Origin of the sequence: Kamptonema sp. PCC 6506 (assembly GCF_000180455.1) — a bacterium.
Lineage (GTDB): Bacteria > Cyanobacteriota > Cyanobacteriia > Cyanobacteriales > Microcoleaceae > Kamptonema > Kamptonema formosum.
In genome coordinates, this window is the sequence record NZ_CACA01000361.1 from 1 (window position 1) to 44,289 (window position 44,289).

Here is a 44,289-nt window from a genome sequence, read left to right on the forward strand (position 1 = left end):
TTCCTTCTTCCTTCTTCCTTCTTCCTTCTTCCTTCTTAATTAACTTTTTCTTTTGCAAGCTCTAAAGCACTGAGAGCCGCTTTAATTAAATTGTAGAAAAAGGGTTGAGAGACATCAACAGCGATCGCATCGTCTCGCCTTGTTCCCAGAAGTCCTGTTTTTTCACCTTGTTTAACTGCTAAAACTTGCCCTTGAGCATTCCTAATTCTTAATTCTTTGACATTTTCAATTTGGGAGAGGCTACAGGTGTACTTGCGATCGCTATAATAAAACTCTGCTTTCTGTTGAGCCTTCTCCAGGGCTTTTTTCTGGGGCGATGGAGGTAAACTTGCGGTATCTGTGGGTAGTCGCACTCCCACCAACTCTAGCTCAACTGTGGTATTGCCATTATATGTATTTTCTCGCAAATGATAGGCAATATCCACTCGCGGCGGCAGGGGGAAATATTCTCGCCACCGCCATGCGATCGCCTTCAGATTTGGGATAGACTTTACATCTTGGCTGAAAGTTACTTTAATATGCGCTTTCTCTTTGCCAACAGTTGCTTGTTCGATGATTCGCACATTAGGTGTCCAAAATACGGGAGCCTTATTTTCAATCCCGCAAGGTTGCAGCGCATCAATTTGGCGGTAAAGGTCGAGATTAATTTCTGCAAAATTAGCTTGAGCATCAATAGAAACTAGCGGTTTGAGGTGTTGTAACTCTAAAGATTTACGAGCAAAAATACCTAACTGCGTGCGAAATTCTTCTAGATTTGCCGCTGGCATAGAAAAGCCCCCAGCCGCTTTATGTCCCCCATATTTTCCTAACAAGCGATCGCAGAATTGTAAAGCCTCAAATACGTGAAACTCAGGAATCCCTCGTGCCGAACCCCGAATCTTTTTACCAACAGATTTAATCGATAAATTATCTATTTTATCACTTAAATCTTCGCTACTAATAGACATCTTCTCTGGTGCTAAACTTTCCGCATCTTCCTCTTCTTCATCCTCATAAGTACCAATAAATACAGGTACACCATAGCGTTCCACCAACCGCGAGGCAACTATACCAATTACGCCGTGATGCCATCCTGGTTGCACGACAACTAAAACCCGTTCCTGCTGTAAATCCACCTGAGTTTCTTCACAATACGCGATCGCTTCCGCCTCAATTTCTTGACATAACTCCTGTCTGCGCTGATTAATTTCCTCGCACTGCTTCGCCCTTTCTAAGGCTAAATCCCGATCGTCAGTTGTTAATAATTCAATAACAATTTGGGGGTCAGAAATGCGACCGATCGCATTAATCCGAGGGCCAAGGCGAAAGCCAATATCCTCCGGCTTGAGAGAATTTTTAGATTGCTTAATTGCACTCGCAGCGCTTGAAGATGTTGAGTTTTGAGTAGAGAGTCGCTCGCCCTCTGGTTTATTTTCACGTACTAATCCCGAAACCTCAATTAACGCCTGCACTCCTACTAATTGCGAATGAGGCAGCAGCCTTAATCCTCGTTTTACCCAACGGCGATTCACACCAATTAAAGGAGCTAAATCTGCAATTGTTCCCAATGTAAAAAGCTCCAACATTGGATTTACTAAACCCTGCATTTTATCCATCCGCTGTGCTAGGGAAATCGCCAAAATATAGGCAACACCAACTCCCGCCACACCACGATAAGGCGAAGATTCGGAAATTAATTTCGGATTGAGAATAGCATTTGCTGGCGGCAGTTGCGGCGGGATATCGTGGTGATCGGTAATAATCACATTTAAGCCCAATTCTCGCGCTCTCGCAATCGGTTGATAGGCAGCAATACCATTATCTACAGTGAGAATCAGGCTTACACCTTCGCTCTTAAATTCCTCAACAATGCGCTCGTTAATGCCATAGCCTTCGTGCATTCGGCTAGGAATGGCATAATCAACCTTCGCACCCAAAGTTTTGAGACTTCGCAACAAAAGTGCCGTACTCGTCATGCCATCAGCATCATAGTCACCGCAAATAGCAATTTTTTCACCTTGAGATATTGCTTCATGCAATAACTCCACACTCATCGCTAAGTCGGGAAAATCCTGCATTGGCGGTGGCAAAACTTCCAATTCGGGCTCTAAGAATGCTTGCACCCCTTGTGCAGATTCAATCCCTCGATTAATGAGTACCTGTGCTAGCAAGGGTGACAAGCCAATTTCTTGGGCCAAATGTTCGGCTTGTTGTGCCTGCGATGGGTAGATTTGCCACCGCTGATTAGGCAAAGTGCGATCGCGCGGAGACTGAGGAGTTGAGTGCTGTTGCACGGAAGCTTTTATTTAAAGATACTTAAACTATATTACCTAACTAAGTGCTTCGATCAAACCACAAACAAGATAAATTTTCAGCTAAAATCCCAATGTATTGGTACACATACTTAGGGGAATACTCTGACGACAGCTAAAAAAACCAGTAAAGTATTGTCGGAGAGTAGCCGTTAGCCGATTCTGTCTGATATTAAGCAAAAAGGAGATAGTGCATGAAGACTGAAAAACGACCCTGGTTTCAAACTGCCTTTAAGTTACGCGGATCTGTTATTCCTAAGATTTTGCCCCGCGTTCTTATCTGCGGCGGATTTGGGGGTTTTATTTCCTTTCTACATTTTTTTAACTTTCCCGTATCTTTGCCCATTTTATCAAGTATTGTACCGAGTATCGTCCTTGGTTTATTATTAGTTTTCCGAACAAACACAGCTTACGAGAGATTTTGGGAAGGTCGGAAATTTTGGGGTAATTTAATCAATACCGTTCGGAATCTATCCCGTCAAATCTGGGTGGCAGTTGAGGAAAATGAGCCAGATGATTTTTTTGAAAAAAAGTCAGCAATTCTGCTCTTACCTGCCTTTGCAGTGGCGATGAAATTGCATCTAAGGCTAGAGCCTGTAAACAGCGAACTAGAGCAGTTAATGTCTACCTCACAATATCAAAAACTCAAGTCTATAAACAATCCCCCTTTAGAAATTGCTTTCTGGATTTCTGATTATTTGCATAAGCAATATAGCCAAAAGTGCATTGATGTTTATCAGCTAACAGCCATGCAGAAATTAGTAAACAATTTAGTCGATACTTTAGGCGGCTGCGAACGGATTTTGAAGACACCTATACCCTTAGCTTATGCGATTCACCTCAAGCAACTATTGTTAATTTATTGTTTTGCATTACCATTTCAAATGGTCAAGGATTTGAGTTGGGGAACTGGTTTAATAGTAGCTTTGATTAGTTTTACCTTATTTGGCATAGAAGAAATTGGCATTGAGATCGAAAATCCTTTTGGTCACGATGCTAATGATTTACCTTTAGATAATATTTGTGCTACGATGCAGCGCAATATTGATGATTTAGTTTCTTTGCCTCCGAGTGTTCGCTGCGGTGATATTGCACATAAATAAGTAAAAGTAATAAAGCTTTGGCGTGCAGTTTGACAAGTATTCGACCGTTCGCGGTTCGACTGAACTTGTCGAACGTCCGAAGTCTAACTCTCCCCATCAATGGAACGGAAGAATGCTTATCTAGCAAGGTTGTTACTCATTTCTATTTTACGTTTGTTTAAGTAAGTAAATTTACTTAAAAATTTATCTTTTAGTTTGTATTGACAAATTTTTTAATTAAGTATATACTTACTCTCAGCTTTTTTGATTTAAGATGCAATCCTGTCAAAAATAATCGTAATCCGACTATCGTTTCTAAGTTGCGGAGTAATACCGACAGCGATCGCGAATTTATTACCTCTCGGAACAAGTAGTCTTCTTATTCATATTTGTGAAGAAGTAGTCTACTTATTCATACTTCGCTAATCCATTAACTAGAACACATTTTTGCTGTCTGTTATGTAGGTTTAGGATTTAGCGCGTCAACCTCAACATCTTTAGTCTGAAGGTATTAAAAGTTATGGAAATCACAAATAATGATACGGCTACTGCATCACCATCTGAGCCAGAAAAGCTTCCCTTGTATGGAGAAGCCTACTTTATTCGGCACGGCGAAAGTACCAGCAATGAGCGCAACATTTTTGCTGGAATACTAGATGTTGGACTTACAGCATTTGGCAAGCTACAAGCACGTCGCGCAGGTCTTGATATTAAGAAAAAAGGTGTCAAATTTGACGCAGTATATGTATCCCACATGAGGCGTGCGCGGCAAACTTGTGAAATCGCCCTAGCTGAAAGTCAAGCCTTGAAATCTCCTGATACTCCTGTTCAGATCGACCACCGCATTAGCGAGCGTTCTTTTGGTATTTTTGCCGGTCGTAACCTCAATTTGCTTCGTCTTTCTCTTGGATATGAAGGCTTCGAGGAAATGTTGCATTCACATAACGAAGCACCTCCGACTGGCGAAAAAATTTCACAAATTTATGTACGCGCTAGCAGTTTCTATAAAGAGCGAGTTGTACCGCACTTAGAACGAGGTGAAACTGTTCTAGTTGTCTGCCATCAATATGTACTAGAACCTCTAGCACTTTATTTAAGTGACTTGCCACCAACTGCTTATCACAGCTTAAAACTTCCTAATGGCAAAGCTTTAAGTCGAGATGAACTCGTCAAATTTCGCGACAAAGAATCTGGCGGTGCGGCTGCTTTACGCAAAAAGGTCAACGATCTTTCAATCATGTGGGCGATTGTATTATACGCTGTTGCATTCTTACTGGGCAGTTTGCTAAGAGTAGTCAGCACTTCCCCACAAGGAATTCCATCAGAGCTATTTAAAGCGATAATTATTATCTGTCTGGCAATGTCCACATTTTATACCTACCTAGACATCGACTTTGCAGGGAGCAAACGCAAAGTAACTTCAACTGTCAAATATGTAGTCTATGGGTGGATGTTGCTGCGATGGGTAGTTGGCCTCGCCTTAATATTTTCTGGAGTTTTGTACCAAAGCCCTGCCGATCTTTATAAAGTTTTATGGGTGCTTTTCTGGATAGTACCGCCAGCCCTTACTTCCCCAGTTTTATCGATACTTTGGGGTGGCAATCTTTATCCATCGGCTGTCTTATCAAGAACATTATCAATAGTTGCTCCGATCGCGCTGATTGCTACATTAGCGATCGCAGGTTCCCAATTACCCATTAACCTCTCCAGTTTAAACTTTTTCTTTGTAATTCTAGCTCTAGGTCTAGCAATACCGGGAGCCGCCGCCCAAATTTGGCGTTCTAAATCGCCTGTTGATTCAAATCGGCACAGTAAAGAATGGAAATTTATCGGAGTTCTGGCTGTTGCTTTTATGGCCCTAGCAACAGGCTTTCAGTTTGCTCCTGCAACATTTATTTCTGACCTCTTTTCCCCCATCGACCCGAACCGAGCGCTAGCTGGTTTTCAACAGCTTGCGTTTGCTGCATTAGTTTTTATTCTGATGCGTCTATGCGCTGCATTAACTTTGATATTTTCAAGTGGCAAACTGAGCAAGGCAGAAGCTCAAGATGCTTATATCTTGCTTGTTAACCCTAACTTTTCCTTTGGGCCGCTCTTTTTGCTGGAGTTAGTACAGCTACAAATTTGGACTCGCTGAATTATGCAATTTACTGGGCCGCGCTAGGGTTCTTCTGTATCCCTTTCATCGAGCAAACATTCTTTATGAATGCCTTTAGTAGTGACTTATTGAGAGAAACATTACGTTCCTCGAAAGTGGGAACAGAAGATGTCAAAAAGCTTTTCCATCAATTGGATGCCGATGGCAGTAAAACCCTCGATAAACCAGAGATTATGGAGCTTTTAGGCCTAGTAGAAGATTTGACCACAGGCGAACGTAGCTCTGAAGAAATGAGGGGATACATTACTGATTATCTTTTCAATATTCTTGACTCAGATAAGAATGGTACGGTCGATCTAAAAGAGTTAGAAGACTACGTATCAACTTATGGGTTAGTTGTCAACCTTAACGTTGAATAGGAGTCAGTTGTTTTTCCAAAGAGAATTAGATAATATCTATTACCCTCTTTGGAAAACTTTCGCTATTACACCCAATACTAACAATAAAGGTGTTAACCAATCCCCCCATCGCACATACAAAGTCTGAGTTTTACGCCGATAAATATTACCAGCCTGGACTTCATAAGTGTTAACACCAGATATCCACAACGTCTCGCCATGAGGATTAACAAAAGCAGAATAACCCGTATTAGTTGCCCTTACCACCCACCTATCGGTTTCAATTCCTCTCATCAAATCTTGAGCGTGATGTTGAGCCATCATAGATGAATTATAATGAGCATCATTAGAAGCAGTCAGGATAAATTCACCTCCCATCGCCGCCTGACGGCGGAAATGTTCAGTAAAAGCTGAGTCATAGCAAATACCGACAATCGCTCTACCAAAAGGTGTATCAAATAATTGGTTAGATTTACCAGCTACTAAATGGGAATCTAAAGGAGAAAGTCGATTAATAATACTGCCAATAAATTGTTCAAAGGGAATATATTCTCCCAATGGTACTAGCTTAGTTTTATCGTACCGGCTAACTATTTCACCATTACCGTTGATAGTAAACAAGCTATTTGTAATGCTATCTTCCTGTTGTCCAAATCCCCCTACCCAAGCAACAACTTTTTGAGCGAGAATAGCTTGATATAAAGAAAGGTAAAAACGTTGATTAGGGTTAGTCCAAACAAACGGTAAAGCTGTCTCTGGGATTAATACAGCATCTACACCTTGGTTAGCTAAGTTTTTATATCCTGTAGTGTAGCCTTCCAAAGAGCGAATCCATCCTTCTGAATTAAACTTAATTTCATTGGGTATATTGCCCTGAATAATTCCTATTTTCAACTCTGATTTTGCATCTTCAGTCAAAGGGCGGCTATATAAACTAAAACCTATAATATGCAATATTAGGCAAAATATAACAGGTAAAAGATAAGAAATTAAATTTTCCCTTCTTCCTTCTGCCCTCTTCCTTCTGCCCTCTTCCTTCTGCCTTCTTCCTTCGCTCCAAGCTTCAGCAATTAAGCCATTAACTGCTACAATGGCGGCAGTTATAGCACTAGGCCCAGAAAGTTGACCGAGGTGTAAAATTGCTAAATTATGCGGACTTTGAGTGTAAGATAGAGATGTCCACCATAGGGAGCCGGAACTCCAAATATATTCTAAACTGCACCACAAAGCTGTCCCAATTAAGAGGCGAATTAAGACCGATAATTGAGATTTTCTCCCCCCAGCTTCCTGTGCTAAAGGAGTTGAGTTAAGAATTATAAATAGCCACGCCCAGATAGCGACTAATGCAGCTCCCCAAAGGGTGATAAATACCCAACAAAACACTGCAATCGCCAAACTTGGCCACCAAGGAACCCCCAGCCAAGTCATCGGGTGAATTCCCATTATCCAAGATAAAGCTAACCCGTGATAGCCAATTCCCCATAATGAAGGAAGAAGGAAGAAGGAAAAGGGAAGAAGGAAAAATTTTTGTTTTTTTTCTTCTAATTTTGGCTTTTCATAACTAGCAATCATCACCCAAAGGGGAGCGAGTGCTAACCACGCCAAGGGCCAAGCACTTACAGGTGCAGTTGCTAAGGCCATTAAAATACCGCCAATCAATGCAATTGCTAAGCGGTATTTTTTAATCGTATCAGACTGTAAATTAGGACTTTTTAGGTTTTTGAATATCCACATCTAAATTTAATATTATCGCCTTGATAACTGCGCTCTCTGGGGGCGTTACAAGGTGGGCATTGCCCACCCTATAAACTGAAGAAATTACTCCATTTCCGCTGACTCTAATTCTGATTCTTCACCAGATACTGAGACTAAATCCACAGCTTCATCTGACTCCGATTCTTCACCAGATAGCGGTACTAAAGCTACAGCTACAATTGAATCATCCTCATCTAAACGCTGCACTCGCACACCCGTTGCATTCCGGGATTGGGTAGAAATTGCATTGACAGTCTGACGGATAATAATACCTCTGCTAGTAACGATCATCAACTCGTCATTTTCATTGACAATTCGCAATGCAGCTACATAATCTTTAGCCTTTTTCGACTTGAATTTAGTAGCTGTTAAACCTTTACCAGCACGTCTTTGCAACCGGAATTGAGTAACAGGAACGCGCTTGCCGTAACCATTTGTAGTAATTACCAGCGCCCAAGGGCCTTGACTGCTAGCAGTGGGGATTTCTTCAGCATCGCTGCCTTCAATTTCCTCCACTTGCACTTCAATTTCCTGGGCAGATACTTCTAATTCCTCCTCTTCCAATTCCGAATCTTCAGTTTCTAACTCCGCAATACTCGCAACAATTGAACTTGGTAAAATATCCATGCCAATCAGCTCATCGCCTGCTCGCAATTTCATGGACTTTACCCCCCGGGTTGCTCGACCAACTGGGCGCAATTGTTCGTGATTAGTTCGGAAATGAATTGTCATTCCTTGGCGCGAACCGATGATAATACTATCGTCAACTCTTGCTAGCCGTACCCAGCGCAATTGGTCGCCTTCTTCCAGAGAAATAGCGATTAACCCGTTAGCACGAATGTTACTAAAAGCAGATAAGACAGTCTTCTTAATAAAGCCGCTGCGAGTTAGCATTATTAAGTATTCTTCATTGCTAAATTCTGTCACCGATACAATAGAAGTGATTTTTTCTTCAATCGGAATAGGCAGCAATTGTACAATCGGAGTCCCCCGCGCCGTGCGAGAACTGACGGGTATCTGATAACTTCTGAGACAGTAAACAACGCCTCTATCACTAAAGAATAAGACGCTATCGTGATCGCAGCAGGAGAGGAAATGTTCAACGCCATCATCCTCTTTCATTTTCGTACCAGCTTTGCCGCGAGTAGCGCGACTTTGAGCCTCAAAAGTGCTGACTGGCATTCGCTTAATGTAGCCTTGTTCTGTCAGCAAGATGATGGCTTGTTCGTTGGCAATTAAATCGGTTTCGTCGATTTCTCCTTCGGCGTGTTCGATGATAGTTCGGCGCGGCGAGGCAAACTTCAGTTTGATTTCAGCGACTTCTGTTTGGATGATTTCCAGAATCCGCTCCCGCTTTGCCAAAATATCTAGTAAGTCGGCAATTTTCTCTAGTAACTCTTCGTGTTCTTGAGTAATCTTCTGCGCTTCCAAGGCCGTCAAGCGTCGGAGCTGCATTTGCAAAATTGCATCTGATTGTACCTCTGACAAACCGTAAGTATCTATCAATTCCTGTTTCGCTGTTGCCGTATCAGCAGCACTACGAATTAGGTGAATAATAGCATCCAAATTGTCGAGAGCAATCAATAAACCTTGAAGTAAATGATCGCGTTCTTCCGCTTTCCGCAGTTCGTATTGAGTCCGCCGCGTAATTGTCTCAATCCGAAAATCTAAGAAGACGCTGAGAAACTGCTTGAGCGAAAGTAATTGAGGTTCCCCATTTACTAGCGCGAGCATATTTGCCCCGAAGTTAGCTTGTAGGGGAGTTTGTTTGTAAAGGTTGTTGAGAACAACGCGAGGATAAGCATCTCGTTTGAGCTCTATCACAATCCGCATACCATCGCGATCGCTCTCATCTCTAATATCAGAAATCCCCTCCAGCCGCTTCTCATTCACCATTTCTGCAATCTTTTCAATCAGCGCCGCCTTATTAGTTTGGTATGGCAACTCTGTGATAATAATTGCTTCTTTGTCTGGTCTACCTGGATGTTCAATAGTTTCGATCGCAGCTACGCCGCGCATCGTAATCGAACCCCTACCAGTAGTGTAAGCTTCCCGGATGCTGGCTTTCCCTAAAATCTGCGCCCCCGTTGGAAAATCAGGGCCGGGAATGTACTGCATCAGCTCAATATCGGTAATTTCTGGATTGGCAATTAATGCCATTAAACCTTCAATTACTTCTCCCAAATTGTGAGGAGGAATATTCGTCGCCATTCCCACAGCGATCCCCGACGAACCATTAACCAAAATTTGGGGGATGCGCGATGGTAAAACCAGCGGTTCCTGCTGCGAACCATCGAAATTATCGCCAAAATCGACGGTTTCCGAGTCGATATCGCGCAGCATCGCGTCGCTAGTCAGCGGTGTTAAGCGGCACTCTGTGTAACGCATCGCCGCTGGCGGGTCATTATCCACCGAGCCAAAATTGCCGTGCCCGTCAATCAGAGGTTGGCGCATGGAGAAATCCTGAGCCATCCGCACTAAAGCGTCGTACACCGCTGTATCCCCGTGCGGGTGATATTTGCCCAGCACCTCCCCCACAACGCGGGCGCATTTGCGGAAAGGTCGATCGGGAGTCAAGCCTAGTTCGTTCATAGCATAGAGAATGCGGCGGTGAACAGGCTTAAGACCGTCCCTGGCATCTGGTAGAGCCCGGCCTACAATTACGCTCATGGCGTATTCTAGGTAAGACCGGGACATCTCATTCCGCAGATCCGTCGGGATAATCCGCGACTCAGAGGTGCTCATACGATGAAATACTCCATAAAATTCTGAACTTGGCAGCTAGAAACCAGGAAGATGCGTTAAAATCGGTTTATCTTCGGTTGAGTTGCCAAATATTGCGAGTTACGCCTAAAATTATAGCACAATATGACCATTTTTAGCCGCTACGTGCAACCATAAATCAAACATTTAATTGGGAGCTACCGTGAAGGTTTTTCTGGAGACAGAACGTTTGATTCTCCGTTACTTTACTGAGGGGGATTTAGATAACTTATATGAGTTGGACAGCGACCCCGAAGTGATGCGGTATATTAATGGGGGACAGGCTAGCGATCGCGAACAGATTCGCTCTCAAACTTTGCCATTATTTCTCAAATATTATGAGGACTATCAAGGCTATGGATTTTGGGCAGCAGAGGAAAAATCTAGCGGTGAATTTATCGGCTGGTTTCATTTCCGGCCAGCCTTAGATCGTAGCGAGGATATTGAGCTGGGCTATCGTTTGAAAAGAGCATTCTGGGGTAAAGGCTATGCAACGGAAGCTGCGATCGCGCTGATTCATAAAGGATTTACTGAATTGGGTACGGAGCGCGTTTTTGCTAAGGCTTTAGCAGTTAACTCTGGATCGATTCGCGTCATGGAAAAAGCAGGATTGAAATTTGATAAATCGTTTATTGAGATGAAGTTTCCCGGCAGCAATAAAGAGGCTGTTAGGTATACTCTTGATAAAAATGAATTCTATCCATAAGAAGAAATTGAGAAAAGAGAAGACTTATTTATTATAGAAAATTAATAGAAAAGCTAGCAGTAACTACTGATTCTAATTCTTCGTAACCAAAGTAACGAGTTAGTGGCAAAATAGCTGCGATCGCGCCCAATATTAGCCCTGCAATAGTTGTCCGCAGGTAAACAGACCCAGGAATTCCGGCACAGGCGCGATCGCAACCTCTAAAAATAGCCATAAAAATCCAGTCTGCTACTGCTCCAACAATTCCGTATAATACGGCTAAAGTAAAATCATCAATGTTATTGATGTGATACTACGGAAAATTCCAACTTAGGGCAATTATAAATACTAAATAATATCAAGAGTACTTGATAAAAGTGACTGCTTCTCGATAGACTTTATAAGTTCCTAGTTAAGAACGAACTCAACCACTCTTCGTTAGTCTTTGCGGATTAGATGCGATCGTTCAACCAAGAATTTGCCCAACCCTGCATATAGGAGAGCCATAAAGCATGACTTTTTTAAACGTTTCCACAGCACAAAGAGAACAACCAGAAGCCGATCTGAAGAAATTTTTGGCATTGAACCTAAAAGGCTCAACCGTACTGCACGGTGTTGTTTTACCCTTGAGCCTTAACTTGGTCAAGCCAACTGAATTTGCAGAGGAACCCATTAAATTTGTTTTAGTTGAGGAGCCCGAAGTAGTTCAGGAAAAGGTCGTTCAAACGGTCAAACCTGCTCCCCCAGAGCCACAAATTGAGCCAGAACCGCCGCAGGTACCAGAGCCGGAAATTAAGCCAGAACCGCCAGAGGTACCAGCGCCAGAAATTAAGCCAGAACCACCAAAGGTACCAGTACCAGAGCCGGAAATTCAGCCAGCGCCGCCATCGATACCAGCACCAGAGCCGGAAATTAGCCCAGTACCGCCATCGATACCAGCACCAGAGCCGGAAATTAGCCCAGGACTGCCAGAGATAACAGCGTCAGAGCCGGAAATTAACCCAGTACCGCTACAGCTAAAGAAGAAGGGCGTTACGACGGTGAATTTGCTGATGGAGAATTTAATGGCAAAGGCATCCGTGAATTTCCCAACGGCAACGGTTATTAGGGAGAGTTCGCTGATAGAAAAATGAATGGGAAGGGTGCATCTGTTTGCCAATGGCGATCGCTACGAAGGAGAATTTCTCAACTGCTAAAAGCGCGGTCAAGGTTCCTACCGTTATACCGATGGCACTCGTGTTGAAGGATGTTAGCAACTTAGCAACAAGGAAAGTTACAAAATTAACCTTTCCCCCTTCAGCAATTAGGAATCCTAGTCTTTGGTGTTTTTGCGGTCAGTCGATTGTCAAAGCGGGTTATCATACGGATCAGTCGAGTATGACAATAACTCGTTCTGGCTATTAGTTGCCTCTGGTACAAAACTCCGAACTGTCTATGCTACCTGTCATCTACTCTGAGGATTTTTTGCTGCACAAGACTGGTATGCTTCACCCAGAGCGGCCAGAGCGTCTAAGTGCGATCGTGGAAGCTCTTAAAGCTGCACCTTGGGGTGCTGAGCTTGATTGGCAGTTACCCACACCCGTTCAAAAACGTAGCGAGGTATTAACTGCGATTCTCAAAAAGATTCACTCGCAGAAATACATTCACGAAGTAGAGCACCTAGCACAACGGGGAGGTGGCTACTTGGATGGCGACACGCCAGTTTCCGCAGATAGTTATGATGTGGCATTGCTAGCAATTAGTGCTTGGTTGGATGGTGCCGATCGCGCCTTAGCCAGTGGTGAACCAGCTTTCGTGCTAGCAAGGCCGCCCGGACACCATGCTGAAAGAGAGCGCGGCATGGGTTTTTGTTTGTTTTCTAATGCTGCGATCGCTGCTCATTACGCCCTCGAACAACCAGGAATTAACCGAGTAGCCATCCTCGACTGGGACGTGCATCACGGTAACGGTACCCAGTCCCTAGTTGAAAATAATCGCCAAATCGCTTTCTGTTCCCTGCACCAATCTCCCTGCTATCCGGGAACTGGTTATGGAGACGAACGCGGAGCCTACGACAATGTACTCAACCTTCCGATGTATCCTGGTAGCGGCATCACCGAGTACCGCACTGCCTTTGAATCTCAAGTTATGCCATTTTTATCGAAATTTAAGCCCGATTTGTTGATTGTCAGCGCTGGCTACGACGGCAATGCCGCCGATCCCTTGGCGAGTATTACCCTCCTACCTTCGGATTATGGGGTGTTCACAGACTACTGCCTTAAAATTACCCGCCGCATTTCCTTTGGGTTAGAAGGGGGTTATGCCCTTAAAGAGTTAGCTGAGTCAGTAACGGCAACTATTGCCCGGTGTTTGCTCTAGGATTGGACACTCAAGACTTTTGGTGAGTAGCGATCGCAACTATAGCGAATAGCCTAGCTACTTAAATTGCGGCATTATTTTCAACAGACGTGATAAAGTTAACATACCATACAAAACACTCTGAACTTTAGCTACGAAACGGTTGAAATCCCACAACCCACGTCATACCTTTGGGTATCGTCAGGGGTAAAAAATTGGCAGCTAAAAGCGTGAATTAAAAGATATAGCAACCGCTAAAGTGATTAAGAATTTCTTACTTGCTCAAACGATTGCTTTTATTGCGTTCTGCCTTCTGCTATAGATAGTATGCCGCAGTCTAAAAGTAGCCATAAACTTAGATTAATCGGAGTAAGTGGATAGTGGCTGTTTGATACAGCCTTTAAAAATCAAGATTTTTGTGGATTTATCCCCAAAAGGTTGTTGTTAATCATCTCCGTATCTTTAGACCGGGGAGTGTCAATTCGTCCTACCATCTAAACTATGAAAACCACAGAAAATACCAAGCTCTCCAACGAAAAAACTCTGGAGGCGATGAAGAATTTCTCCGAAACCTATGCTAAACGCACCAGCACTTACTTCTGTGTTGAACCTTCTGTCACCGCTGTAGTCATTGAAGGACTCGCGAAGCACAAAGACGAACTCGGTGCCCCCTTATGTCCCTGTCGCCACTACGAGGATAAAGAAGCAGAAGTAAAAGCTGCATACTGGAATTGCCCTTGTATTCCCATGCGCGAACGTAAGGAATGCCACTGTATGCTGTTTTTGACTCCAGACAACGATTTTGCCGGCGAAATTCAAGAAATTTCTATGGAACAACTTCAAGCAGTCAGAGAGAGTATGTAATAGGGGCGAAGCTTTCCGGCGAAAATTTATAGTTGAATCTCTAATTTTCGCCGCCGGAAAGCTTCGCCATAAATTTAAGTTATAGCAACCTTCTTAGCTGTTAAGTAGAAGGAAGAAGGAAGAAGGAAGAAGGAAGAAGGAAGAAGGAGAGAAGGAAGAAAAATTTAGTTATCTAGGAGAGAAGGAAGAATGTTTATACAGTCAGCTTTTTAGCCATCCTTATCTTATGTTTAATTAGGTGGATTTACTTAGGACATTCGCTCATGACCCAAACCATTGACTCTTTTCCCCTAGTCCCTAGTCCCTAGCCCCTAGCCCCTAGCTATAAGTTTCAATCTATAGTAAAAAACTCAATAGTTTCAGCAGATTGGGTAGAAATCATTATTGGTTCTTGATATAGTGGTATGGTAAATGTTACAGTTGAGCCTAATCCTTCTCCCATACTATAAAAATTCACCGTCCCTCTCATAGCTTCTACCAATTTTTGGGAAATTGCCAAACCTAAACCCGTACCGCCATATTGCCTAGTACGATCGCCGTCTACTTGGAAGAAAGACTGAAACAGTTTATCTTGTTTGTCCAAAGAAACTCCAATTCCTGTATCCGCAACTCTAATTTTTACCAGACCTGGTAGTTCCCGATTCTGAATAACTATCTTTTTCTTAATCAATTCCATACTGATACTAATACCCCCTTCATGGGTAAACTTAATCGCATTTCCTACTAGATTTAACATCACTTGGAGCAGGCGCTGGTAGTTGCCATATACAATAATTTCATCTTGAGTTGCAGGCTTTTGGATTTTAAAATTTAACTGCTTTTGTTGCAACTGAGCCTGGGTAAAATTTTCTACTTCTTGCAACAGTTCATTGATTTTAATAGGAGTAAGTTCTAACTCCATTTTCCCGGCTTCAATCTTGGCAATATCCAAAACATCATTGATGAGATTGAGCAGGTGCAGCGCTGAACGGTAAGCTTCTTGAATAAATTGATGTTCTTCCTCTGGATCGTCTGCCATACCATCCATTACTAACTTGAGAAAGCCAAGCATTCCATTCAGAGGAGTGCGGAGTTCATGGGAGGTATTGGCTAGAAACTGGCTTTTGAGTTGAGACAAAGCCACAGCTTCAGCACGAGCTTGTTCTAATTCTTGATAGAGAGTAGCGTGAGCGATCGCAGTCCCCACTTGCACGGCTAGCTCCCGCACAAACTCTACCTCAACGGCGCTCCATCGGCGGATAGTATTACATTGGTGCAAGCAAATCAAAGCATTGGGTTGGTCTTGATAGGAGGTAGCTGCTACCAGCACCGAAAAGCGCTCAAAGGGGTCTTTAGTATCAGGAGTGCGCTCTACTGCTACTGGTTCTAAAGTCGCTAAAGCCTGACTCCACCCAGGCTGATCCGCCTCTGAGAGTTCTAAACCCAGCATCGAAGAGTAAGCCTCTTGGCAATATTCAGCGACTACTTTAAATTTAGGATTGAGTTCTGAGAAATCGTAATTTTCTTCTTCTTTATAAGAACAAATAATGCAGCGAGTGACTCCCAAAACTTGCCCTAAACTGTTAACAGTTTGCTGCCAAATAGTTTTTAAATCCAGAGTTCGGCGAACATTCTGAGCAATTTGAGAGAGAATTTTATGATACAACTCAGAACTAGGAGGGAGCGTGCGGCGGATACTCCCAGCAATTTGAATCAGCATTTTTTGGTGCAAATCCAAGTTTGAGGCTAAAGCGGGATAGGCGACTAATTCTTGAGAATTAACGGCTTGAGCGTTCAGTTTATGAGGTAACAGTCGGCCCATAACTAGAACTTTGGTTGCTTTGCCGTTGGCTGTTAGCACCGGACTAATTACTAGGTCGAAGGGAAAATACTGCTCTGCGTAGGCAAAGGGATAGCTGAATCGCTCTGGCATTTGACCGTCGAGGGCGCGGCGTACTCGGTCAAGATAAGGTGCGATCGCCACTGGCCCAAAAGTTTCGCTCATCTGGCAACCTACGATCTTTTCCGGGTTCAGTTTGTAATTCTCAGCTTGTTGCCAGTAAAAAGATAGATATTTGCCAGAAGCGTCCTGGGTAAATACTAACTCTGCCCCTAATTCTTGCAAAAAGTCAGTAGGGGCTTGGCTCGAAAGCTGGAAATCAGCGTTAGAGTTCATCAGATTACCACTGGAAACTGCAAGGGGAGGGGAGCGGAGGAGATGGGGAGCGGGGGGGCGGGGGAGATGGGGAGGATGAGGAGGATGGGGAGGATAGGGGAGATGGGGAGAATTTTGCTTTTCTTGTGCGTTAGCATTCAGCTAATGTCTTCAACCTTCTCTCCTAGAGTAATAAATCCTTTTGCCTTCTCAGTCCCCTCTGCCCCCCTGCCCCTCTGCCCCTCTGCTCCCCTGCTCCCATCTCCTTCATTCTGCATCAATCGTTCCATTCGCCGCGCGGGGGGATGGGGGGGTTGCGCCGAAGACTCAAGGCTAACTCATCTTCGCGGCGTTCGCCTCTAAGCCACTGGCGAATCGCAGTCTCTATCACCTTGCTGGGGTCATTTGTGAGGTGCTTAATTTGATCTAATAGTTCAGAATCTAAGTGGACAGACACTTCCACCTTGTCGGCTGAACTGTGGGGGGGGATGGTTTGCTCGTTCATATAAATGCTCCAAAATGGAAACCCATCGCCTTTAGGGGTGGGAGTGTCAGAATCGCGAAATCTTAACAAGGAAGAAGTATTTTTGTTGAAGTTCCTAATAGAAACTTACGGGTTTTTCTTTTTAAGGAATGTATAATTTGCCGCTAAAAAGGGATTTATGGCTATTAAAAACAGATATTTTTTGTACCACATCTCCTCCCCAATTCCAATAATACCATCAAATTAGGTGCCTTTTGTCAAGCGTTGGTAATTCCTGACATCTGCTGTTGAGCGATCGCCCAACCTTAAAGGGAAACTTTCTAAGGAAGCGGCTTGACCAACATCCTAAACACCTTCTGTAGAATAGAAAGGAAGGAAGGATTGCAAGTGTTTAGCCTCTGCGTGTGTAATGATACAACAAAAAGCATCCATTCCCGGCTCCTATGACTAGCGTCCCTGTTTCTCGCATTCGCAACTTTTCAATCATCGCTCACATCGACCACGGGAAGTCTACTTTGGCCGATCGCCTGTTGCAGGCGACTGGGACGGTGGGCGATCGGGAGATGAAAGAGCAATTTTTAGACTCGATGGATCTCGAACGGGAGCGCGGCATTACGATTAAGCTGCAAGCGGCTCGGATGAATTACACTGCTAAGGATGGTCAGCAGTACGTGCTGAATTTAATTGATACTCCCGGGCACGTAGATTTTTCCTACGAGGTGTCGCGAAGTCTCGCCGCCTGCGAAGGTGCTCTATTGGTGGTAGATGCTTCTCAAGGTGTGGAAGCACAAACTTTGGCAAATGTCTATCTGGCTCTGGAAAATAATTTAGAAATTATCCCGGTTTTGAATAAAATTGACCTGCCAGGGGCGGAACCAGACCGGGTAAAAAGCGAAATTGAAGAAATTATTGGCTTAGACTGTTCTGGGGCGATTCCAGCTTCGGCGAAAGAGGGGATTGGCATTGACGAGATTTTGGAGTCCATTGTCAGCCTGGTACCGCCGCCGCAGGATACTGTATCCAAACCTTTACGAGCCCTGATTTTTGACAGTTATTACGACAGCTATCGTGGGGTGATTGTCTATTTTCGGGTGATGGATGGGACGGTGAAAAAGGGCGATCGCATTCATCTGATGGCCTCTGAGAAGGAATACGAAATCGACGAGTTAGGCATCCTTTCCCCCACCCAAGTGCAGGTAGACGAACTCCACGCTGGCGAAGTGGGGTATATCGCTGCTGCAATCAAAGCTGTGGCTGATGCCCGCGTGGGCGATACAATTACGCTGGCAAAAAATAAGGCCTCGGAACCTTGGCCTGGTTACACTGAGGCCAAGCCGATGGTATTTTGCGGCTTATTTCCCATCGATGCCGATCAATTTCCCGACTTGCGGGAAGCTTTGGAAAAGCTGAAACTCAACGATGCAGCCTTGGCTTACGAACCAGAAACATCAAGTGCAATGGGTTTTGGCTTCCGCTGCGGCTTTTTGGGCTTGCTGCACATGGAAATCGTGCAGGAACGGCTGGAGCGGGAATATAATCTGAATTTGATCGTTACGGCTCCTTCTGTGGTCTATCAAGTGACGACGATTAAAGGGGAAGTCGTGATGATCGATAACCCCAGCCACTTGCCCGACCCTCAGTTACGCCAGAAAATAGAGGAACCCTACGTTCAGGTGGAAATGATCGCGCCAGAGGGTTATGTAGGGGCGCTAATGGAGTTAAGCCAGAACCGCCGAGGCGTGTTTAAGGACATGAAATATCTCGCTAAAGGGCGGACAACTTTAACTTACGATTTGCCTTTAGCGGAGGTAGTAACAGACTTTTTTGACCAGATGAAGTCGCGATCGCGCGGCTATGCCAGCATGGAATATCACATCATCGGCTACCGCGAAAATCCTCTGGTAAAACTGGACATTCTAATTAACGCCGAGCCCGTTGATGCCTTAGCAATGATCGTTCACCGAGACAAAGCTTACAATGTAGGCCGAGGAATGACAGAAAAACTCAAGGAATTAATTCCCCGTCACCAGTTTAAGGTTCCCATTCAAGCTTCCATTGGCAGTAAAGTCATTGCCAGCGAACACATTCCCGCCTTGCGTAAAGATGTTCTCGCCAAATGTTACGGCGGTGATATCTCCCGTAAGAAAAAACTCTTACAGAAACAGGCGAAAGGTAAAAAGCGCATGAAATCTGTCGGGACAGTGGATGTCCCCCAAGAGGCTTTCATGGCAGTGTTACGGCTGGATCAGCCATAATCTTGATTGGTTACAATAATGAAGATTTGATAAATTCTGCGTTGCGAACATTGTTTCAGCCGTAGTCTTTGTTATTTTGGAGCAAGGATAGAACTTACACAAAAAAAGCTTACACAAAAAAACTTGAAGAAACCGGGTTCTAATTACCCCGTTTCTTAAAGAAAATCAGCTTTTGTGTAAGTCCTATCTAAGTTTAGAACGAAATATTTGTACCGTAGCTCGATCTCAACAACTCAGTAACGCAAATAATGAGAATATTAGTCACAGGTGGAGCAGGTTTTATCGGTTCCCATCTCATCGATCGCTTAATGGCCCAGGGAAATGAGGTAATTTGCCTGGATAATTTTTACACCGGGACTAAGCGCAACATCCTCAAATGGATGGACAATCCTTATTTTGAACTGATCCGGCACGACATTACAGAACCAATTCGCTTAGAAGCCGATCAAATCTATCATTTAGCTTGCCCAGCTTCGCCAGTTCACTATCAGTATAATCCCGTCAAAACCATTAAAACTAATGTGATGGGGACAATGAATATGCTGGGTTTAGCAAAGCGGGTGAAAGCCAGAATTTTGTTAGCATCCACTTCCGAAGTTTACGGCGATCCTAGCGTACATCCCCAAACAGAGGATTATTGGGGAAATGTCAATTGTATTGGAATTCGATCCTGTTATGACGAAGGCAAGCGAGTAGCTGAAACTTTGGCCTTTGATTATCACCGCCAAAATGGTGTAGACATTCGGGTAGTGCGAATTTTTAACACTTATGGCACTAGGATGTTAGAAAATGATGGTCGAGTGGTAAGTAATTTTATCGTCCAAGCTTTGCGAGGAATCCCCCTAACTGTTTACGGAGATGGTTCTCAAACGCGAAGTTTTTGTTATGTTTCTGACTTGGTAGAAGGAATAATGGGCTTGATGAATGGTGATAACATTGGGCCTATGAATTTAGGAAATCCGGGTGAATATACGATCTTACAATTGGCTCAGAAAATTCAGGAGATGGTGAATCCAGGTACGGAAATTATCTATAAGCCTTTACCGCAAGATGATCCAAAACAGCGACAGCCGGACATTACCCGTGCTAAAACTTGGTTAGGGTGGGAACCGAAAGTTCCACTAGATGAAGGTTTGAAGTTGACTATTGATGATTTTCGCGATCGCCTTCTGGGAAATGGTTAGTTGTTGGTTGTTAATTGTTAGTGGTTAGTTGTTGTTAGTTAGTGGTTAATTGTTAGTTGTTGGTTATTAGCAATTAGCCATTAGCAATTAGCAATTAGCCATTACTAAATTTCATTACTTACTTTGAGGATAATTCTATGCGTGTTTGTGTCATTGGTACTGGATACGTTGGCTTAGTTACAGGAACCTGCTTGGCTCACATCGGTCATCACGTCATCTGTGTAGACAACAACGAAGAAAAAGTGAAGTTAATGAAATCTGGACAGTCACCAATTTTTGAGCCAGGACTTTCGGAGATCATGCAGTCAGCTTCTCAATCTGGAAATCTAGAATTTACTTCGGATTTAGCCGCAGGGGTGGCTCACGGTGACATTTTATTTATTGCAGTGGGAACGCCTCCTTTGCCGACTGGCGAAAGCGATACTCGCTACGTGGAAGCCGTCGCTCGTGGAATTGGTGCTCACTTGGATGGGGAGTACAAAGTAATAGTAAATAAATCCACAGTACCAATTGGTTCTGGCGACTGGGTGCGGATGATTGTACTTGATGGACTCGCAGAACGCCAAAAAGCTAAGGTAGGAGATGGCGAGGTTAGTAATGAAGAAGTTGCAGCCAAAAGTGGTGTTCAATTTGATGTAGTTAGCAACCCCGAATTTTTGCGGGAAGGCTCCGCTGTTTACGATACTTTTAACCCAGATCGGATTGTTTTGGGAAGCAATAGCAAGCGTGGCATTGATATGATGATGGAACTGTACACGCCAATTATTGAGCGCAAGCACAGCGAAGATCCATCGTTGCCACAGGTACCTGTAGTAGTGACAGATATCAGTTCCGCTGAGATGATTAAGTATGCCGCTAATGCTTTCTTGGCTACTAAGATTAGCTTTATTAATGAAGTCGCAAATATTTGCGATCGCGTCGGCGCAGATGTAGTACAAATAGCCAAAGGTATCGGTTTAGATTCCCGGATTGGTGGCAAGTTTTTACAAGCAGGAATTGGCTGGGGGGGTTCCTGTTTCCCGAAAGATGTTTCCGCTTTAGTTCATACCGCTGATGATTACGGCTATGACGCACACTTGCTGAAAGCAGCAGTCGAAGTTAATGAGCGCCAGCGCACAATCGCCATTGAAAAATTGCAGCAAGTGCTAAAAATTCTCAAAGGTAAAACAGTAGGATTGCTTGGCTTAACTTTCAAGCCGGATACTGACGACTTGCGCGATGCACCAGCATTGAATTTAATCGAAAATCTCAATCGATTGGGAGCGAAAGTTAAAGCTTATGACCCGATTGTTTCACAAACGGGAATGCGTCATGGTTTGTCTGGAGTAATGGTAGAAACAGATCCCGAACGCTTAGCAGATGGTTGTGATGCTTTGGTTTTAGTCACTGACTGGCAACAGTTTCGCAACTTAGACTATGCAAAAATGGCGAAGTTGATGAACCATCCAGTGATGATTGATGGTCGCAATTTCTTAGATAGAAAGAGTCTGGAAGCTGTTGGTTTTCACTATGTGGGGATTGGTCACTAGAGCTGTTGAAAGCTAAATATGTGGACTAATAGCTAATAGTTAATTGTAAAAACAGGCAATTAACTATTAGCTATTTAAAGCGATGTATTTAATTTTTATTTTCTCACACTCTCTTTTAAGAATTTTGCGAAACGCTTAACTCAGATTGAATTTCAGAAGTCTTTATGCTTTCTTCTGCTTCGCAAACAGTAACAGTGAGCTTTAATCCTATAGCCTTTAACCAAGTACCTAGATTATAAATTACATCGCTACCCTGTTGTGAAAGAATTTCATCTAGTTTGTCTAAGTGTATTTTAGCTTGCTCTGGAGTTATAGTTTTTTCCCCAAGAGCTTCAAATACATCATTTATGGCTCGTTTGAGTAGTTCAGGTTCCGGCTTTTCTTCCTCTAATGTTGCGGTTATATAGGCTGCCGCTAGTTCCGGCTTTTTTCTGAGAGATTCAATCAGAAATGGATGATAAGGTAGGCTTTTAGGCATTGTTTTAACTCCTATAATTTATCCAGTATTCTTTAGCTCGGCGGATATCTTTGTCTTGAGTGCTTTTATCGCCTCCACACAGTAGAAGCACAGTAGTTGAACCTATCTGTCCAAAATAGATCCGGTAGCCAGACCCATAATTAATTTTTAGTTCGCACACACCTTCTCCCACTGAGCGAGAATCCCCTAAATTACCATCAGCTATGCGGTTAAGCCTAGAGATAATCTTGGCTTGAGTATTGATATCTCGGAGTGAATTAAACCACTCATCGTAAGGGACTCTTCCCTCTGAGGTAGTGTAACGTTCAATTTCCCTGGGTTGTACTTCCATAATTGTATTATAAGCAATTGCCCCTCATTTTGTGGAGTTCCTGATTTTATCATTTATGCAACTATAACTAACCTCTTTTTACTTTTATTTTTTAAACTCTTAATTCCGTAACTTCGCCATAAAAATGACTTTTTGCCTCCCCTAAATGTTTTTTCAAAGTCTCAACAGGTAGCGGCCCTTTTAAGTGACTCCAAGGCAAAACTAAATCCAATTTCCACTCAGCATGAACATAGAAATCAATCTCAGGTAACTGTCCCCGTAACTCCTTAAAAGCACGGCGATAACTACCCAAAGAATCCCCATAATGCCGCACCAATTCTAATAACTTCGACAGCCTTCTATCTCCCCGCGATAGCAAGGCCTGAATTACAGACCAATTATAACTTTCAGGTCGAAATTCTAAACCTAATTTTCCTAAATCTTTATCTAACGACTTTAATCTTTTTTCTGCCTCTTTATTTACTCCAAACCATTGAAAAGGGGTGTGAGATTTCGGGACAAAAGTGCTGCATCCAAGAGTTAAACGTAAACCGGGCGCTGATTTTTTAATATCGCGCATCATTGCCACAGTTTCGTTTAAATCTTCTGATTTTTCACCAGGAATTCCCACCATTCCATAAAGTTTAATTCCCTTTAATCCCCCAGCTTTAGCATTGATGGAAGCCTGAATAATCTCATCATTACTTAGTTTTTTGTTGACAATTTTGCGAACTCGTTCGCTACCACTTTCCACTGCAATTGTAATAGAACGAGTATCTCTTTTAGCTAGAGTTTCCGCTAATTGTACTGTTACAGTATTCGTCCTCACTGATGAAATACTCAAGCGCACTTCATCATATTTAGGTTGACTTAAATAATCTAATAATCCCTCAAATTCTGGGTGTTGAGTCACAGAAGCACCTAGCAAACCTAAGCGATTTGTCACTGTTAAACCGCGTTCAATGGCTGGAATTAAGGACTCTTCAAAACTTGCAGTTCTAAATGGTAATGTTAGATAACTTGCTAAACAGAAACGACACATTTCTGGACAACTGCGAACCACTTCCACCATGTAAATATTTTCCCAAGCTGCTTTTTCTGTGACTACAGTTGAAGCAGATAAAACATTTCCGCGATAAGTTTGTTTTTCAACTTGTGCAGGGATGGTTGTATCTACTGGCAAAATAGACTTGATGCCACCAGCCGGCTCGTGATAAGTTACTTCATATAAACTAGGAACATAAATACCTGGTATTTGTGCTAAATGGCGGAGTTTAGTTTTTCTATTTGCTGTCCTAACTTCTTTGTAAGCATTAATGAAATTAGCAAGTAGATTTTCGCCATCACCTAGTAAGATTACATCAAAAAAATCAGCAAAAGGTTCAGGATTAGCAGTAAAAACTGGACCGCCGCCAAATATAATCGGATGATTATCTGTGCGTTTTGATGCCCAAATAGGTACTTCTAAAAATTCCAATAAATTGAGAATATTAACATAATCGAGTTCCCAAGATAAGGAAAAACCCACTAATTCTGGCTGTCTCGGTAATTGTTCGTGGGTATCAGTAAATAAGCGGCTGACTTCGATATCACTCCGGGTTGCTAAAGTTGCCCACACCACCTGATAGCCAAGGCTAGTAATGCCAACAGTATACTCGTTGGGAAAAGCAAAAATTGTGGGGATGGCATCAGCGTTAGGGGTTGCTGGCGTAAACAGGAGGCGTTCAGAGGAAAATAGGTCAGGAGTCACTGGCAGATTCAGCCTTAGCTGGATAATTTCTCATTCATATCTAATTTTAAGCCATAAAATCGCTAAATTAAGAATTAATGTAACTGCATTGGCAAGAATAATGGCTAAATCTTGACGGAAAACCCCGTATATTAACCATAGGAAAATCCCGATACAGAAAGTAATTAGCATGGTAACAGAGACATCTTTTGCGGATTTTGTTTGCCAGGTTTTAATCACTTGAGGTAGAAATGCACTGGTTGTCAATGTAGCGGCTGTTAGTCCTAATATTGTGATTAAATCCATTAGAATGTTTAAGAGTAGGGTTCGCAGAAATTTATGCACTATTCCATCAAATCATCGGCAGCCAATTCACCCGGATAAAAGCCATCGCTCAAAATCTCCTCCAGTGAATAAAGACACTCTGACGGAAAAGTTTTAACCGGCAAATTCGTTTCTCCTACAGCCAGCAGCAAACCCTTTTTATAAGCTGCTTGAATACCCTCTTGTAAGTATGGTTTAAGACTCGGATTTTCTGCCAGTAACTCCAACAAATCCATACGCTGTAAGCGTATTGTATTTAACCAACTGCGACTCCGGCGATTAGATTGATATTCCCATTTCAATAAATGTCCAATCAAAATACTCAAACGATTTCGCAATTCAGAACGTTGCTGTTTTCCCAAAGATTCAATCTCCTCAATTAAATTAACTAAATCTAACTGACTCCATTTACCATCCCGTAAAAATTCTGCTTGTTCCTGAGTCCAAGCATAAAAATCAGCATCATAAAGACTTAGCGCCACACTTTCCATTTCCTGTTCAGTTTGTGATGTTTGCATTGTGTAATTAAAACCTCAAAACTATGAGTTAAATATAATTTTATTCTGAGTGCAATTACTATGTCATTGCGAGTGAAACCAAGCAATCGCAATGACAGGGGATTGCTTCGTTCCTCGCAATGACAGGGGATTGCTTCGTTCCTCGCAATGACAGGGGATTGCTTCGTTCCTCGCAATGACATACTTACCTATCATTTTCATTCTGCACCGGAAACACCTCTGATAAATCCAGAGACAAATCAGGGAAACCAGGAATCACTACCGACTCATTAGGCAAAACAATTCGCTTCAAACGATAACCAAATTTATCTTGACCTTCCCGATAAGGCTCGCTATAAACTTCTAACCAATTATCTACTAAATTGAAAATCCAGTAATTAGAAATTCCATCCTCAGCATAGATAGATAACTTCTTTCTTTGGTCATAACTTAAAGTCGAATCAGAAACCTCAATCACCAATAAAATATCAACAGGTTCCGGGTGAGAAGACAAATAATTATCAGCACGATTGCGAGCAATAACTACATCCGGCTGAGGTTCACTGTCAGCAGGTAAAATAATCGGTTCCTGTCCCCGCACACGGGCACGTTTTCCTAACAATATAATTAACTCCTCAACCAGAAGTGAGTTACAAACAGAGTGAGGTGTGTTTTTAGTCGGCATTTGAATAATCTCTCCACGAATCAATTCAACTCGCTCATTCGGCCCAAAAAAACCCAATTCTCCGAGACGGTGATATTCGCTTAAAGTAAAGCGTTTTACAGTAACAGTAGTCATCTTTTTACTTGTATGGGGTACTTACATCAACTATAACAACCTAGCAAACTAGCCAACCGCATCCTACCAACCCAACTACAATAGGACTTACGCAGGGAGTCCCAGAAACCGGGTTTTTGAGCTCGGATGTAGGTCAAAACGAAATATTTTCCTAAAAAACCCGGTTTCTTTGGTTGATTGCGTAAGTCCCGTACAAAAAATCCCGCTCGTAAAAGAGCAGGATTATATTACAAATATACAAAAAAGTCAAGGCTTTTAATTACTCTTCGCGCCCATTTTTAATGGGTCTGGGGAGATATTTCAGAATTAAAAACGTCCAATTAAAAATTGAAAATTGCTAAGATTTATGCCATTTTTAATCTTTAATTTTTAATTCCTCTCCCCTGATTCTCTGTTAGATAGAAGAACCCAAACCAGCGTAAGCTCCGTAAAAGAAAATACCCAAAATCGTCAGTACGCCCATACCAGCAACAGTTGCTACAAGCCACAAAGGAATTCGACCAGATTGAAGCACAGCATTCACCTCTTAAATCAAAACTAAACAGACCTAATCAAAAAAACTCGAAATCCGTTCAAATTCTAGTTAGTTAAAGAAATAACTAGAAAACAGGATACCCAATGTGAAAATCAGCAACAGACCCAAGTACAGAGAAGTCCGGTTTAACTCAACAGGCTGTGGATTGGGATTTGGAACTCTTTCAGGCATTATTAACTCCTATCGTTGAATAAACTGCATAGCTGCGATCGCGCCCAAAAAGAAAATTGTTGGAACGCCAAGGGTGTGAACTGCCAACCAGCGCACCGTAAAAATCGGATAAGAAACTGGCTCGTTATTAGGGACTCTGCTAGTCATGCTTTCAAACTCCTTTTTAAATTACTTAGCAATGAACTGATCGACTTGTTTCTTAGCTTCAAAACGGTCTGATACGATCGGCACTTCTTGGCGAGTCTGAGTAAAATACTCATTCGGCCGGGGAGTCCCGAACACATCATAAGCTAAGCCTGTCTGTACAAACAGCCAGCCAGCAATAAACAGCGCTGGAATGGTGATGCTATGAATCACCCAATAACGCACGCTCGTAACAATGTCCCCAAACGGACGCTCACCAGTTGAACCACCAGCCATTTAGATACCTCCTAGAAAACAGCTCAACACAAAATCTTTAAGACAATTTTACTATCAAGCAGGTTGCGCCGATCCCTGATATTTCAATAGAGTTCCGGTCGCACCGATAATAAACCCTTTCTCAGGAGTCATAAAGACAATTTTGTAAAAATTAGCGGGCACATCCTCAACCTCGCGGTCTTTTTGCCAAGTTTTCCCGCCATCAAAACTGCAAAGCAAATTGCCACCGCCACCAGCCAGCCAAATCTCATCGTTCGTGCGGTAAACCAAATCTAGCAAACCCCAACTCGCTTTGCGATCGGGACTAAAAGGTTCTCCCCACTCATCCCGATTTTGAGGATCGCTAAATTGAATTTGGCCGCCTCTCTCCAGCATCCACAAACGCCCATCCTTGCCAAACCCCATATTTTGGAGACGGCGAGAACTATTGCGGTTGTAGGGAGTCCAAGCATCCTGTCCCGGTTGCCAAATGGAGTAAAAATTACCCTTTGACGAAACCGCCACATACTGCCCGTCAGGAGAACGGTTGATATTGCGAACTACCCCAAAAGCTTCTTGTACTAAAGCTTTCCAAGTCTTACCGCCATCAGCAGTCTGATAGATCGCGCCTACATCAGTGGTCATCTCGGCAGACTGGGGCCCTAAAGCTACAATCGTACTGGGAGAACCGGGAAGCTGGCTACTTAGAGCAATGCGAGTCCAAGATTTACCTTCATCCTCAGTGTGCAGCAAAACCGAAGGCTGTCCGACAATCCACCCTTCCGAACCGGAAAAACTCACTGAGGAAAAACGGGATCTCGCATCTTCTAAATTTAGAGCGATCGCCTGCCAATTTTCCCCACCGTCTTTTGTTTCCAGTAAAGTAGTGTCAGAACCCACAATCCAGCCATGCTGAGGATTGCCAGTAAAGGCGACATCCTGCAAATTAGCTTTAGTCGGCAGAGGAACTACCTTCCAGGGGTTGTAACTCACAGAAGGAATAGTGCTGCAACCCGCACAGATTAGCACAGCAACCAATAAGATTACAATTCGTTGCCAAACTCTCACAATCGTCTTACTGCAAACCATATAAACTCAGCAACAACAAGAAACCAACGGCTAAGCCGCCAAAAATCAGCAAACTTTTCTGGGATTCACTCATAGTATTGACACCCAGCCCGTAGCGCCGATTTTCCTTGAATCCAGAAGCGCCTTCAGTCTGGCCAACATTTTGAAATCGGGACTTCGGCGCACCGCAAGCCGGACAGCGCCAAGTCTGGGGCAAATCTTCAAAGGCCGTCCCCGGAGGAATCTGACTTTGAGCGTGACCCTTTCTCGGTTCGTAAACGTAGCCGCAGGCGCGGCATTCGTGTCGATCTAGCGTTTTGACTTCGGTGGCTGGATCGCCCATAGCTCAAAAAGAGTGTGTAAGCCAATCTTAAAATAACTATTAAAGATTATTACAGAATATGAGTCTGCGATCGCATATCTGGGAAAAAGGGAGCGCCTGTTTTCGAGATGGTGGGATTTTGAGGGGGTGACAATGGTTCTGGGACTTTGCTGGGTCAAGGGTTGAGGGACTTTAAGCTGGTTTAAGGTGAGTTTGAGGCGATCGGGTAGAGTTTACGTGATTTTTTGCCAGATGCCAAATTTGTCAATTTTATAAAGATTGCGATTTGTCAATTTTAAAAGATTGCGATCGCTCTTTTTTTACCATAGATAAATGTGGAAGGAAGAAGGGCGCTAGCTCTCACGCTTGTCAAGGGGGCGATCGCGATTTTGTACGACTTCATTTTTCCTACCCTACCCCTAAACAGTCTATATACATCATATTGCCAATCTTTATGCTATATTAGATAGATGGGGGTTAATCTGTTTAACAAAATAATTAATCTATGAATTTGCGCTTTTATATAGATCCTGAAACTGATTTACCTCATATTTATGAGCATGGAGTCAATGAGGTAGAAGTTGAGGATATACTGAGAAAGCCAGGTGAGGATCGTTTGGGGCGTGAAGGTACGCGGGTAGCTATTGGTCAAACTATAGATGGTCGTTATCTTAAGATCGTTTACGTTCCTGAACCAGAGTCATATAGCGCTTTTATCATAACAGCGTATGAGTTAACGGGTAAACCTTTGAGTGCTTATAAACGCCGACAACGTGGTAGGTAAATATGGCAACACAAAATCAATTTCCCTTGGGTTGGAATGAAAAACGAGTGCGCCAAACGATCGAACATTACGATCGACAGTCAGAAGATGAAGCGGTAGCAGAAGATGAAGCAGCGTTTGATAGTAAAGAGCAAGCGTTTGTTCAAGTTCCTTTGGAGCTATTACCATTAGTTAGAGAGTTAATCGCTAAACATTATGCCAGTGTTTAGGACAAGATAAAGAAGGGCGATCGCAGTTAACAAAAGAGCGATCGCACCTCACAAAAGAAAAGGGATCGCAATATTTTCGTTCCCAATACTCGCCCCTAAATTGATATTGATATAAAGCAATCGTTCTTTTTTTACCATAGATAAACGTGGCTGGAGGAGCGCTAAAAGATGATCGTCAATCTAGTTGACAAAAACGCAAAAATGTTGGCAACATAAATAGGATGAATATAAATGGAAATTTTAATTATGCCAATTGCACAACTATTTCCTCTACTTAGCAATTTATCTCGTGTGGATAAATTAAGAGTAATAGAATTTTTGGTCTCTGAGTTAGCAAAAGAGGAAGATTTGGCGAACTTAGAGCCAAAAGATAATTATTTTGAGATGTTGCATAATTCCGATGAAGGAGCGCGTCAATTAGCACAGTTTTTAGAGGAACAAAAGAAACTGCAAAATGCTTAATGGTGAAAAATACTCTTTTGCCTCTCAATTGGATCGCTTTGGCCAGGTATCTTATGCGCCTTATTTACCGATAAAATTAAGCTATCGGAGCCAGTCGATTGAGGTGATGGGGTTGCTGGATACGGGGGCAAGTATGAATGTTTTGCCTTATGAAATTGGGTTACAACTAGGGGCAGTTTGGGAGGAACAAACTTTTATTATTTCTTTGTCGGGAAATCTGGCAAATATCGAGGCTAGGGCTTTGTTGTTGTCAGGGACAGTCAGCAGGTTTGCACCAGTTAACTTAGCTTTTGCTTGGACTAGACAAAGAAATATGCCGCTCATTTTAGGAAGGTTAAATTTTTTGGCTGAGTTTGATGTTTGTTTTTATGTATCTGAACTAGGGTTTGAAATTGCGCCTAAGCAATCTCACTAATAGGTGGTTATAAGCGATCGCACCTCACAAAAGAAAAGCGATCGCGATATTTTCCTGACCAATACGATCGCCCCTACATTAATATTGATGTAAAGCGATCGCCCCAATAATTCCTGTAGGGGCGGTTTTGCCCAAATCTTTGATACGCATCAACCAATTATAAAAAACCGCCCCCCAACCGATCGCACTTCAGTCCTGTGTGATTTCCATTATTTTTCACCTAAAATTATGTCGAAACCTCAGAGTGACGATCGCTCTGGCGATGACCGATATCTTGGATATTATTCAGAACTTGGCTGCAAACTAGACAGGTACGATCGCATTCTTCACCCATCACCCATAACTCATTACCCATTTACCTTGCCCCTCCCACCCGCGATCGTATATTGTAAAGAACAAGTTACAAAACCCTTTTACAGAGGCAGTAGTCAACAACCGTGTTTGCACTCAGCGGCTACGAGTATTTCTTAGGCTTTCTAATCATCTCCAGCCTAATACCAGTTCTTGCCCTCACAGCGTCCAAGCTGCTGCGGCCCAAAAGCCGGCCCTACGACCGGCGCACCACCTACGAATCTGGAGTCGAACCCATTGGCGGAGCCTGGATTCAATTCAACATCCGTTACTATATGTTTGCCCTAGTCTTCGTCATCTTTGACGTAGAAACAGTCTTCCTCTATCCCTGGGCCGTCGCCTTCAGCCAACTGGGACTCCTGGCTTTCATCGAAGCCTTGATTTTTATCGCGATTTTAGTTATTGCTCTCGTTTACGCATGGCGCAAAGGAGCCTTGGAATGGTCTTAAGTTCTGATACACAAAAAACGCAACTTATCAACCCAGTTGAGCGCCCGGAAATTACCTCGCAACTGTCTGAGAACGTCATCCTCACCACAGTTGACGACCTCTACAACTGGGCGCGTTTATCCAGCCTGTGGCCCCTGCTTTATGGAACAGCCTGTTGTTTCATCGAATTTGCAGCCCTAATCGGCTCCCGCTTTGACTTCGATCGCTTCGGCTTAGTCCCCCGTTCCAGCCCCCGGCAAGCCGACCTAATCATCACCGCCGGCACGATCACGATGAAATACGCACCAATCCTAGTGCGTCTTTACGAGCAGATGCCAGAGCCCAAATACGTGATCGCTATGGGCGCTTGCACCATCACCGGCGGAATGTTCAGCATGGATTCCCCCACAGCAGTACGCGGCGTAGACAAACTGATTCCAGTAGATGTTTACATCCCCGGCTGTCCCCCGCGCCCAGAAGCAATCATCGATGCAATTATCAAACTGCGGAAGAAAATCGCTAACGATTCTCTGCAAGAACGGGGAAACTTACAGCCAACCCACCGCTACTACACCAGAAGCCACAAGATGAAAGTCGTAGACGAAATCTTAGACGGCAAATATTTACAGGTTCCCACCCGCTTCACACCGCCCGCAGCCTTAACCGAAGCAATGGGAATGCCCGTACCCCCCGCCCTGCAAGCCAGTCAAAAACAGGAGGTGCCCCGTGCCTGATTCGCCAGCCCCAATTGTGGAAGCGGGTAAAGTTTCCCAATGGTTAACTCAGAATGGCTTTGAACACCAAGCCTTAGATCCAGACCATTTGGGAGTTGAGGTTCTGAAAGTAGACCGGGAATTTTTAATCCCAATGGCAACAGCACTTTACGCCTATGGGTTTAATTACTTGCGGTGTCAGTGTGCTTATGACCAAGGGCCGGGGGAAGATTTAGTCAGCACCTACGACTTAGTTAAAGTGAGCGATAATTGCGATCGCCCCGAAGAAGTGCGCGTCAAAGTCTTTTTGCCCCGCGCAGACCCCCGATTACCCTCAGTTTACTGGATTTGGAAAGCCGCAGATTTCCAAGAGCGGGAATCTTACGATATGTACGGCATCGTCTACGAAGGGCATCCCAATCTCAAACGGATTTTAATGCCGGAAGACTGGGTAGGCTGGCCGCTGCGTAAAGATTACATCTCCCCTGATTTCTATGAGTTGCAAGATGCTTATTAATTAAGTCAGAAACCGGGTTTATTCGTAGATATCTAGTTGAGAATCTTCGATTTTTCTAAGAAACCCGGTTTTTTTTGCGTAAGTCTTAATAAATCTCATGGTATAGCAGGAGGCAGGAGGAAAATGCAATACTAGAAATAGTTTGGGGGATTGATAATGTCCTAACCGTTGTGGCGGTTGCTATAAGTAAATCCACCTAATTAAACATAATATCTGGATGGTTAAAAAGGCGACTGTATAAACATTCTTCTTTCTCTCTTAGATAACTAAATTTTTCTTCCTTTTTCCTTCTTCCTTCTACTTAAGTCAATTGAAACAGAACTGATCTGTATAAAAAATAGATACCATCTTATATTTAATTGAAGTGGTAGAAACGGTGACTTATATAACTTTTAAATGTAGTTATCGCAGTATCCGAAAACAATTATTATGCTGAGCAAAAGCAGGAAAATATAGAGAGACTTTTGCAATTGCGCCCCGACTTTTGTAACAAGTCTAATAAAACACCCCTGCTAGAGGGCCGTGTTAGTTCCAGTTAAATTTGCTACTTTTACCAAAAAACTGCTAGATTTCGCTACAGCAACGCTTTAATCACATTCAGCACGCTAAAGTCTCATCATGTCAGAACCAACCAGCGGCATCAGAACCGGTAGCCAAACAGACATCGGCAACGTCAACTTTGGGAACGTCCAAGTCGGCGCGATCGGTGGACTTAAATTTAACGACCTCAACGCCAACGGATTCCTAGATCCAGGCGAACCCACACTCGCTAACTGGCAAATCTACCTCGACATCAACAACAATAGATCGCTAGATACCAATGAACCATCAACGTTAACCAACGCCCAAGGCAACTACTCCTTTGTCAACCTGCCACCGGGAACCTACACAGTTAGGGAAATTCAGCAACCCAACTGGAGGCGAACCACTACCAATCCTGCCCCCATTACCATCATCAGCGGTACTAACGCCACAGGTGTCAACTTTGGTAATAACTTCTTCGCAGGTAACATCAGCGGGTTCAAATTTAACGACATCAATGCCAACGGTCAAATAGATCCGGGAGAACCTACACTCGCTAACTGGCAAATTTTCCTCGACTTCAATAACAATGGCAACATTGATGGAGGCGAACCCTCAACTTTTACTAATGCCGAAGGTAACTATGCCTTCGTTAATATCCCCCCCGGTAACTACACAGTCAGGGAAGTTCAGCAACCCAATTTTCGACAAACTACGCCTAATCCTGGCACGATCAACCTAACTCCAGGGGCGAATATTAGTAACATTAACTTTGGTAACAACTTCTTCACGGGTAGCATCAGCGGTCTTAAATTCAGCGACCTCAACGCCAATGGTTTCAGAGACGCAACAGAACCGACACTGGCTGACTGGCAAATTTACATAGATTCCAATAATAATGGCAGATTAGATACAGGGGAACCCAATACTTTCACCGATCGACAAGGGAACTATACTTTCGCTAACGTATCCTCTGGTACTTACTTAGTTAGGGAAGTCCTGCAACCAGGTTGGGTACAAACCACAGCTAATCCCGGCCCGATTAACATTAGTGGGGGTACTAATGCCGCAGGAGTCAATTTCGGCAATAACTTCCCCACAGGTAGTATTAGCGGTTTCAAATTCAATGACCTTAATGGGGATGGCGTAAATGAGCCACCAGAACCAAGAGTTGCCAACTGGTCTATCTACCTCGACCTCAATAACAACGGTAGCCTAGACAGTAACGAACCAGCGACTTTAACAAATCCCGAAGGTAATTTTTCTTTCATTAATTTGCCAGCGGGCACTTATTTTGTCAGAGAAGTTCAACAACCAGGATTTCGTCAAACTACGCCCAATCCTAGCCCGATTACCGTCACCAATGGCACAAATGCCACAAACATCTCGTTTGGCAACAGCTTAGTATTGGGCAATATCAGCGGTGTTAAATTCAACGATATCAATGCCAATGGCCGTTTAGATGCGGGGGAACCCCCGATCGCCAACACCCAAATTTACATTGACCTTAATAACAACAGCAGCTTAGACGCGAACGAACCTTCCGTCTTTTCCGATGCCCAAGGTAACTATAGTTTCCGCAATGTCCCTGTGGGAACCTATGTACTTAGAGAAATTGCGCCTCCCGGTTTCATCCAGACTACACCCCCTGCTATTGTTACTGTGAGTACAGACATCTCGGCCCGTAGTATCGATCTGCTGACGGGGACTTCTGAAGATGAGTTGGCAAAGAAATCCTTTGATAGCGATCCTGTGACCGACAGTAGCAGTAAACTAGAACAGGAGATTTTCAGGGCGGGAGTGGAACCCGATAGTTTCCTCGTGGGTGCGGCTGGCAGTGATGCCATTTTGAATTTTGACGGTGGTAACGGCGGTAAAGACTTACTGAGTTTGGCTAATGGCTTAAGCCTCCCGCAACTCAATATTACTCAGGAAAAAAATGCTAACCCGATCCAAATTAGCAACACAGGCGAATTAATTGCATCTAGAAGCGGGGGGTCAGCCAGTGCGGTCTCTGATAGCAATTTGGGTTTTTTAGCAGCATCCCCATTTGCCTGAATGCTGAATTTGACCTCTTCCCTACCCCCGGATCGGGAAGAGGAAATTTATTCCTTTCTTTCTTTCTCCTTCCCTTGTAGGGAAGGGGCTGGGGAGGTTAAGTCTTTTTCCAATATGGGAGGCTCCCGGTTTTTTCAGGTGCGATCGCCTTTCTTCCCGGTTTTCTAAACAGCAATAACGGATAGGAAAGCAGTTAAAGTGCAATTGCCGTGATACTCTATTGTTGGCAACTTCCAACAGTAAGGTCTGGGTTCCGGGAGCCTGTTCGCTAGTTTGTATATTGGGAGCAGAATTCTAATGTACGGCTGGGGCTGACCTCGGAAAGAGCGAGAATTTTGTGGGGGCCAACGCACTGTTCCCATGTTTCAGCTCGATGACCCATCTGCTAGCAACCCAGCGATCGCATCTGCCCTACAATTTTTGAGGACAGAAGATGTTGGGTTGAAATTGCCAGAGTTGTTAAAAACCTGATATACTTTCCTGCGACAAAGCTTGAAGCATTTTCCTGTTGGATGAGGAACATCAGAGCAAGTGCAAACGTATTCAGTATGAGTGAGTAGCGGTTTTCAGCCATTAACAAAAACTAATGGGTGATTGACAAACCGATACATTAGTCTGTAATTTAATGGATTTAGGTGTGAAGGAGAGAAATCATGGCAGAATTAGAAGCTAGTCAAGTAAGTCCAGTAATTCCCAATCCGAGAGTGTTTGTCGGGGATGTCCCAGTCGGAATTACGGGTATTAAGTTCAGGGACGACAACGCTGACGGTCTCCGCCAACCTGGAGAACCCGGAATTGGAAATGTCACAATCTTCATAGATGCTGACAACGATGGTGTACTGGATACGGGAGAAACCAGTCGACTCACAGCATCCGACGGTAGCTTCACATTCCCTAACTTAGTACCAGGCACTTATGTGGTCAGGGAAGTCGTGCCGAACGGTTTCCGACCCACCACACCCCAGTCGCTGGCAGTCACCGTCAACAATAATGATGCCAGAATTACCTTTGGCAACTCTCCGACTGGCAGCCAGATCATTGGTTGCAAATTCCTTGACGTTGACAATGACGGCTTTCGGGATGGAAATGAGCCAGGTATTGAAGGTGTCAGAGTCTATATTGACAACAACAACAACAATACCTTTGATGCCGGTGAAACCTTTACCTACACAAATCGGGATGGCAGTTGGCAGTTCAGTAATTTGAACGCGGGCCTGTACCGAATTCGGGAGGAACGGCTCAACACGAACCCCTTAGAAAGAGATTTTCCCCAAAGCACTCCCCCCAACAACATTCCCAATCTCGACATCAACCTGGGCCAAAACGAAATCTGGGGTTGCGCGAATATTGGGAACACTCAACTCTATGAAATCCCCATCTTCAAATTCCGAGACACCAATCGCAACGGTACCTTTGAACCGGCACAGGGAGAAGTTCCGATTGCTAATGTTCCCTTCATCTTGGATATAAACAGGAACGGGGTTTTTGACGCTGGAGAACCCCTGCGGATCACCAACGCAGACGGACGTGTTAGCTTCAGAGATTTACTAGCGACCAACACTTACTCCTTACGGGAAATCTTCCCAGGGACGCTCGCAGACGGCAGCCCTGCACTAATACCAGGCACTAACATCCCCACAGGTAACGCTAACGATCCAGTCTCCACGACTACCAATCCCCGCGAGATTGCCGTACCAGGCCCTCTGGTGCAACCACAATCACCCCTAGAATTCGCCATACCCGATTCCAATGCCGTTAATGGCATTCGGGTAATTAGAGCGAATTTTGCTCCGACTTTCCCCCCCACCAACCCAGAACCTTCTGTTACTTTTCCTGCTGTTCCTGCTAGTGGGACTTCCAGCGGTGGTGTCGGAAATACTCGACCCAATATCACGGTATTCAAATACAATGACCAAAACGTTAACGGTCGCCGAGATCTAGGGGAAGCGGGAATCGGAGGGGTTCAAGTTTTTATTGACGCTAACGATAACGGTGCTGTAGATGCTGGAGAACAGTCAACTACCACCAATGCCGCAGGTGAGGCTGCCTTTACCAATTTGCCCGCAGGCAATTATGTAGTCAGGGAAGTCGTGCCGACTGGTTTCACGCCTACTATGGCTACGCGCGTTCAGTTTGACCTCAGCAACACCGATGCCCGGGTGATTTTTGGTAATGCCCTTAACAGCCGGATCACTGGGTGTAAATTCGAGGATTTAAACAACAACGGCTATAAAGATGGAAATGAGAAGGGTATTGCAGGGGTAACGATCGCACTGGACTTGAACGGTAACAACGTCCTTGATGCTGGAGAACCCACCGTTGTCAGCGATACCTTTGGTAACTTCTCATTTAACAATTTGGCCCCTGGTTTGTATCGCCTCCGGGAAGTCACACCCACAGGTGCGATCAAGACTACTCAAAAACTTGACATCAATCTCGGCGCAAATCAAGAGTTTGGTTGTGCTGTAGTGGGTAACGGTCTGTTGTACAACCTCAACGTTGTTAAATTCCGAGACGACAACCGCAACGGTATCCAAGATAGCGGTGAACCGCCCTTGGAAAACATCCCCTTCTTGCTAGATTTGAACAGGAATGGGGTTGTGGATGCAGGCGAACAATTAGTAAGAACCAACGCTGGCGGTATTGCCACGTTCACTAATGTAGCGCCTGGGACTTACGATGTACTGGAAGTCTTCACGCCGGAAGTACAGAATCCATTCCCAATTCCCACTGGGCCGAACCCTGTAACATTCAATGTACCGGGGCCGAATACAGCGCCAGTGGTATCGAATACGGCTACCCCAACTGCGGATGGGACAACTCCTTTATCTTCTGCCACCCTTGACTTGGTAACTGGTGGAAGTACAAATGGAGTGACTATTTCTGCTACTGAAGTTAGCGATCCTTTAACGAATGGCGGTAGTTCGGTCACTCAACCGACAAGTGGGGTTGATAGCTTGCTGGCCTCTAATGCTGGGGGTTTTGTGGATACGACTAAGACTGAAGACTCCTTCAGTTCTCTGAGTATTGTTCCACAAGATACTTCCGAGGATAAGAAGCTACTGCTTGCCGCTCCTGCTGCTAGTCAGGTGTTTTAATCTCAATTAGCTGTTTGACTTAAGACTTAATGTCTTGAGCAATGTCTTTAAGCTGCACTTCCAAATTAATTTTGGGGGTGCAGCTTTTTTAGGCTGCAAAGATGTGTGATGGAATGAGATAGTCGATCGCGTTGTAGGATCGATAGAGTGCGATCGCTCCCACTCTTAATGACCGACGACTACAAACAAAGTCCACCTCCGCAGACTTATAACTTAACTTTAGTCGTAGAAGTGGATCTGCTAAAAGCATGATTCACGCTCTGAGGGAAACCTTTATCTATGGAAGGTAGAACTTAGAGGTGATTTTATGCCGACACAAGAACAGACTTTACCAGCACAGCATCAAGAACAGCGTCCGGGGAGCGAAGCGCAGATGACACCGCCACCTGAATCGCAGGCGGCTGAATATCGCGGTAGTGATAAATTGCGGGGGAAAGTAGCCTTAATTACTGGGGGAGATAGCGGGATTGGTCGTGCTGTAGCGATCGCATTTGCTAAAGAAGGTGCTGAGGTTGCGATCGCCTATCTCAACGAACATGAAGACGCAAAACAAACCCAACAATTAATAGAAGAACAAGGCCGCCGCTGTCTCGCGATCGCAGGTGATGTAGGAGATGAAAGCTTTTGTCAGAAACTTGTAGAACAAACTGTTAAAGCATTCGGGCACCTCGATATTCTAATCAACAACGCCGCCGAACAACATCCCCAAGAAAGCATTGAGGACATCACAGCCGAACAGCTAGAGCGCACTTTTCGCACTAACATTTTCTCAATGTTTTACCTCACAAAAGCCGCTCTAAAACATCTCAAAGAAGGTAGTGCAATTATTAACACCACCTCAGTAACCGCCTACAAAGGCAATCAACAATTGCTCGATTACTCCTCAACAAAAGGTGCGATCGTTGCCTTTACGCGCTCCTTATCTGGTAGTTTAGCCAAAAAAGAGATTCGCGTCAACGGGGTAGCTCCCGGCCCAATTTGGACACCGCTAATTCCTTCTACTTTCCCTGAAGAAAAAGTAGAAAAATTTGGTGCAAATACACCGCTGGGGCGTGCTGGTCAACCCGATGAAGTTGCACCTTGTTATGTATTTTTGGCCTCGAAAGATTCGTCTTATATGACAGGTCAAATATTGCATCCCAACGGTGGCGACGTAATTAACGGTTAAAAATTATGCCCAGCGAAGATCGTTCGCAAAGTAAGGCGGACGCGCAAACAAAGTCCGCCTTCGCGGGCTAATTTTTTTACTATAGCTAGGGAAGAAGGAAGAAGGATTTAGTTATCTGAGAGAGAAGGAAGAATGTTTATACAGTCAGCTTTTTAGCCATCCTTATCTTATGTTTAATGCGGACTTTATTTTTACGAGCAATTTCTAATTGCCTGGACAAGTATAGTTTTCCGATCGGATGTTGGTATTAACAATAATCCCACCTTTTAGATGGTGGGATTTGTTGGTTGCAGATTAGCTATCTAACACTTTTTTATTCAGCGATAATTAGCATCTACTTAATTAGCTTATGCTGGCAGCCATCTGTTTTTGTAACTGGCTTTTTGCTTCCTTAAACTGAGTAGCCATTTGTTCCATTTGCACTTCGCTTAAGTTGCGGCGAATGTAAGGGAACAAATCATTTTCTTCTTGGCGGACGTGATCCTTAACATCAGCCATCAGCCTTTCAATTTTAGCTTTGAACTCAGAAGAACTGGGGCTAGTAGCCTTAATGTCAGCTAGCATTTCCTTCATTTGAGCTTGCTCGTCGTACAGCTCTTGGGTGTTATTGTAGTAGCTGCGGACTGCGGGGTAAACGACTTGCTCTTCTGCTTCTGCATGAACGCTTAAGTCTTTGTAAAGTTGACCGAAGAATTCTTGCAGTTTTTGGGGTTCGTTAGTACCAGCAATTTGCATGAAAAGAGCATCGACTTTGCGATGATCCATCGAGATAATTTCCGTGATGTTCATCTCGTCTTTGCTACGACTAACAGCACCACCAATGACACCAGTTACAGCAGCCATTGCATCTTGAACGCGGGCCCAAACTCCTTGATCTGGGTCTTTTCCTGTTAGTTCGCGGACACCGAGGACTTCTAGAATACCTTTAAGTTGCTCTTGGTGAGCGCGGTTTTCAAAGTTAACTGTATTAAGGGGGGTGATGGCGGCTTCAATGTCAGCACCAACTACTTGAGCGGCTTTATGAATCAACAATCCAGTCATTGTTTGTTTGTGCTTAAGCAGTTCGTGCTGACCTACTTTTTCAAACAGTGTAAGTTCAGAACCCTTCATCAGTTTCTGAACTTCTTCAATCATTTTTACGGCTGTTTCTTTTGGCTTACCTTGAACACCGTACTGAACGATAGTGGTTTCTAAGATGCCCAGATTTTTGCGGTCATCTTCGAGCATATCTCGGAAGCGATTGCAAAGGTCGGAGTCACTACAGGATTGCAAGAACATTTCTTCATTCGCAATCAGTAGGTTCTGCACCGCTTTCATGTCTGTTAGCTTACTGGCAATCGCTTGGCGCTTAGTATCCTCAAGTGTAGCTACCATGTAGGTTCTCCTCTTTGAAATAGTGTTCGATCGGTACACTTTTTAGCGTATGGGAGGGTTCAAGTTACTTCCTCTTTCTCTCGACTGATTGAGGCTCAGTCGAAGGTAGTATTATTAGAATTTCAACTTAAATATTGACTTCGGAAGTTAAGTATGCTCAAAATAAACTATAATTTATATCCTATAAAGTTAAGTACCTACAGGAGATTCTAGGTCGATCAAGTACAATCACGTTTAATTACTCTGTCTCCTCTATAGTTAACTACCTACTGGAGATTGTAGGTTGATAAAGTACAGTCAGGTTTAATTACTCTGTCAATAGTTGATATCCGAGCTCGATCGTATTCTATCTATCGGCAATCTGCTGTCAGTTCCGATCGGGTGTTACAAGTGTAAGTTTACAGCCAGGATTTCTCATTTATCCCCCTTGCCAGGAGCTTTAGCGACAAGATGAGCGATCGCGATCTCAATCTGTATCAATTTATTCTGAATTGAGCGATCGCAAAGCGCTACCATAGTTCAATGTGAAGTTATGTAGAGTTTTAAGATTAATTAGTTTGTCTCAACTCCCCACTGCTTTAGAATTCCCAGCTCATGTATTGAAGCTGGACAACGGGTTAACAGTTATTCACCAATACATTCCTGCGACACCTGTAGCAGTGGTAGATGTTTGGGTAAAGGCTGGCGCTACCTTAGAACCCGATCCCTGGTCGGGGATGGCGCACTTTTTGGAACACATGATTTTTAAAGGTACCGATCGCATTGGCCCGGGCGTATTTGACCAAGTGATAGAAAATCATGGCGGGATGGCGAATGCAGCCACAAGCCACGACTATGCCCATTTTTTCATTACTACTGCGGTTGAATATTTTGAAGATGTCACAAATATATTGGCAGAGTTGCTGCTCCGGGCTGCAATCCCAGAGGGCGAGTTTGACTTGGAACGGGATGTTGTATTGGAGGAAATCCGCCAAGCCCAGGATAATCCAGACTGGATTGCGTTTCAAACTCTGATGGAGATAGTTTACGATCGCCACCCCTACAGGCGCTCAGTCTTGGGGACGGAAGCGCAACTTTGGGAGCGATCGCCCCAAGAAATGCGTTCTTTCCATCGCTGTCACTACCAGCCCGAAAATATTACAGTGGCGATCGTGGGAGGAATTGAGCAAGGAAGAGCTCTAGAGGCGGCGCAATTGGCTTTCGACGGCTTCTATGACAAGTGCTATTGTCCCAAACTGAGGGCAGAGATAGAGCCTCCAGTCAGAGGAATCCGCCGCGAGGAACTCTACTTGCCCAGACTGGAGCAAGCACGGCTGATGATGGCTTGGGTAGGGCCCGGAGTAGAGGAATTTGAGAGTGCTTATGGTTTAGACTTGCTCTCGGTGCTGCTGGGAGATGGGCGCTCTTCCCGCTTAGTTCGGGAACTACGGGAAGAGTTACAATGGGTACAGGCGATCGATAGCAGTTTCTCACTGCAAAAAGATTCGAGTTTATTTACAATTAGTGCAGTCCTCGAACCGCAATTTATCGAAAAAGTTGAAGATAAGATCGGCGATCGCGTCTGGGAATTGCTTTCAACTCCGGTTTCTGACTCTGAACTGGCTCGGTGCAAACGACAGTTGTGCAACGACTTCGCCTTCTCTACCGAAACGCCCGGCCAACTGGCTGGCCTTTACGGTTATTACAGCACAATTGCTGCTGCCGAATTAGCTGTCACTTATCCAGCTAAGATTAAGGAATTTCAACCACCAGAACTCCAGCGCTTAGCTCAAAAATATCTATCTCCCGCCCACTATGCAGCAGTGGCAGTCAAACCACTCTGAATAATTAAAAGTTAAAAATTAAAAACATCAATTTAATTTTTAATTGTTGATTTTCTTCCGCTGTCGGTGATGAGTTAAAGCATTTTCAACTCAAAACTTTCCCCGATCCTTGCCCTTTCCTGAGCAGGTTTTGTAAGAAACTTGTCTATATAGTTGTAAAAATGAGCAGCTAAACCAATTCCTACAAACTCAAAACTCAAAACTCAAAACTCAAAATTTCCCCTTCCTAAAAAATGAACAGTGAAATTCACCGCACGGTTTTAGACAACGGTATTGTCCTGCTAGCAGCGGAAAATCCCGCAGCCGATATTATTGCAGCTCGTATTTTTCTAAGAGCAGGAAGCAGGTGCGTACCAGCTAAGCTTGCTGGACTTTCTCACTTGTTGGCGGCGGTACTAACAAAGGGAACCGAGAAGTTGTCTTCGCAGGAAATTGCCGAGTGTGTAGAGTCGGTGGGTGCAAGACTGAGTGCAGACGCTTCAAGTGATTATTTTTTACTGTCGCTGAAAACGGTTTCGGCTGACTTTGCAGAGATTTTGGAGTTGGCGGGGCAATTGCTGCGATCGCCCACTTTCCCGGAATCTGAGGTAGATTTGGAACGGCGGATCGCAATGCAAGCAATTCGCTCTCAGTTGGAGCAACCTTTTGCGATCGCCTTTGAGCAACTGCGGGAAGTGATGTACGAGGATCACCCTTACGCTTTCTCAACCTTGGGTACGGAAGCGACTATTTCTCAGGTGAGTCGTGCCGATATTCAAAACTACCATCAAACTTATTTCCGCCCAGATAATGTAGTCATCTCTCTAGCGGGGCGTATTAAAGCGGAGGAAGCGATCGCTTTAGTTACTAAGGTTTTTGGAGATTGGCAAGCGCCAGCAACCCCACTACCAACATTGAGCGTTGCACCGATCTCGACCAACCCTCGCCTCACTGTCACTCCCCAAGAAACTCAGCAGTCAGTGGTGATGCTGGGTTATCTGACACCAGAGGTGAATCATCCCGACTACGCAGCGATGAAGTTGCTGAGTACATATTTAGGTAATGGGCTTTCGAGTCGCTTATTTGTGGAATTACGGGAAAAACGGGGCTTAGCTTACGACGTTTCCGCGCTCTACCCAACACGCATTGATAGTTCTCAGTTTGTGGTTTATATGGGTACGGCTCCTGAGAATAGTGCGATCGCTTTAGAAGGTTTGCAATCGGAAGTCGAACGTCTAGCAGCCGCGCCCTTGACAAGTGAGGAGTTACAAGCTTGTAAGAATAAAATGTTAGGTCAGTATGCTTTAGGTAAACAGACTAATTCGCAAATTGCCCAAGTTTTAGGCTGGTACGAAATTTTGGGGTTGGGAATTGAGTTTGACAAACAGTTTCAAACTGATATTGCTGCTGTTAGTGCAGATTTTGCTCAGCAAGCTGCTTGCCGATATTTCATTGAACCCTATATTTCTTTAGTAGGGCCTGCTGCGGCTGTTAATCAATTGGGGATACCTGCATAATTGGTAATCGGTAATTGGTAATTGGTAATCGGTAATTGGTAATTGCTAATTAGGTAATTGGTAATTTGTAATTGGTAATATCTCCCCCGCTCCTCCGCTCCCCTGCTCCCCTCTCCCTCTCTCCCCCACTCCCTCGCTCCCCTGCTCCCCTGCTCCCCCTCTCCCTCTCTCCCTCTCTCTTTCCCTAGCCCCTAGTCCCTAGCCCCTAGCCCCTTCTTCTATAATTGGTTTGAGGCTAAAAAACAATTTGAGGAGCCAAAATGCTGCCTGTATCTGAGTAAACTCGCTGACCAACGCCTAGAAATTGACCCCCTTCATCGTAAACTAGCAGTGGATCGGAGGATGGGGAAGGTGGGGGCAGAGGCGCAGAGGAGCAGAGG

At 44.1% G+C, this 44,289-nt stretch carries 42 protein-coding genes and 1 pseudogene; 22 read left to right on the forward strand and 21 right to left on the reverse strand.

Annotated elements, in window-relative coordinates; genetic code table 11:
- Window positions 1–35 precede the first annotated feature (35 nt).
- Window positions 36–2,273: a single-stranded-DNA-specific exonuclease RecJ gene (locus OSCI_RS25875; RefSeq protein ID WP_007358170.1), complete on the reverse strand. Its 2,238-nt coding sequence runs from the start codon at window positions 2,271–2,273 to the stop codon at window positions 36–38.
- A gap of 212 nt (window positions 2,274–2,485) precedes the next feature.
- Here OSCI_RS25875 and OSCI_RS25880 point away from each other — a divergent pair, with 212 nt between their 5' ends.
- The 3 genes from OSCI_RS25880 (at window position 2,486) to OSCI_RS31145 (ending at window position 5,890) form a co-directional block, all read left to right on the forward strand.
- Entirely contained in the window at window positions 2,486–3,394 is a 909-nt protein-coding gene (locus tag OSCI_RS25880) for a bestrophin family protein (protein WP_007358171.1), read from the forward strand.
- Window positions 3,395–3,893: 499 nt separating this feature from the next.
- Window positions 3,894–5,510 carry a histidine phosphatase family protein gene (locus OSCI_RS25885; protein WP_007358172.1) on the forward strand — a complete coding sequence of 539 codons (1,617 nt, stop codon included), beginning with the start codon at window positions 3,894–3,896 and terminating at the stop codon, window positions 5,508–5,510.
- A gap of 65 nt (window positions 5,511–5,575) precedes the next feature.
- Complete coding sequence (locus OSCI_RS31145; RefSeq protein ID WP_007358173.1) at window positions 5,576–5,890, forward strand: EF-hand domain-containing protein; 315 nt, start codon at window positions 5,576–5,578, stop codon at window positions 5,888–5,890.
- A gap of 39 nt (window positions 5,891–5,929) precedes the next feature.
- Here the strand turns inward: OSCI_RS31145 and lnt are convergent, their stop codons facing one another.
- Both lnt and gyrA read right to left on the reverse strand, forming a co-directional pair.
- A complete protein-coding gene (gene lnt, locus OSCI_RS25890) occupies window positions 5,930–7,603 on the reverse strand; it encodes an apolipoprotein N-acyltransferase (RefSeq protein WP_007358174.1) in 1,674 nt (557 codons plus the stop codon).
- Window positions 7,604–7,687: 84 nt separating this feature from the next.
- Window positions 7,688–10,369, reverse strand: a complete 2,682-nt coding sequence (gene gyrA, locus OSCI_RS25895) for a DNA topoisomerase (ATP-hydrolyzing) subunit A (RefSeq protein ID WP_007358175.1) — start codon at window positions 10,367–10,369, stop codon at window positions 7,688–7,690.
- Window positions 10,370–10,550: 181 nt separating this feature from the next.
- On the opposite strand from gyrA, the gene OSCI_RS25900 reads away from it, so the two are divergent.
- Entirely contained in the window at window positions 10,551–11,093 is a 543-nt protein-coding gene (locus tag OSCI_RS25900) for a GNAT family N-acetyltransferase (RefSeq protein WP_007358176.1), read from the forward strand.
- 31 nt (window positions 11,094–11,124) lie between these two features.
- Here OSCI_RS25900 and OSCI_RS25905 read toward each other — a convergent pair whose 3' ends face one another.
- A complete protein-coding gene (locus OSCI_RS25905; RefSeq protein ID WP_324603723.1) occupies window positions 11,125–11,379 on the reverse strand; it encodes a hypothetical protein in 255 nt (84 codons plus the stop codon).
- A gap of 756 nt (window positions 11,380–12,135) precedes the next feature.
- Here OSCI_RS25905 and OSCI_RS31790 point away from each other — a divergent pair.
- The 3 genes and pseudogenes from OSCI_RS31790 to OSCI_RS25920 form a co-directional block, all read left to right on the forward strand.
- A pseudogene (locus OSCI_RS31790) lies at window positions 12,136–12,180 on the forward strand (hypothetical protein); the annotation flags it as partial.
- 326 nt (window positions 12,181–12,506) lie between these two features.
- Window positions 12,507–13,430, forward strand: coding sequence for a histone deacetylase (locus tag OSCI_RS25915; protein WP_007358180.1), 924 nt, complete (start codon window positions 12,507–12,509; stop codon window positions 13,428–13,430).
- Window positions 13,431–13,910: 480 nt separating this feature from the next.
- Complete coding sequence (locus OSCI_RS25920; RefSeq protein WP_007358181.1) at window positions 13,911–14,273, forward strand: ferredoxin-thioredoxin reductase catalytic domain-containing protein; 363 nt, start codon at window positions 13,911–13,913, stop codon at window positions 14,271–14,273.
- 331 nt (window positions 14,274–14,604) lie between these two features.
- On the opposite strand, the gene OSCI_RS25925 is transcribed toward OSCI_RS25920, so the two are convergent.
- Both OSCI_RS25925 and OSCI_RS25930 read right to left on the reverse strand, forming a co-directional pair.
- Window positions 14,605–16,428 (reverse strand): ATP-binding protein, encoded by a 1,824-nt coding sequence (locus tag OSCI_RS25925; RefSeq protein WP_007358182.1) that lies wholly within the window; start codon window positions 16,426–16,428, stop codon window positions 14,605–14,607.
- 256 nt (window positions 16,429–16,684) lie between these two features.
- The gene (locus tag OSCI_RS25930) at window positions 16,685–16,912 is read right to left on the reverse strand and encodes a type II toxin-antitoxin system CcdA family antitoxin (RefSeq protein ID WP_007358184.1); all 228 of its coding nucleotides are present in this window, start codon (window positions 16,910–16,912) and stop codon (window positions 16,685–16,687) included.
- Window positions 16,913–17,334: 422 nt separating this feature from the next.
- Between OSCI_RS25930 and lepA the strand changes: the two genes are divergently transcribed.
- The 3 genes from lepA (at window position 17,335) to OSCI_RS25945 (ending at window position 21,859) form a co-directional block, all read left to right on the forward strand.
- Window positions 17,335–19,146 (forward strand): translation elongation factor 4, encoded by a 1,812-nt coding sequence (gene lepA, locus OSCI_RS25935; RefSeq protein ID WP_007358185.1) that lies wholly within the window; start codon window positions 17,335–17,337, stop codon window positions 19,144–19,146.
- A 248-nt stretch (window positions 19,147–19,394) separates the two neighbouring features.
- A complete protein-coding gene (locus OSCI_RS25940) occupies window positions 19,395–20,330 on the forward strand; it encodes a UDP-glucuronic acid decarboxylase family protein (RefSeq protein ID WP_007358186.1) in 936 nt (311 codons plus the stop codon).
- 137 nt (window positions 20,331–20,467) lie between these two features.
- A complete protein-coding gene (locus OSCI_RS25945; RefSeq protein ID WP_007358187.1) occupies window positions 20,468–21,859 on the forward strand; it encodes a UDP-glucose dehydrogenase family protein in 1,392 nt (463 codons plus the stop codon).
- A 115-nt stretch (window positions 21,860–21,974) separates the two neighbouring features.
- Here OSCI_RS25945 and OSCI_RS25950 read toward each other — a convergent pair whose 3' ends face one another.
- From OSCI_RS25950 to OSCI_RS26000, 12 genes are all read right to left on the reverse strand, one after another.
- Window positions 21,975–22,337, reverse strand: coding sequence for a DNA-binding protein (locus tag OSCI_RS25950; RefSeq protein ID WP_007358188.1), 363 nt, complete (start codon window positions 22,335–22,337; stop codon window positions 21,975–21,977).
- Window positions 22,338–22,341: 4 nt separating this feature from the next.
- Window positions 22,342–22,668: a type II toxin-antitoxin system RelE/ParE family toxin gene (locus OSCI_RS25955; protein ID WP_007358189.1), complete on the reverse strand. Its 327-nt coding sequence runs from the start codon at window positions 22,666–22,668 to the stop codon at window positions 22,342–22,344.
- 91 nt (window positions 22,669–22,759) lie between these two features.
- A complete protein-coding gene (locus tag OSCI_RS25960) occupies window positions 22,760–24,397 on the reverse strand; it encodes a B12-binding domain-containing radical SAM protein (protein WP_007358190.1) in 1,638 nt (545 codons plus the stop codon).
- Between the two features lie 30 nt (window positions 24,398–24,427).
- On the reverse strand, window positions 24,428–24,682 hold the full coding sequence (locus OSCI_RS25965; protein ID WP_007358191.1) for a SemiSWEET transporter: 255 nt from the start codon (window positions 24,680–24,682) through the stop codon (window positions 24,428–24,430).
- A gap of 38 nt (window positions 24,683–24,720) precedes the next feature.
- Window positions 24,721–25,218 carry a DUF29 domain-containing protein gene (locus tag OSCI_RS25970; protein ID WP_007358192.1) on the reverse strand — a complete coding sequence of 166 codons (498 nt, stop codon included), beginning with the start codon at window positions 25,216–25,218 and terminating at the stop codon, window positions 24,721–24,723.
- A gap of 184 nt (window positions 25,219–25,402) precedes the next feature.
- Window positions 25,403–25,996: a Uma2 family endonuclease gene (locus tag OSCI_RS25975; protein WP_007358193.1), complete on the reverse strand. Its 594-nt coding sequence runs from the start codon at window positions 25,994–25,996 to the stop codon at window positions 25,403–25,405.
- 394 nt (window positions 25,997–26,390) lie between these two features.
- On the reverse strand, window positions 26,391–26,510 hold the full coding sequence (locus tag OSCI_RS25980; protein ID WP_007358194.1) for a photosystem II reaction center protein J: 120 nt from the start codon (window positions 26,508–26,510) through the stop codon (window positions 26,391–26,393).
- Window positions 26,511–26,579: 69 nt separating this feature from the next.
- Window positions 26,580–26,702: a photosystem II reaction center protein L gene (locus OSCI_RS28885; protein ID WP_071592451.1), complete on the reverse strand. Its 123-nt coding sequence runs from the start codon at window positions 26,700–26,702 to the stop codon at window positions 26,580–26,582.
- A gap of 9 nt (window positions 26,703–26,711) precedes the next feature.
- A complete protein-coding gene (gene psbF, locus OSCI_RS25985) occupies window positions 26,712–26,849 on the reverse strand; it encodes a cytochrome b559 subunit beta (protein WP_007358195.1) in 138 nt (45 codons plus the stop codon).
- 21 nt (window positions 26,850–26,870) lie between these two features.
- Window positions 26,871–27,122 (reverse strand): cytochrome b559 subunit alpha, encoded by a 252-nt coding sequence (gene psbE / locus OSCI_RS25990; RefSeq protein ID WP_007358196.1) that lies wholly within the window; start codon window positions 27,120–27,122, stop codon window positions 26,871–26,873.
- 54 nt (window positions 27,123–27,176) lie between these two features.
- On the reverse strand, window positions 27,177–28,190 hold the full coding sequence (locus OSCI_RS25995) for a photosynthesis system II assembly factor Ycf48 (RefSeq protein WP_019487019.1): 1,014 nt from the start codon (window positions 28,188–28,190) through the stop codon (window positions 27,177–27,179).
- Entirely contained in the window at window positions 28,177–28,512 is a 336-nt protein-coding gene (locus tag OSCI_RS26000; protein WP_007358198.1) for a rubredoxin, read from the reverse strand. Before OSCI_RS26000 ends, OSCI_RS25995 begins: the two co-directional genes overlap by 14 nt.
- Window positions 28,513–28,996: 484 nt before the next feature.
- On the opposite strand from OSCI_RS26000, the gene OSCI_RS26005 reads away from it, so the two are divergent.
- The 4 genes from OSCI_RS26005 to OSCI_RS26020 all read left to right on the forward strand — a co-directional run bounded on the left by OSCI_RS26005 (window position 28,997) and on the right by OSCI_RS26020 (window position 30,361).
- Window positions 28,997–29,275 carry a hypothetical protein gene (locus tag OSCI_RS26005; protein WP_007358199.1) on the forward strand — a complete coding sequence of 93 codons (279 nt, stop codon included), beginning with the start codon at window positions 28,997–28,999 and terminating at the stop codon, window positions 29,273–29,275.
- 2 nt (window positions 29,276–29,277) lie between these two features.
- Entirely contained in the window at window positions 29,278–29,484 is a 207-nt protein-coding gene (locus OSCI_RS26010; RefSeq protein WP_007358200.1) for a hypothetical protein, read from the forward strand.
- 231 nt (window positions 29,485–29,715) lie between these two features.
- Entirely contained in the window at window positions 29,716–29,946 is a 231-nt protein-coding gene (locus tag OSCI_RS26015; protein ID WP_007358202.1) for a hypothetical protein, read from the forward strand.
- Window positions 29,939–30,361 carry a hypothetical protein gene (locus OSCI_RS26020; RefSeq protein WP_007358203.1) on the forward strand — a complete coding sequence of 141 codons (423 nt, stop codon included), beginning with the start codon at window positions 29,939–29,941 and terminating at the stop codon, window positions 30,359–30,361. The genes OSCI_RS26015 and OSCI_RS26020 overlap by 8 nt, the downstream gene beginning before the upstream one ends.
- Window positions 30,362–30,587: 226 nt before the next feature.
- Here the strand turns inward: OSCI_RS26020 and OSCI_RS32155 are convergent, their stop codons facing one another.
- Complete coding sequence (locus OSCI_RS32155; RefSeq protein ID WP_267879535.1) at window positions 30,588–30,716, reverse strand: hypothetical protein; 129 nt, start codon at window positions 30,714–30,716, stop codon at window positions 30,588–30,590.
- A gap of 82 nt (window positions 30,717–30,798) precedes the next feature.
- On the opposite strand from OSCI_RS32155, the gene ndhC reads away from it, so the two are divergent.
- The 5 genes from ndhC (at window position 30,799) to OSCI_RS26045 (ending at window position 38,048) form a co-directional block, all read left to right on the forward strand.
- A complete protein-coding gene (gene ndhC, locus OSCI_RS26025) occupies window positions 30,799–31,161 on the forward strand; it encodes a photosynthetic/respiratory NAD(P)H-quinone oxidoreductase subunit C (RefSeq protein WP_007358204.1) in 363 nt (120 codons plus the stop codon).
- The gene (gene ndhK, locus OSCI_RS26030; RefSeq protein WP_007358205.1) at window positions 31,152–31,874 is read left to right on the forward strand and encodes a photosynthetic/respiratory NAD(P)H-quinone oxidoreductase subunit K; all 723 of its coding nucleotides are present in this window, start codon (window positions 31,152–31,154) and stop codon (window positions 31,872–31,874) included. Before ndhC ends, ndhK begins: the two co-directional genes overlap by 10 nt.
- Window positions 31,867–32,370: an NAD(P)H-quinone oxidoreductase subunit J gene (locus OSCI_RS26035; protein WP_007358206.1), complete on the forward strand. Its 504-nt coding sequence runs from the start codon at window positions 31,867–31,869 to the stop codon at window positions 32,368–32,370. The genes ndhK and OSCI_RS26035 overlap by 8 nt, the downstream gene beginning before the upstream one ends.
- Window positions 32,371–32,988: 618 nt before the next feature.
- The gene (locus tag OSCI_RS26040; protein WP_007358207.1) at window positions 32,989–34,950 is read left to right on the forward strand and encodes an SdrD B-like domain-containing protein; all 1,962 of its coding nucleotides are present in this window, start codon (window positions 32,989–32,991) and stop codon (window positions 34,948–34,950) included.
- Between the two features lie 653 nt (window positions 34,951–35,603).
- Entirely contained in the window at window positions 35,604–38,048 is a 2,445-nt protein-coding gene (locus tag OSCI_RS26045) for an SdrD B-like domain-containing protein (protein ID WP_007358208.1), read from the forward strand.
- Window positions 38,049–38,136: 88 nt separating this feature from the next.
- On the opposite strand, the gene OSCI_RS30430 is transcribed toward OSCI_RS26045, so the two are convergent.
- Complete coding sequence (locus tag OSCI_RS30430) at window positions 38,137–38,298, reverse strand: hypothetical protein (protein WP_155523381.1); 162 nt, start codon at window positions 38,296–38,298, stop codon at window positions 38,137–38,139.
- A gap of 57 nt (window positions 38,299–38,355) precedes the next feature.
- On the opposite strand from OSCI_RS30430, the gene OSCI_RS26050 reads away from it, so the two are divergent.
- Window positions 38,356–39,216: an SDR family oxidoreductase gene (locus OSCI_RS26050; RefSeq protein WP_007358209.1), complete on the forward strand. Its 861-nt coding sequence runs from the start codon at window positions 38,356–38,358 to the stop codon at window positions 39,214–39,216.
- A gap of 342 nt (window positions 39,217–39,558) precedes the next feature.
- On the opposite strand, the gene OSCI_RS26055 is transcribed toward OSCI_RS26050, so the two are convergent.
- On the reverse strand, window positions 39,559–40,590 hold the full coding sequence (locus tag OSCI_RS26055) for a hemerythrin domain-containing protein (protein WP_007358210.1): 1,032 nt from the start codon (window positions 40,588–40,590) through the stop codon (window positions 39,559–39,561).
- A 557-nt stretch (window positions 40,591–41,147) separates the two neighbouring features.
- Here OSCI_RS26055 and OSCI_RS26060 point away from each other — a divergent pair.
- The gene (locus tag OSCI_RS26060; protein WP_007358211.1) at window positions 41,148–42,413 is read left to right on the forward strand and encodes a M16 family metallopeptidase; all 1,266 of its coding nucleotides are present in this window, start codon (window positions 41,148–41,150) and stop codon (window positions 42,411–42,413) included.
- A 233-nt stretch (window positions 42,414–42,646) separates the two neighbouring features.
- Window positions 42,647–43,909: a M16 family metallopeptidase gene (locus OSCI_RS26065; RefSeq protein WP_007358212.1), complete on the forward strand. Its 1,263-nt coding sequence runs from the start codon at window positions 42,647–42,649 to the stop codon at window positions 43,907–43,909.
- Window positions 43,910–44,289 lie beyond the last annotated feature (380 nt).

Excerpts from the sequence above, each read along its gene's own strand:
- OSCI_RS25880 (WP_007358171.1), top strand. The coding sequence starts at position 2,486 with ATGAAGACTGAAAAACGACCCTGGTTTCAAACTGCCTTTAAGTTACGC.
- OSCI_RS25885 (WP_007358172.1), top strand. The coding sequence starts at position 3,894 with ATGGAAATCACAAATAATGATACGGCTACTGCATCACCATCTGAGCCA.
- OSCI_RS31145 (WP_007358173.1), top strand. The coding sequence starts at position 5,576 with ATGAATGCCTTTAGTAGTGACTTATTGAGAGAAACATTACGTTCCTCG.
- lnt (WP_007358174.1), bottom strand. The coding sequence starts at position 7,603 with ATGTGGATATTCAAAAACCTAAAAAGTCCTAATTTACAGTCTGATACG.
- gyrA (WP_007358175.1), bottom strand. The coding sequence starts at position 10,369 with ATGAGCACCTCTGAGTCGCGGATTATCCCGACGGATCTGCGGAATGAG.
- OSCI_RS25915 (WP_007358180.1), top strand. The coding sequence starts at position 12,507 with ATGCTACCTGTCATCTACTCTGAGGATTTTTTGCTGCACAAGACTGGT.
- OSCI_RS25920 (WP_007358181.1), top strand. The coding sequence starts at position 13,911 with ATGAAAACCACAGAAAATACCAAGCTCTCCAACGAAAAAACTCTGGAG.
- OSCI_RS25925 (WP_007358182.1), bottom strand. The coding sequence starts at position 16,428 with ATGAACTCTAACGCTGATTTCCAGCTTTCGAGCCAAGCCCCTACTGAC.
- OSCI_RS25930 (WP_007358184.1), bottom strand. The coding sequence starts at position 16,912 with ATGAACGAGCAAACCATCCCCCCCCACAGTTCAGCCGACAAGGTGGAA.
- lepA (WP_007358185.1), top strand. The coding sequence starts at position 17,335 with ATGACTAGCGTCCCTGTTTCTCGCATTCGCAACTTTTCAATCATCGCT.
- OSCI_RS25940 (WP_007358186.1), top strand. The coding sequence starts at position 19,395 with ATGAGAATATTAGTCACAGGTGGAGCAGGTTTTATCGGTTCCCATCTC.
- OSCI_RS25945 (WP_007358187.1), top strand. The coding sequence starts at position 20,468 with ATGCGTGTTTGTGTCATTGGTACTGGATACGTTGGCTTAGTTACAGGA.
- OSCI_RS25950 (WP_007358188.1), bottom strand. The coding sequence starts at position 22,337 with ATGCCTAAAAGCCTACCTTATCATCCATTTCTGATTGAATCTCTCAGA.
- OSCI_RS25955 (WP_007358189.1), bottom strand. The coding sequence starts at position 22,668 with ATGGAAGTACAACCCAGGGAAATTGAACGTTACACTACCTCAGAGGGA.
- OSCI_RS25965 (WP_007358191.1), bottom strand. The coding sequence starts at position 24,682 with ATGGATTTAATCACAATATTAGGACTAACAGCCGCTACATTGACAACC.
- OSCI_RS25970 (WP_007358192.1), bottom strand. The coding sequence starts at position 25,218 with ATGCAAACATCACAAACTGAACAGGAAATGGAAAGTGTGGCGCTAAGT.
- OSCI_RS25975 (WP_007358193.1), bottom strand. The coding sequence starts at position 25,996 with ATGACTACTGTTACTGTAAAACGCTTTACTTTAAGCGAATATCACCGT.
- OSCI_RS28885 (WP_071592451.1), bottom strand. The coding sequence starts at position 26,702 with ATGCCTGAAAGAGTTCCAAATCCCAATCCACAGCCTGTTGAGTTAAAC.
- psbF (WP_007358195.1), bottom strand. The coding sequence starts at position 26,849 with ATGACTAGCAGAGTCCCTAATAACGAGCCAGTTTCTTATCCGATTTTT.
- psbE (WP_007358196.1), bottom strand. The coding sequence starts at position 27,122 with ATGGCTGGTGGTTCAACTGGTGAGCGTCCGTTTGGGGACATTGTTACG.
- OSCI_RS25995 (WP_019487019.1), bottom strand. The coding sequence starts at position 28,190 with ATGGTTTGCAGTAAGACGATTGTGAGAGTTTGGCAACGAATTGTAATC.
- OSCI_RS26000 (WP_007358198.1), bottom strand. The coding sequence starts at position 28,512 with ATGGGCGATCCAGCCACCGAAGTCAAAACGCTAGATCGACACGAATGC.
- OSCI_RS26005 (WP_007358199.1), top strand. The coding sequence starts at position 28,997 with ATGAATTTGCGCTTTTATATAGATCCTGAAACTGATTTACCTCATATT.
- OSCI_RS26010 (WP_007358200.1), top strand. The coding sequence starts at position 29,278 with ATGGCAACACAAAATCAATTTCCCTTGGGTTGGAATGAAAAACGAGTG.
- OSCI_RS26015 (WP_007358202.1), top strand. The coding sequence starts at position 29,716 with ATGGAAATTTTAATTATGCCAATTGCACAACTATTTCCTCTACTTAGC.
- OSCI_RS26020 (WP_007358203.1), top strand. The coding sequence starts at position 29,939 with ATGCTTAATGGTGAAAAATACTCTTTTGCCTCTCAATTGGATCGCTTT.
- OSCI_RS32155 (WP_267879535.1), bottom strand. The coding sequence starts at position 30,716 with ATGGGTAATGAGTTATGGGTGATGGGTGAAGAATGCGATCGTACCTGT.
- ndhK (WP_007358205.1), top strand. The coding sequence starts at position 31,152 with ATGGTCTTAAGTTCTGATACACAAAAAACGCAACTTATCAACCCAGTT.
- OSCI_RS26040 (WP_007358207.1), top strand. The coding sequence starts at position 32,989 with ATGTCAGAACCAACCAGCGGCATCAGAACCGGTAGCCAAACAGACATC.
- OSCI_RS26045 (WP_007358208.1), top strand. The coding sequence starts at position 35,604 with ATGGCAGAATTAGAAGCTAGTCAAGTAAGTCCAGTAATTCCCAATCCG.
- OSCI_RS30430 (WP_155523381.1), bottom strand. The coding sequence starts at position 38,298 with ATGCTTTTAGCAGATCCACTTCTACGACTAAAGTTAAGTTATAAGTCT.
- OSCI_RS26050 (WP_007358209.1), top strand. The coding sequence starts at position 38,356 with ATGCCGACACAAGAACAGACTTTACCAGCACAGCATCAAGAACAGCGT.
- OSCI_RS26055 (WP_007358210.1), bottom strand. The coding sequence starts at position 40,590 with ATGGTAGCTACACTTGAGGATACTAAGCGCCAAGCGATTGCCAGTAAG.
- OSCI_RS26065 (WP_007358212.1), top strand. The coding sequence starts at position 42,647 with ATGAACAGTGAAATTCACCGCACGGTTTTAGACAACGGTATTGTCCTG.